Below are 57671 nucleotides of genomic sequence, written 5' to 3'. Positions count from 1 at the left end.
CCCTGGCCGCACAGAGCATTGTGCTGCTGCATCCCTGCTGCCATAACCCAACCGGTGCGGATCTCACTCACGCGCAGTGGGACCAGGTGGTTGAGGTGTTGAAAGCGCGCAATCTGATCCCGTTCCTCGACATCGCCTATCAGGGTTTTGGTGCCGGAATGGAAGACGATGCGTATGCCATCCGCGCGGTTGCCCACGCCGGGCTGCCTGCGCTGGTCAGCAACTCATTTTCGAAAATTTTCTCGCTGTATGGCGAGCGCGTGGGCGGGCTTTCCGTGGTGTGTGACGATGCGGACGCCGCCAGCCGTGTGCTGGGGCAGCTCAAAGCCACCGTGCGCCGTAACTACTCCAGCCCACCGAATTTTGGCGCACAGCTGGTCGCGACAGTGCTTGGCGACGCAGGCCTGAAAGCCTCCTGGCTGGCGGAAGTGGAAGCCATGCGTACGCGTATTCTGGCGATGCGCCAGGAACTGGTCACCGTGCTGAAGGAGGCAGTACCGGGCGGTAATTTCGATTACCTGCTTAAACAGCGCGGGATGTTCAGTTATACCGGCCTGAGCGCGGCGCAGGTTGATCGTTTGCGTGAAGAGTTTGGCGTTTATCTCATCGCCAGCGGGCGGATGTGCGTTGCCGGTCTGAATAGCCGCAATGTGCACCGCGTGGCGCAAGCATTCGCCGCAGTAATGTAAGCATCCACTTACTTTTCCCTGTCCCCTGCGTTCTGGCAGGGGATTATTTATGCCTCAGTATTCGCTTATTCTCTGAATAATCTGCAAAAAATCCTTTTTTTCATCGGCCTCACAGGGTATGGTCTGGTAACATTTTGACCATTCGCACCATTTATAAAACATAACGAACTGATAATTTAGGGATAAATATGCGAAAGTTCATACGCGCACTCGGTGCGGTCTGCCTGTGGATGACGTTTGGCAGCGCGGTTTACGCATCGGCACCCACGCCGGTATCTGAAGGCACCAATGTTGCCAGACTCGCCGAACAGGCACCTGTTCACTGGGTTTCTGTGGCGCAAATTGAAAATTCTCTGATCGAACGCCCACCCATGGCGGTCGGGTTTGATATTGACGATACGGTGCTGTTTTCCAGCCCCGGTTTCTGGCGCGGTAAAAAAACCTGGTCACCGGAGAGCGAAGCCTATCTCCAAAACCCGGCATTTTGGGAAAAGATGAACAACGGCTGGGACGACTTCAGTATTCCGAAAGAAGTGGCCCGCCATCTGATCGCGATGCATGTAAAGCGCGGTGACAGCATCTTTTTCATCACCGGCCGTACCCCGACAAAAACGGAAACGGTGAGTAAAACGCTACAGGACGATTTTCTTATTCCTGCGGCCAATATGAATCCGGTGATTTTCGCCGGCGATAAGCCCGGCCAGAACAGCAAAACCCAGTGGCTGAAAGCAAATAAAATCCGCATTTTCTATGGCGATTCAGACAGCGATATTACCGCGGCACGAGAAAGCGAAGCCCGGCCAATTCGCGTGCTACGCGCTGCAAACTCGACCTATCGCCCTTTACCGCAGGCGGGTGCGCTGGGCGAGGAAGTGATTGTGAACTCCGAGTATTAGCCCTGGCTTTCCTGTTTTGGCAACATGCTGCCACACTGACAAGAGTTCATTTTGCTGACAGGAGATAGGCATGTGGTATCAACAAACCCTTACGCTTGGCGCGAAGTCGCGCGGGTTTCATCTGGTGACGGATGAGGTGCTTGGGCAACTTCGCGATCTCTCCCGCATTAACGTTGGTTTGCTGCACTTGTTGCTGCAACATACCTCTGCTTCGCTCACCCTGAACGAAAATTGCGATCCCACCGTGCGCCACGATATGGAGCAGCATTTTCTAAAAGCCGTGCCGGACAACGCGCCGTATGAGCATGATTACGAAGGGCCGGATGATATGCCGTCGCACATTAAATCCTCGCTGTTAGGCGTTTCTCTGCTGTTGCCTGTGCAAAACGGGCGCGTGGCGCTGGGCACATGGCAGGGAATTTGGCTTGGCGAGCACCGCATTCACGGCGGCTCGCGCAAAATCATCGCCACGCTGCAAGGAGAGTAGCCGCTCCATCAAACCTCCATATACCCCGGTTATAAGCCTGCATAAAGACGTGTGGGTGCGTCTGATAACACGGGGTAGTTATGGTTTTACGGAATGTTTTCGCGTGGCTGTACGGTTGGGAACCGTGCGATTTCGCCACCTACAAAATGGTCTGGCAACAATTTGGCGGTTCTGTCTGTACACATCCGGATGTGCTGCAATTTTTAAGTGCTGAAACGGGGGCGAAGCTGGATTTTTACGTCATTCGTCGTAAGCAGGTATACGTTGGCGCGTGTTACGCGGTGAAGGGTTCGCTATCGCTACAGGACCGGCGTTATCCCTTTGTTTTTGATGACATCATGCTGCCGCTGCAAACGAAAAAGGTAGGGTATTTACCTACGGTTACTAAGCGGCTGTCGCCGCACCATCGCACAGATTTTCTCAATGTTTTATTCAGCCGTTATTTAAAAAACAAGCTCTGCTACGTCAAAGAGAGCCTCTCGAAAGCGTCACAGAAAAAACGCAACGGCGAAATGAAAAAGTTTCTTGCCTGTGGCGGTGAAATTCGGTGGGTTAATGACTTTTCAGATAGCGAACTGGCCGATATTTATATCGACGTGTTCAAGCAGCGCTGGCAGGCTAAAATTTACTGTTTTGCGCGTGATGACTTAATCAGAACATTTGCTGCATTACGGCATTTACTCTTTGGTGCTGTGCTTTTTATTCATGGTCGCCCCTGCGCATTTGATATTATTTTTATGGCAGAATGTGATGGCTATTTTTATTTCGATGATATTAATGGCGGATATTCGCAAGACTACCCTGAATTTAATTTAGGCAGTATTTTATTGTGGGTGAATATCTGCAAAGCGAAAGAGTTATGTCTCGCGAAAGATAAAAAATTTAAATTTTCTCTCGGGGTCTATAAAGATTACTGGCACTATAAAAAACAGTGGTGCGACATTCTGCCGTTGGGCAGGACGCTGTTTTAATGAACGCTTCCGGCGGTGGTTATCCCCCGCCAGAAGCCTGTTTTGTTAGATTAATCTCCCAGCCGATAGCCGAAGCCGCGTACGCACTCCGGCACATTGACAATGCCCGCCTGCTGGATCTTCTTTCTTAATTTGCTGACATGGCTATCCACAGTACGATCGCAGGCATTACCCTCTGGCATGCAAGAATTCATAATCTCTTCGCGCGTAAAGACACGTTGCGGGTAGCGAATTAAATGCATCAATATCTTAAATTCTGTTGAAGTTAAGTCTGTAGATAAATCCATTTTCATCGGACCAACGTAAACCTGGTGCGTAATTTTATTAATTTCAATATTTCTGGTTTTATACAGTTTCAGGTTTTCTCGGGCATGATATTGCTGGCTTCTTTTTAAAATAACATGCACTCTGGCGACTAATTCCTCCGGGTTGAACGGTTTCACTAGAAAATCATCAGCGCCCGTTTTTAATGCCTGGATTTTATCCGCATCGGTGTCCATCGCGGTCAGCATCATAATGGGGATATCGGTGGTCTGGCGCAGCTCCATCAGTACTTGCCAGCCATCCTTTTTCGGTATCTTGATATCCAGAATAATAAAATCAGGCTGATATTGTTCTGCCATCCTGATTGCTTTTTCGCCATCAGAGGCATGAATCACCGCGAACTTGTCGCGCTCAAGGTAAGCAATAATCACACCGGCTATATCGCTATCATCTTCAGCGACAAGGACGGTTTTCTTCTCGCCATGTAATATGCTCATCAGGCATCTCCGGGAGTTTTCTCTTTTATCCGCAATCAATTGCACATCAATGTGCTGTTTTTATATTATTGAAAAAAATGAAAAAATAACGGTTACTTTCTACTTGTAACTATTTGTCACTCTAAAACACAAAAGGTTCCAGCGTTCTCTGTTCTGTTTAGGTTGTGTTAATCGTCAGGTTTTGTAACGACCCACGATTTTTTTATCCATACACTACGCTTTAATGACGTATTTATGCTGATCACGATCCCCACCACGATATGACAAGGAGAAGCAAAAGTGACAATTTCCGAGTTATTGCAATATTGCATGGCGAAGCCCGGCGCTGAACAGAGCGTGCATAGCGACTGGAAAGCAACACAAATCAAAGTTGCGGATGTGCTGTTTGCGATGGTGAAAGAGGTGGAAGGGCGGCCGGCCGCGTCGCTGAAAGCAAGCCCCGAACTGACGGATTTACTGCGCCAGCAGCATGCAGATGTGCGCCCCAGTCGCCATTTGAATAAAGCGCACTGGAGCACCGTTTACCTGGATGGTTCGTTACCGGATTCGCAGATTTACTACCTGGTGGATGCGTCGTATCAGCAGGCGATTGAGTTGGTGCCGGAACAGGTCCGGCAGCAACTCTCCGTGTAATTACTTCAGCATCGGTTTGAGGAAGCGCGCCGTATGAGAGGCTTCGCATTCGGCGACCGTTTCCGGCGTGCCGGAGACCAGAATCTCGCCGCCGCCGCTGCCGCCTTCCGGGCCGAGATCGACAATCCAGTCCGCCGTTTTAATCACGTCAAGGTTGTGCTCAATCACCACAATGGTGTTGCCCTGATCCCGTAACTGATGCAACACATCCAGCAACTGCTGTATATCCGCAAAGTGCAGCCCGGTGGTCGGTTCGTCGAGGATATAGAGCGTCTGCCCGGTTCCGCGTTTCGACAGCTCGCGCGCCAGCTTCACACGCTGGGCTTCACCGCCGGAAAGCGTCGTCGCCGACTGTCCAAGACGAATATAGGTCAGGCCAACATCCATCAGCGTTTGCAGCTTACGCGCCAGCGCCGGAACGGCATCGAAGAACTCGCGTGCTTCTTCGATAGTCATATCCAGCACTTCATGGATAGTCTTGCCTTTGTATTTGATCTCCAGCGTTTCGCGGTTGTAGCGCTTGCCTTTGCACTGGTCGCACGGCACGTAAATATCCGGCAGAAAGTGCATCTCAACTTTGATTACACCATCACCCTGGCACGCTTCGCAGCGACCACCGCGCACGTTAAAGCTGAAGCGCCCCGGCGTGTAACCGCGCGAGCGGGACTCCGGCACACCGGCAAACAGCTCGCGCACCGGCGTAAAGACACCGGTATAGGTGGCCGGATTGGAGCGCGGCGTACGCCCAATTGGGCTCTGGTCGATATCAATGACTTTATCGAAATGCTCCAGTCCCTGCACATCGCGATACGGCGCAGGTTCGGCGATGGTCGCACCGTTCAACTGACGCTGGGCGATCGGGAACAGCGTATCGTTAATCAGCGTCGATTTACCGGAACCGGAAACGCCGGTGATACAGGTGAACAGGCCCACTGGTAGCGTCAGCGTCACATCTTTCAGGTTGTTACCGCGCGCGCCAGTCAGCTTCAGCACTTTTTCCGGATCGGCTTTCACGCGCTGTTTCGGCAGTTCGATTTTACGTTTGCCGCTCATGTACTGCCCGGTCAGGGATTCCGGCACCGCCATGATGGCATCCAGCGTCCCTTCGGCCACCACCTGGCCGCCGTGTACGCCCGCGCCAGGGCCAATGTCGATCACATGGTCGGCGGCGCGAATGGCGTCTTCGTCGTGTTCGACGACAATCACCGTGTTACCGAGGTTACGCAGATGAATAAGCGTGCCGAGCAGACGTTCGTTATCGCGCTGGTGCAGGCCGATTGAAGGCTCATCCAGCACGTACATAACGCCTACCAGACCTGCGCCAATCTGGCTTGCCAGACGAATGCGCTGCGCTTCACCGCCTGAGAGCGTTTCCGCCGAGCGCGAGAGCGTCAGGTAGTTCAGGCCGACGTTGACCAGGAACTTCAGCCGATCGCCAATCTCTTTAAGCACTTTTTCGGCGATTTTTGCCCGCTGGCCGGAAAGTTTCAGGTTGTTGAAGAAGTCCATCGCATGGCCGATGCTCATATCGGAAATGGTCGGCAGCGGGGTGTTTTCGACAAAGACGTGGCGCGCTTCGCGACGCAAACGCGTCCCTTCACAGGAGGCGCACGGACGATTGCTGATAAACTTCGCCAGTTCTTCACGTACCGCACTGGATTCCGTCTCTTTGTAACGACGCTCCATGTTATGCAGCACGCCTTCAAACGGGTGACGACGCACGGAAGTGTCGCCACGATCGTTCATATATTTGAACTCAATCGACTCTTTACCGGAACCAAACAGCACCACTTTCTGCACGTTGGCGCTCAGGCTTTCCCATGGCGCTTCCACGTCGAATTTGTAGTGTTCCGCCAGCGATTTCAGCATCTGGAAATAGTAGAAGTTACGGCGATCCCAACCACGGATCGCGCCGCCGGCCAGCGACAGCTCCGGGTTCTGGATCACGCGATCGGGATCGAAATATTGCTGCACGCCCAGACCGTCGCAGGTCGGGCATGCGCCAGCCGGGTTGTTGAACGAGAACAGACGCGGTTCCAGCTCGCGCATGCTGTAGCCACAAATCGGGCAGGCGAAGTTGGCGGAGAACAGCAGCTCTTCGGCGGTCGGCTCGTCCATATCGGCAACCACGGCCGTGCCGCCGGAAAGTTCCAGTGCGGTTTCAAACGATTCGGCCAGGCGCTGGGCGAGGTCTTCGCGCACTTTAAAACGGTCAATCACCACTTCAATGGTGTGTTTCTTTTGTAGCTCGAGGCTTGGCGGATCGGAGAGATCGCACACTTCGCCGTCAATACGCGCACGGATGTAACCCTGGCTTGCAAGATTTTCCAGCGTTTTGGTGTGCTCGCCTTTACGCTCTTTGATAACCGGCGCCAGCAGCATCAGGCGTTTGCCTTCTGGCTGCGACAACACGTTATCCACCATCTGGCTCACGGTTTGCGCCGCCAGAGGAACATCGTGATCCGGGCAACGCGGCTCGCCGACGCGGGCGAACAGCAGACGCAGGTAATCGTGAATTTCCGTGATCGTGCCGACGGTGGAGCGCGGGTTGTGAGATGTCGATTTTTGTTCAATAGAAATGGCGGGCGATAAACCTTCAATGTGGTCAACGTCCGGTTTTTCCATCAGCGACAGAAACTGACGCGCATACGCTGAGAGCGATTCAACGTAACGACGCTGCCCTTCGGCATAGAGTGTGTCGAAAGCCAGGGAGGACTTACCAGAACCCGACAGCCCGGTAACGACAATCAGTTTGTCGCGAGGGATGACGAGGTTGATGTTTTTGAGATTATGGGTGCGGGCGCCCCGTACTTCTATCTTATCCAATCCATTCACCTTTTACCCGGAGGAACACTTTTTTGCCTGGTGTGTTTGAAGGACAACCAGCGGTCAGAAACGGCTAATTATGACACAATTTAACCTGAATGAATATACAGTATTCGCATGCATCTTCGCTTCGGGTATGTCAAACTATGGCGCGCGGCGATAATCTGGAATCCTCCTCGCAGCTATCTAAGTGTGGCTTTGTAATGCTACAATCGCGCGTTTACACTACTAAGAATCAAGCAACGTTTTCAGGAGACACAATATGGCCAGCAGAGGCGTAAACAAGGTGATTCTCGTCGGTAATCTGGGCCAGGACCCGGAAGTACGCTATATGCCGAGTGGTGGCGCAGTTGCCAACATTACGCTGGCTACTTCCGAATCCTGGCGTGACAAGCAGACCGGCGAAACCAAAGAGCAGACCGAATGGCACCGCGTTGTGCTGTTTGGCAAGCTGGCGGAAGTGGCCGGCGAGTACCTGCGTAAGGGCTCTCAGGTTTATATCGAAGGTCAACTGCGTACCCGCAAATGGACCGATCAATCCGGTCAGGAAAAATACACCACTGAAGTAGTGGTTAACGTTGGCGGCACCATGCAGATGCTGGGCGGTCGTCAGGGTGGAGGCGCACCGGCAGGCGGCGGCCAGCAGCAGGGCGGTTGGGGTCAGCCTCAGCAGCCGCAGGGTGGCAATCAGTTTAGCGGCGGCGCGCAGTCTCGCCCGCAGCAGCAGTCTGCACCGGCACCGTCTAACGAACCGCCGATGGATTTCGACGACGACATTCCGTTCTGATTTGCGTTACGCCGCAAACGTAAAAACCCCGCCTCGCGGGGTTTTTTTTATTCTGCGTCTGCGGGTTACATTGACACATCCGCGCCGAAGCATTCGTGCAATATGCGTTGATTCATTCAGTCGGCTTTGAGCGCAACCTCGGTTTTATCCATTGTGGCTTTCAGTTGCGGGTTGCCTTTGGGAACAACACGGTGAATATCCAAGCCTTCAATATGGGCTCCTGGCGTAAATAGCATTTCTTTTCCACCAAAGATTAATTCACCGAATTGAGGGAATTCCAGCAAATTAGTCATCGTGGACTTCAAAGTATGCCTCGGCGATAAAAATGCAGATAAACTGATATCTATTTTTAATTTACAATGCGTAAGTTTCGCTTAGGGGATATCGTAAGAAATAAAAGAATATATGATGCGTTATTATTAATTGTTAGCTGAATCGAATAACCTGAAGTCCATTATTTTATTATGGAAATTTGCACTGAATTGATTTTAAATAAGTTATTATTTTAATTATAAAATAAGACGATTCTGAGGTGCATTTAACTGTCGTTTTTATGAACTGCAGATAATATTAATCGTAATCATTGGTCGTTAGTAAATAATACGCGCGCGTATAAGTTTCTTTTGAATGATTTCCCGCAAATCGTTTTCTCCCGAAATATTCGCCGCCGCTACCAAGGAATACGTATGGTTAACCGGATAACCGTCCTGTCATCCGTTGGCAGTGATTCACTCCTGTTCTGGAAATTGAAAGGGGAAGAACACCTTTCCACCCCTTTTCGTTTTCAGGTTGACCTGCTGAGCAAAGACTTCACCCTTGATCGGCAAAAACTGCTCGGGCAGGAGATGACAGTGGTTATCCCGTGCCAGATGCCGGGCAACGAACGCTATCTTTCCGGGAAAGTGACCGCTGTTTCGGTACGTACCGAAGAGCTGGACGGCACGCAGTACGCGGCGTACCAGGCAACGCTGGAACCCGATTTCTGGCCGATGATGCGCGATCGTAACTTCCGCATTTTCCAGCAGCAGCGCGTGCCGGATATCGCCAAAACGCTGTTTTCCGAATACAACGTCAAAATTGAAGACAAACTGACGCGCAGCTACCGCCAGTGGGATTACAGCGTGCAGTATGGCGAAAGCAGCTTCCACTTCATCAGCCGTTTGCTGGAACTGGAAGGCATCAGCTACCTGTTTCGCCACAGTAAAGAGGGCCACACGCTGGTGCTGATGGACGACTACTCGCAGGCCGAGGCGTTTCCCGGTTACGACACCATTCCCTGGCATGCGCAAACCGGCGGCGGCGCGGTCAACGAAGAGGGCGTCAGCCAGTTACTGGCGCGCCATGTCGTTACGCCGGGTCTGTACAGCACCGATGATTATGATTTCCGAAAGCCGCACGCCTGGATGCTGCAAACCCTGCAAAACCCCGTTTCGCCAAGCCCCGGGAAAATCGATGTTTATGACTGGCCTGGCCGCTTTGTTGAGCATGGCGACGGTGAATCATACGCGCGTATTCGCCAGCAGGCATGGCAAGCGGAGCAGCAGCAAATGCAAGGCTCCGGCACCGCGACCGGTATCGCGCCCGGCCATCTTTTTCGGCTTACCAATGCGCCCAACTTCGCCGATAACGCCCAGTGGCTGGTGATTGGCGCACAGTATGCATTTGAAGAAAACCAGTACGCCTCCGGCGGTTCATTCACGTCGCAGCACAATATCGCCTTTACGGTTATCCCGGCGGCGACGCCTTTCCGCCCGGCGATGGTCACCGACTGGCCGCGCACCTATGGCCCGCAAACCGCGCGCGTGGTCGGGCCGCAAGGCGAGTCGATCTGGACGGACAAATATGGCCGCGTGAAGGTGAAGTTCCACTGGGATCGGCAAAGCCAGGGCGATGAAAACAGCTCCTGCTGGGTGCGCGTCTCCAGCGCGTGGGCAGGCCAGGGCTACGGCGGTGTGCAGATCCCGCGCGTGGGCGATGAAGTGGTGGTCGATTTTATTAACGGCGAGCCGGACAGACCGATAATTATTGGCCGCGTCTATAACGAAGCCAGCATGCCGCCGTGGGCGCTGCCGGCGGCGGCGACGCAGATGGGCTTTATGAGCCGCTCGAAAGATGGCTCGCCGGATAACGCTAACGCCCTGCGCTTTGAAGATAAACCCGGGGAAGAGCAGCTCTGGCTGCATGCTGAGCGCAACATGGATACCGAAGTCGAAAACGACGAAACCCATGATGTCGGCAGCAACCGCACCAAAACCGTTGGCAAAGACGAAACCAGCCATATCAAACAGAACCGTACCCGCACGGTGGACGGCAATGAGACTGTCACCATCGGCCAGGATCGCAGCAAAACCATCAACGGTAACGAAACCACCACCGTGCAGCAGAACCGCACGGAAAGCGTGAAAGGCAATGAAACCCTCAGTGTCGAGCAAAACCGCGACGAGACCATTACCGGCAACCACACCACCACGGTGAAGAGCAACAACACCGGCACTGTGCAAGGCAACCAGACGCTGACCGTGGTGCAGGACAGAACCCGCACCGTGCAGGGCAACGAAAAAGTGAGCGTGCAGCAAAACCGCACCGTGCAGGTCACCGGCGACCAGACGCTGGAAGTGACCGGCAACCGCAATGTCACCGTCAGCAGCAGTGAAGTGCGCACGGTGGTGCAAAAGCAAGAGGTGAATATTGGTGCCGGACGCACGCTGAGCATTACCGGCGGCGACACCCGTTTTACCCAGGGCAGCGTGGCGGACAGCGCAACGGATACTTTCCAGATCAACGTCGGCGAAAGCGGCATTCTGATTAGCAACGGCAGCGTGGAGATTTCAGCGGGTGGCTCAACCATCACCATTAACGCCGCTGGCGTGATGGTCAACGGCAAGAAAATCGAGCTTAACGCCTGATAAGGACACGGAATGAGCGCGGCAAAGAACCCCACAGAGAAAGTGATGAGCGAGCTGGAGCTAAGCTGGCTGGACGCCAGCGAGAACGCCGCGCGTACCCGCCTGTTTATCTGGCGCGTTCCGGCGGGCGGCGAATCGCTGCTGGATGCCTTTATTGCCCTGCAACAACATCCTGAAGGCCGCACACTGCCGGATCTGTTTCTTGGGCTGAATACCCCTTTCGAAACTGGTTATGGCTACAGCGAGGCGCTGGGGCGCGAGTTTGTTGAACAGTACGAAGCCACCGAAAATGCCGCCGCATGGAATGCGGAACCCTGGCTGCCCTGTTACTCCCCGGCGCAGCTGAACACGTTATTGCAGAGTTTCGCGCAGGCCTTCGCCGAGGATCTCCGTTACCTGGTGCTGGTGCTTAAACCCTCCGGCGTCAGCGATGAAAGCGCGCTAACACGCTGGCTGCAAGGCTGGCTGGAACAGGTCGCGGACGCCCCACGTTTGCTGCTGATTGATACGCTGGAGCAACCGATCTGGCAGCCGTTATATGAGGCGCATCCGCGCGTGGTGCAGCTGATTGTTGACGAAGTGGATGGCATGCGGGTGATGCACCAAACCGCGCAGCAACAGACGGACAGCGATGCCGACCGGTTGCTGTTTCGCCGCTATCTGGCGGATGCGATGCTGCTGCTGGAAAAAGGCAGTGCCGCACAAGTCGCCGCGCGCGGCGAACTGGCGCTGGGCATTGCGCAGCGGCGCGGCTGGGCGGATCAACAAGCGATGATGCACAACCTGATAGCCGGTGGCTGGTTAAAAGGCGGCGATCACGCACAGGCCGTCACCCACTACCGGCAGGCGCAAAAGCTCTCTGGCGAGATCCCTGATCCGGCGCTGAAAGGGCAGTTACGCACGCAAAGCACCTTCGGTGAAGCGGGCGCGTGGTTCGCGAAGAAAGACCATCTGCAAGCGGCGAAAGGCTATCGCCAGGCGGCGCTGGAAGCGCAGGCCATTCCCCATCCGGTATTTGAAATGGAAGGCTGGCGCATGTCCGGTTTTTGTTTGTGGCTTGCTGGTCACCGACCGACGGCGATGGAAGAGTACGCGCGTGCCGTGCAGGCGGCGGAAAGCGTGCCGCTGCCCGAACGCAGCCAGACCACGCTGCCGCTGGTGTTTCAGGATTTATTGCGTATGCACGATAAGCGGCGTACCGAGGCGCTCGAAGCCTGTGCCGCGCGCTGGCAACGTGAAAAACAGCGGCTGATCCAGCAGGCCGAAGCGGCGCTGCCCGCCGAGCCGACCGCTGCGCAAGTTAGGCAGACCGAAAGCCGCTTGCAGTTACAACTTGAGGCCATGTTTACCGTGATCCGCGAGGAGCGGGAAAATCTGATTCGTCGCGGCGATGAGAGTTTTCGCCGCATTATCCGGCTGGCGCGGGAAAAATTACACCCGCACTGGAATGGCCTGCCGGAGATCGCTCACCCCTTTGATGCGCCCCCCGGCGAGTGGCAAACCCTGCCCGTCTGGGGCAACCATGACGCATCGTTATCTGACACTGCAGGAAGCAACCCGCTATGAAAAATCGCATCATTATTATTGTTGTCGTCACGCTGCTCGCGCTGCTGTTTTTAAGCCTGTCTGATAGCGAGATGGCAACAGAAGTTCGAACGTTCTTGCGCGCGTTACTGCGCGCCATGTTCTGAGGCCAGACTTATGCACTCCGGCGCGCACTTCGATCCGCAGCTCGGGCTGGATATTCATACCTACCCGTGGCCGCTGCCAACGCCGCATATCGGCATTGTTTTTGACGTGTTCGATTACCTGCCGCTGATTGGCACCACGGTGCACGTCAACAGCATTAAGCGTGCGAGTGCAGGAACGGGCGGCATCGCGGTGCATATTCCGGTCGGCGGTGTGTGGGTGCCGCCGCTGCGCGCGCCGGGCGGCCCGCAGATTGAAGACGAGCTGTTTATGGGCAGCAAAACCGTCTCGGTGGACGGCGAGCCGTTCTCACGCATCGGTATGCCGGTGTTGAGCTGCAACATTATTGGCCTGGTGCCGCCGTTTCGCCTCAAGCGCGCCACCAAGCCAAAACCGCTCTCTCTCACGCTCCCGCTCACCTTCAACCTCGCCATACCCAATAACGTGCTGGTTGGCGGCCCGCCGACCATCAACCTGATGGCGCTGCTAATGCGCGCCGGGTTAAGCGGGCTGGGCAAGGGCTTCAAGAAACTGAAGAAAACGCCGAAGTGGCGGCTGTTTATGCGCCGCTTTCGCAAGCTGCGCCAGAAGCTGTTTCGTAATATGGACTCTGGCTTCCTCAAGTGCCGCGTGCTGCGCGCTGAACCGGTGGATATTCGCGACGGCAGCGTCAGCCTGGAACAGCAGGATTTCCTGTTAGCGGGCCGTCTGCCACTGGCGTGGACGCGAACCTATTCGTCGGCGGATATTGAGGTCGAAGGGCTGTGCGGCTTTGGCTGGTCAACCCCGGCAGATATCCGCCTCGATGTGCTGGCGGAAGAGGGCGTCGCGATGCTGACGAAGCCGGAAGGGATGACCTTATTCGCCGCTCTGCCGCAGAACGACGGGCGCGAACATGCCATTAACGGTTTGCCTGAGGGCAGCCGCTTGTGGCGGGAAACCCGTGATGGCGAAGTGCTGTGGGTAGTGGATCAGGAAAGTGGCCCGCAGCTGCACTTTAACGGTAAGCAGGGCGCGCTGCCGATTGGCGAAATTGTCGATCGTAGCGGCAACGGTTGGCGATTTAAGCGGGAAGAGGGCGAGTTACGGAAAATTCGCGAGTTTACCCATGCTGGGATGACCGGGCGCGATATCCTCGTCACGCAGGAGAGAAATCGTCTGCATACTCTGCGTCTGCATAATGCGCTGGACGGAGAGGTCACGCCGCTTACCCGCTACGAATATGACACCTACGGTCAGTTGAGCGCGGAGATCGATACGCTGTCGCATCCGCGCCGTTTTGTTTATCAGCAGCGCCGTATGGTCAGCCATATTGATCGCAATGGACAGGGGTTTCACTACCAGTACAACGAGGCCTGGCAGGTGATCCACGCCTGGGGTGATGGCGGGGTCTGGGATTACCACTTTGCGTACCATGCGCTGCTCAACGAAGTGGAAGTCACCGACTCGCAGGGCGCTGTTTCGCGTATCACCTTTGACGAACATGGCCTGCCAGTCTCGGAAATCGATCCGTTGGGCGGCAACACCGTGTTCCGCTACGACGATTTTGGCCGCACGGTGGAAGTGACAGAGCCGGACGGCAACACGCACCGCTGGGAGTATGACGAACAGGGGCGCATGACCGCCGAACAGATGCCTGATGGTTGCGTGATTCAGGCGGTTTATGACGATGACGGGCAATTACTGGCGCTTACCGATGAGAAAGGTGCGGTCTGGCGATCGGAATACAGTGAGGCCGGTAATCTTACCCGCGAAATCGATCCCACCGGTGTCGCCACGAGTTATGAGTACGACGCGTTTGGGCAGCTTTGCGCGGCGAATGTGCCCGGCATTTCGCCCACGCGCTACCAGTATGATCGTTATGGCTTTCCGCAACGGATTGAACAGGCGGGCGCAGGCGCGATACAGCTTCGCCACTCGGTACGGGGAACGCTGCTGGAGCGTATTGACGAAAGCGGTGGTACAACCCGTTTTCACTGGGATATGAAAGACCGTCTGGTGGCGACCACCGATCCGGCCGGCGGTGAAATACGCGTTGTCTACGATCGCGAAGATGACCCGGTCAGTTACACCGATGAGCTGGGGCGAACGACGCAGCTTCGCTATAACGGCAGCGGCATGTTGACGGCCTGCGAAACCCCGGACGGCGCGACACTGAGCTTCCTTTATGATGCGGAAGATCGGCTGGTGACGGTGGTAAATCAAAATGGCCAACGCTGGCAACTGACGCGCGATGCGCTCGGGCGGGTGACGGAAGAGCATGATTATTGGGGGCAGGTGACGCGTTACGGTTGGGATAAGGCCAGCCGGTTGATACGTCGTGAGGATCCGCTGGGTCGCGAAGTGCGCTACGGCTATGACAAAAGGGGAAGGCTGACGGAGCGGCGCAGCGGCGACACATTACAGGTGAAATACCATTACGATCCCTGTGGGCGGATGGTGCTGTGTGAAAACCCGTGGCGGCGGCTGAGCTGGCGCTACGATGATGCCGGACGTGTACTGCTGGAAGAGCAGGATGGTTTTCAACTGCGCTACGGTTACAACGAACGCGGTGTGTTGCTAAAACGCGAAAGCGACAGTGGTCACCAGGTGCGTTATCACCTTGATGCGCATGAACGGCTGAGCCAGATACAGCTTAACGACGATGTGCCCATTCTGTTTACCTACGACGAGGCCGGACGATGTGTGAGCGAACAGCTCTCCAATGATGTCCTGCGTACCTTTAGTTTCGACAGGCTGGGGCGACTCAGTACCCAGCAGGTGCTGCAACAGGATTTACCGCTGTTCGCCAGTGGGTTTGCTTACGATCGCGCCGGGAATCTGACGTTACGGGAAGATAGCCTGTGGGGCAGCGATCGTTACAGTTACGATCCGGTGGGGCGGTTGACGGCGCACACGGCACCCGATGGCGCGCTACGTCAATTTGTGCAGGATGCCGCCGGTAATCAGTTGCAGACGCAAACGCATGAGGTGAATGACAGCGCGGGCGGTTGGTTTCGTGAAGGCATTCACCACGGCGTGCGCTATGTGTTTGACCGCGCCGGGGAGCTACGCCAGCGCCGGGATATTCAGAGTGAAGGCGAAAAAGAGGATTTTGTCTGGGATGACAACCGCCAATTGATCGCCGTGCGTAAAGGCGACAGCCTGGTGCGCTATGGCTATGACGGCCTGGGTCGACGGGTATTCAAGCAGACGGCGAGCGAAACACGCTGGTTCTACTGGCAGGATGATGTACTGGCGGGCGAGACGGTCACTAAGTTACAGGAGCCTCTGGCCGCGCTCAGCATTTTCGATACCGGCGGCAGGTTAAAACGGCAGAAAGCGCAGGCCAAACTGTTCAGTGAGATGCGGGAATATGTCTACTACCCGGACAGCTTCTGGCCGCTGGCGTTACTGACGCAAGAAGGGGGAGAAAAGCAGAGCTGGCATTATCACTGCGATCCCAACGGTGCGCCGGTCAGATTGACCTCGCCACAAGGGGAGATTGTTTGGTCGGAGAAAAGCGGCATTTGGGGCGAGAAAGGCGAGGTTTACGCCAGCCGCATTGACAACCCACTGCGTTTTCAGGGGCAGTATTACGACGTAGAAACCGGGCTGCACTACAACCGCTACCGCTATTACGACCCGAACATTGCGGCCTATATCAGCCAGGATCCCGTGGGCATGGTGGCGGGGGTTAGCGTGTATCAGTACGCGCCAAATCCGCTGGCATGGAGCGATCCGCTCGGCTTGCAGCGATGTCTGGGTCTACCGTCTACGCGCCCGCCAGGTGGCTCGAGGAAGAAATACAACCGTGCGAAAGGGCAAGGGTTATATATTCTGCACGAGAATGGCAAAATCCGTTACGTTGGGCGCGGCGATGCGCCAACCCGTTTAAACGCCCATGCCAAAACGCCGGGTAAATCGCATCTGGAACAGCTGATCATTTTTGACAACAACTTAACCAAAGCTGAAGCTAAATATCTGGAAGAAAAACTGATAGGTATGCATGGTGGCGCTAAATCGATGAATCCTTTAACGAATTTATTGAACGATATCCGGTCTTACCGCCCCGGAAATAAAAACGCACCCACGTATAAAATCGCTGGCGATAGCTCAGCATGGGGTAAAGAAATCTTACAAGACGCGCTGTCTATCATAAGGGGTAGCATATGAGTCAAAAATACCAGGAAGGTGATATCTTTCTGATCCCAACCGCCGATGGCCGGTTTGCCGTATGTCAGATCGTCTGTGCGCTGAAAGGGCGTTTTAAAAAGGCTTTCGCATTTGGCGTACTAAGCATTCAGGCCGATAAAAGCATTCCACAACACGATGAGTTTCTGCAATTTAAAAACTCACGAGGCATCACTAAGGTGATCTTTGCGGCGGTGGATAGCCTCAAAAGTGGTGAGTGGGAAATCATCGGGAATATCCCGCTGACGGACTGGAAAAAAGAGCTACAAATATTCCACAGCGCCGGGCATTTATACCATGGCGATGAGTATGTCAGAGTGCTTGATAAGAGCGAATATAAGCAATTCAATGTGATGGGTGTTGCCGGTAACGAACTGGTGCAACAATACCTAGCGCAACATTGAACCCTAAAGAAGTGAGGACTTTGCGCTTCACTTCTTTTTAACTCTCTTATTTCATTAGGTGTCTTACACATTTTCATTGCCAGTTTTTGATATTCCCTCCCCCTATTTTTCCCGTCTGGGTAAACGCTGTGAAAATAATTAATGTCCATTTTATGATTCTTGCATATTTTGAAATTACACTTCGCTTGTTTTATTTTGCCTTTTAATTTCATTAAGTAACGATTTTATCACGGTTGTAATGTGGATGGCGTGCCGGGCGTGTTGCGCGAAAATTCCATGAAAAATCTTATTTGATTCCTCTTTTTTTAAGTGATTAATCCTGGTTTTCTTTAATTATTTATATAGGACAATGAATTTAAAAGAGTATATTTTTGTGAGTTTTGTCTTATGTCGAAAAAGCGCGGCTTGAAATAAGGCTTAATGATAATCTACGCTGTATTTCATCTTTCCTGACCGACCATGCATTTGTACATTCCTTTGTGAGGTAATGGATATCTGCTTGAACATCAAAGCTATTTAATAGCGTAGTAAACACATCCCCTTAATTGTCGGCTCTTTAGCCGGCATTTCTTTGGGACAGGACGTCATTTTATTATTTATGGCGGCCTCGTTTCCTGCGCTTTTTATTCCATAAGTATCAGCATGCCTTCTCTAAAAACGTTGAGGGGAATCCATATGTACGATATTGATACCATCCTGAGTGAAATTAACACCACCCGTTCCAGCACACTGGATGCGAACACGCTGCTGTCCTCGCTGACACCCTATTCTGCGGCTGAGATCCGTGAAACCTACAGGGATGTCCTGACCTGGGGGGAGGCGAATTACCTCAGTAAACAGGTCCGCGACACGCTGAAAAAAAACAAAGAGACCGAGTCGCGTATCCTGAGCCGTGCCAACCCGCAACTGACCAGAGCCGTCAGGCTGGCGATTGATCAGAGCCGTAACCAGCGGGACTACGATGCACAGTTTGGTGGCCGGTCGCAGCAGTATGTCGCTGCCGGCTCGGTGGCGTCGATGTTCTCCCCGGCGGGTTACCTGACGGAGCTGTACCGCGAAGCCCGCGACCTGCACACCACGGACAATACCCGCCACCTGGACAACCGCCGCCCGGATCTGACGCGGCTGGCGCTGAGCCAGGACAATATGGACGCGGAAGTGAGCACGCTGTCGATAGCCAATGACATTGTGCTCAGCAGTATTGTCAGCCGTGAGGGAACCGACGATGACACGGTGATGGAGAAGTTATCCACCTGGCGGTTGTCCGGTAACACGCCGTACCACCTGCCGTATGAGGGCGCACGCCAGGCGATCCTGTTGCAGGATCCGACGCTGGCGGCGCTGGAGGCCAGCCCGGATGTCGCGCAACAGATAGATTTGTCTTCACTGCTGGCGATCCTGGCGGATGTCTCGCCGGAGCTGTATCGCATTCTGACTGAGGAGATCACCGCCGGTAATGCCGCGGCGTTATACACAGAAAACTTCGGTACACAAGACATACAGCGTCTGCTGAATGCTTACCTGCTGGCCGGATATTATGATATTCCCGCAGAGGACGTGTTAACGCTGACCAGCCTGCTGGGGCAGCGTGATTACTCAGCGCCGGTGCAGTATTACCTGAACAATATGTTGACAGATATGGACTCAGGCAGTGACAGCACCACTGGCGGGATCCGCCAGCTTATTCGTTCCTCTACCAGTAATTACGACGAATTAAATTATCTGGAACTTATCCCTCAGGGAGGTGACAGTTATCTGGTGAATTTTAACAGTATTTCCTACCACACTGGCTATCCTACTTTGCGTATCGGAACAACGGGGAAGGGTAGCTCGGATCTATACAGTGCCAGCAGGATCCCGAAACCCAATGAGCATATCAGTATCCCGGTGACATTATCCCCAGATAAAGTGAAAGCGGGCGTCACCATTTACATTTCCCGTGCTGCCGGTAACAACTGGTTCTGTGATTATTGTGATTTCAGGGAATATTCCCTGTCTTCGCAACAGTACCTGCTGTACCTCAATAAAATCCTGCGCCTGTATAAAGCCACGGGCCTGACCCCGCAGGAGATGTACCTGCTGGTGTACAACCACCCCGGAGCGGAGCTGTTTGACACCGGGATGCTGACGCTGGCGTTTCTCAGCCTGTTCTACCGGCAGCACTACAGCCTGCGTTTCGGGACGCACTGGTGCTGGCGGGCGGGCATATCAGCGCGGTGGGGGTACAGGGCCAGGCGAGTGACTTCACCACCCTGTTCAACACGCCACTGCTCAATAACCGGGCGTTTGAAGCCGACGGCGCGGCGGTGGACTGGAATGCCACGGATGCGGACAACGTGTTCCGCACCAGCGTCATCAAACGGGGCTGCCAGGTGCACCGCGCGGAGCTGCCGGTGCTGTGGCAGGTGGCGGCGGGGAGCACGGGGTTCACCGCCACGGCGGAGAACCTGGCGCTGCTGTACCGCACCCGCCTGCTGGCGGAGGTGCACGGGCTGAGCGCCACGGAACTGAGCCTGCTGCTGTCGGTGTCGCCGTGGAGCCAGAGCCCGCTCAGCGGGCTGGATGCCGGAGGATTTGCCACGCTGGTGAGCTGGCTGCACGGGATGACCCGCTGGCTGGAAGGGCAGGGCTGGACGGTGAGTGAGCTGTACCTGATGGTGACGACGCAGTACAGCACGGTGCTGACGCCGGAAATCGGGAACCTGGTGGCGACGCTGCGCGGGCCATCAGCGCGGCGGACCTGGATTCGGACACGCTGGTGGCGAAGCTGGCGCCGGCGATTGCGGCGGGCAGCCAGCTGGGCTTCACGGGGCAGGCGGAGAGTATCCTGCGCTGGCTTGACCGGCTGAAACCGGGGGGCACGGACGTGCAGGGGTTCGCGACGCTGGTGCTGAAAGATAACCGGACGGCGGCGGAGACGGTGAGCCTGGTGACGTTCTGCCAGATACTGGGGCAGCTGACGCTGCTGGTGCGTAAAACGGGCATCAGCGATTACCTGCTGGCGGCACTGGTGGCGAAGCCGGAGCTGGTGGCGGCGGGGACAACGGTGGCGACGCTGACGCTGGACACGGTGCAGCGCCTGAGCCGGGTGAACCGGCGGATACTGCAGACGGGGGCGTACGCGCAGCAGGTCCTGACGGCGCTGGTGGAGGGGGAGCTGACGACCACGCTGCTGGGGCAGGCGCTGGGAGAGAGCCGTGAGGCGGTGGACGAGGCGCTGGCGCTGGCGGACAGCAGTGCGGGGAGTACGGTGACGTCGCTGACAGCGCTGGACGTGACGCTGCAGTGGCTGGACTTTTCGGCGGCGCTGAACAGCGCGCCGTCGACGGTGAAGGCACTGGTGGCGCTGAGGTACACGGGGAGCACGGGGAGCACGCCGGTGTATGCGGACTGGGTGGCGGTGAGCAACCTGCTGCAGGCGGGGCTGAGCGCGGCGCAGACGACGGCGCTGCAGCAGCATCTGGAGGAGCGGACCAGCGCGGCGCTGAGCAGCTATTACATCCGGACGGCGGGGAACACGGCGGTGACAGACCGGGAGCAGCTGTATGCGTGGCTGCTGATAGACGGACTGGTGTCGTCGCAGGTGACGACGACGCGGGTGGCGGAAGCGATAGCGAGTCTGCAGCTGTACGTGAACCGGTGCCAGAACGGTCAGGAGCAGGGAGCGCAGCGGGCGGTGCTGTCGCGGCAGTTCTTCACGGACTGGGACCGTTACAACAAGCGGTACAGCACGTGGGCGGGGGTGTCACAGCTGGTGTATTACCCGGAGAACTACATTGACCCGACGGTGCGGACGGGACAGACCAGCATGATGGACAGCATGCTGAACACGCTGGGGCAGAGTGAGCTGAGTGCGGACACGGTGGGGGATGCGTTCCGGGGTACATGACGCAGTTTGAGAAGATTGCGAACCTGGACGTGATAAGCGCGTACCACGACAACGTGAGCGTGGCGGAAGGGAAGACGTGGTTTATCGGCAAGTCGACGGTGGAGGGCGAGAAATACTACTGGCGCACGCTGGACCAGTCGATGCTGAGTGACGGTAAATACCCGGCAACGGCGTGGAGCGAGTGGCTGGAAATCGGCTCGGGCATTGCGGCGTACAACAACATGGTGCGCCCGGTGGTGTTTAATGACCGGCTGTATGTGGTGTGGGTGACCGAGACAGAGGCGGGTAATTTTCTCAGCTTTGCCTATCTGCGCCATGACGGCAGCTGGAGCACACCGATAAGCGCGACGCTGTCGGCGTATTTACCGGCGTCGGATATCAGCGCGCTGTCGTCAAAAAATATCCTCTGTATCAACAGCAATGCAGAGGACAGTTCGATAATCATTGTTCTGTTTTATACCCCTGCAGCGACGGACTCGGAGAACCAGAATCAGACCATCTCGGGGATAGGTATATCAGCCGAGCATGAGCTTACCGCGTTTGCTGATGCGAATTATTACCATGCTTATGTCTGGCAGCAGTATTCCACCCAGAGTGAGCTGCGGGTTAATTTCCCATTCGTTGAAGGTGATATTACTTATTCGGCCGGAGGGCTGGGCTCTAGCTGGGGCGATGATAGCATGTCGGTGATGACCGGGGGGCGCTATCAAATAACCCGCTTCGCTTTTAATAAGGAGACACAAAAAGTCGAGATCGATGCCACTGCTGATCTCCGGTATACCGTTAGCCCACTTGACAGCGGGAGCTTCGGCTATAACAAAAAGAACTGGATCGATGTAATTAAGGAAGCAGGGTTACTGAATGTGGCTTGCCGTATTTCCACAAAGCCAGGCCGTCTGCTGCAGGCATATACTCCGAATGATGCCAGGTATATTGTCATCCTTGTTCCCTCTACCCACGAAATATGGGTTAAAACGGAGAAAAAACTTTATCAGCCGCTGGAGAATTATCCATCTCGTACCTTACGGGCATATATACTGTGGAATTCATTTTTCAGTGATGAATATGTATTATTGCCAGCGTATCCCCGCACGACAGATTATTTTGACCTGTTTAAAGCCTCAGTCCCGGATGTTGATCTGAGCCAATCGGTTCGCCATGGTGATGTCGCTTCTGTTTACGACTATTACCTGTCCCTCGAGGATTTTTCGGATTTTATTGATTTTACTGTCGTTATAGAACCTGAGGATATCACTCTCAGCTTCCTGTCAGCGACAGGGGGGCAACGCTGGACGGGAGCAGTGCAACATCCGTCTCCGGCACGGACTTAGATAAAACCTACCATTTTGAAGCCAGTGGAATGAGTTTCCCGGTCGCAGATTTTCGCAACGGGAAGCTTGAGGTCACCGTGCGGTTTACGGCAAAAAATAGCCTGGGGCAGGCTGTTGGTGAACAGCAGGCGACCATTACCGTGTATCAGGTACCGACTGACATCCGCAAGATGCTGCTGGTGCGTACCAGTACCAAGGCACAGTATCTACAGCGCGGTGCCTACCGGGTACGTATTAATACCCTGTTCGCCCGTCAACTGGTGGCCAGGGCGAACCTGGGGCTGGATGCGGTGCTGTCGATGGAAACCCAGCAATTACAGGAGCCGAAGCTGGGTAAAGGCAGCTATGTGAGCGTAACGTTTCCAGCTTATAACGCAGATGTGCATGGCTCGAACCCGAATGTACAATTCAGTATTTCTCCCAGCTCTTCTCCTGATAGCACCACCAGATATCCTTTCTGGTCCGGCGTATTAAAAGAAACGCCTTTTACGGTGCAACTCTTTGTTCCGACATCCCAGACGGCCTATGGCGATCCCGTTCAGTTTCCAGAAAACAGGGACTGGGGTCTTGCGGTCTTTCTGACATGTCAGCAGGGGACATTTTATCAGGGGGTGTTTAATTATATTCAGCAATCTGACCTCTCCCTGACAGGCTATGTCCCGAATTCAGGCGCCAATACAACGCGAGATATATCTGTTCAAGTTCTGATATCGCAGAGCACCGAACCGATGGATTTCGCCGGTGCCAACGCCCTCTATTTCTGGGAGATGTTCTTCTACGTACCCTCAATGGCGTTCCAGCGCCTGCTGCACGAAAGCAAGTTCGATGACGCCACCACCTGGATGAAATACATCTGGAACCCGGCCGGCTACTACACCAGCGACGGTACGCTCGCGACGTGGACGTGGAACGTGCGCCCGCTGGAGGAGGACACCTCGTGGAACCCGGACCCGCCCGACTCCGTCGACCCGGACGCGGTGGCGCAGTCTGACCCGATGCACTACAAGGTCGCCACCTTTATGCGGGTGCTGGATTTGCTGATAGCCCGCGGCGACGCGGCCTACCGGCTGCTGGAGCGCGACACCCTCAATGAAGCCAAAATGTGGTATGTGCAGGCGCTGCAGTTGCTGGGGGATGAACCTGCCGACGCGCTGGTCAACGGAGGCTGGTCGAACCCGGTGCTGGGGGATGCCGCCAGCCAGACGCTGGCCCAGTCCTTCCAGCTGGAGATGATAAATATCCGCGAAGCGACGGTAACGGAAGATCTAACTCGTACCGCGAATTCGCTGACGGGGCTGTTCTACCCGCAGATGAACGACAGACTGAGCAGCTACTGGCAGACACTGCGCCAGCGGCTGTACAACCTGCGACATAACCTGTCGATTGACGGCCAGCCGCTGTACCTGCCGGTGTATGCCGCTGCGGCCAGTCCGTCGGCGCTGCTGAGCGCGGCGGTGACATCCGCCAGCGGCGGGGATTCGCTACCGACAGTGGCGCTGCCGCTGCTGCGCTTCCCGGCGCTGCTGGAGAGTGCGCGGAGTCTGGTATTCCAGTTAACGCAGTTTGGCAACACCCTGCTGTCCATCACCGAGCGCCAGGATGCGGAAGCACTGTCCCTGCTGTTACAGAACCAGGGGCTGGCGCTGCTGAGTCAGAGTATTGCGGTACAGGAACATGCCCTGACCGAACTGGATGCAGATAAAGATGCGCTGACAGCCAGCCGCCAGGGGGCGGAGGAGAGACGCAACAGCTACCGGCAACTGTACGATGAAAACGTCAATGCCGGCGAAACCCAGGCGATGGATCTGCTGATGGATGCATCTGTCATCGCCGGAGCAGCCAGTGCGCTGCATATGGGGGCGGCAGCGCTGGATATGGTGCCCAATATTTATGGTCTTGCAGGGGGCGGAAGTCACTATGGCGCGATACTGAGAGCCACGGCTATCGGCGTCAACATTGCTGCCGACGGTGTGCGGATTTCCGGCGATAAAATTTCCCGGTCGGAAATCTACCGCCGTCGCCGCCAGGAGTGGGAGATCCAGCGTAACAGTGCGGAAGCGGAAATGAAGCAGATCGATGCCCAACTGGCGTCGCTGTCGGTGCGCCGTAAAGGGGTGGAACTCCAGAAAGCGCAGGTGGAAACCCAGCTGGCGCAGACGCAGGCGCAGCTGGACTGGCTGCAGGGCAAGTTCAGCGGGCAGGCGCTGTACAGCTGGCTGCGTGGCACGCTGGCCTCGGTTTACTACCAGTACTATGACGTGGCTGTCGCCCGCTGCCTGCAGGCGCAACGCGCCTGGCAGTGGCGGTTCAGTGATGAAGCAACCACGTTTATCAAACCGGGTGCCTGGCAGGCGAACTGGCTGGGCTTTATGGCCGGTGAGACGCTGCTGCTGGGGCTGGCGCGTATGGAGCAGGCGTGGACTGAACAGGATTCACGTATGGCTGAGATCGAGAAAACCGTCTCACTGAGAGATGTTTACAGTGGCTTGTCGAGTGGATCCTTTGCGTTGGCTACCACGGTTCAATCACTGGTGGGCAGCGGTTCGGGTAGCGCAGGCAGCGGCGGTAACACGCTGGAAATAGCCAGCGATCAGTTACAGGCCAGTATTAAGCTCGCCGATCTGAATATTCTGTCTGATTACCCGGTGGGTTTAGGAAGCATCCGCCGTATCAAGCAGATCAGCGTCACGCTGGTATTACCGCTAGAGGTTTATCAGGATATCCGGGCGGTACTCAGCTACGGGGGCAGCGTGGTGCTGCCACAGGGATGTAATGCGCTTGCCGTCACGCACGGTATGAACGACAGCGGCCAGTTCCAGCTCGATTTTAATGATGAACGCGCGTTGCCGTTTGAAGGGATCCCGGTGGATGACAGCGGCACGCTGGTGCTGAGTTTCCCTGACATTACCGGGGAGCAGAAAGATCTCCTGACCGGCCTGACGGATATTATTTTGCATATCCGCTACACCGTTAACGGTTAACTCTATGTATCTATTCAGGATCCCGGCGGGGAACCTGTGGGAGCGCTACGATGCAAAATACAGATAACGTCAGACCTGAAACCCTTTCTTTACCGAAAGGTGGCGGTGCGATCACTGGCTTAAAAGGTGATGTCGCCGGTGCAGGACCGGACGGGGCAAATGCCCTGAGTATACCGTTACCGATAAACCCCGGCAGGGGATATGCGCCGTCACTGTCGTTGAGTTATTACAGCCGATCCGGTAATGGCCCATTTGGTATGGGATGGAGTGTCGATAATCCTGCCATCCGTCGGCGCACGAAAAAGGGGGTACCCCATTACAACGACACCGATGAATTCCTTGGGGCGAACGGGGAGGTCATCGTCCCGTTTCTTGCCGACGACGGTACGGCGAGTACGCGTACCGCCAGCGCATTGCTGGGCGTTTCTCTCGGTAGCGACTTTACTGTTCACCGCTACCGTTATCGCATTGAAAGTGATTTCAGTCGGCTGGAATACTGGGTTGAGGCAGGCTCCGGCGGGCGCGATTTCTGGGTGCAGTACACGCCGGACGGGCAACTTTATCTCTTTGGTTGCAGCAGTCTGGCACGTATCAGCGATCCGGCGACACCCGAAAACGCAGGCATCTGGCTACTGGAGTCATCGGTATCGGCAACCGGCGAGCAGATCTACTGGAGCTATCGCGCGGAAGATGAGACCGGCTGTGAGACTTCTGAAACTACCGCGCATCCTAATGCAACGGCACAACGTTATCTGGCGGCCGTCTACTACGGCAACCGTGTTGCCGGGCGTGTTTTGGCGGGATTAGCCTCCACGCCGGCCCTCACTGACTGGCTGTTTATGGTGGTATTCGATTACGGCGAACGCACCGCCGATGCCGCTACCGTTCCTGCCTGGCTGGAACCGGGTTCCGGTGATTGGGTATGCCGCCAGGATTGTTTCTCAAGCTGGGAGTATGGCTTCGAGCTTCGTACCTGCCGCTTGTGTCGGCAAATATTGACCTATCATTTTACCGGCACCTTAGGGGGCAGCTCCTCCGAGAGTACCCCACAACTGGTTTCCCGTTTTGCGCTGAGCTATGCAGAAACCCCCAAGGCGACCACGCTTACTGGCGTGCAGCAATCGGGTCTGGCACAGAATAGTATGTTCACCTCGCTACCGAAGGTGGAGTTTGCATGGAGCATTTTTGATCCAACCGCTAACGGCGATCCGTGGCCGGAAAATAGCTGGCAAGAGCGTAAAGATCTGGCAAATACCAATAGCCTGCAACCCTATCAATTAATGGATCTCAATGGCGAAGGGTTGGCTGGTATCCTCTATCAGGACAGCGGTGCCTGGTGGTACCGCCCGCCAGTTCGCCAGCCAGGCAGTGATGCGAATGCCGTTACCTGGGATGAACCGACGCCTTTGCCTGTTATTCCCGCATTGCGCGATAGCGGTGTGCTGGCGGATCTCAATGGTGACGGCTATATGGAGTGGGTTGTCACGTCAGCCGGAGTGAATGGCTACTACTCGCGTACGCCGGAGCGGGGCTGGCTCAATTTCACTCCACTTTCTGCTTATCCGGTGGAGTATTTGCACCCTCGCGCTCAGCTTGCAGATGTTTCGGGGGCTGGGCTGGCGGACCTGGTGCTAATCGGGCCGAAAAGCGTGCGGCTTTACGCTGGCACTGGCGATGGCTGGGAAAAAGCACTGAACGTGATACAACCTACCGGTGTGACCTTGCCGGTGCCCGGCATTGATGAGCGGGTACTGGTTGCATTCAGCGATATGGCCGGCAGCGGACAGCAGCATCTGGTTGAGATAAAAAAAGAGGGGATCCGTTATTGGCCTAACCTTGGAGATGGTCAGTTTGGCGAACCTATCACCATGGCAAATTGGTGGTTTGGGTTAGCTACCTTTAACCCTACACAGTGTTTTCTGGCCGATATTGACGGTTCCGGCACTTCAGATGTGATTTATGCGAACAAAGATTATGTGCTTATACAAATCAATCAGTGTGGCAATAGCTTTTCAGATCCTTTTCAGATAGCGCTCCCTGACGGCGTGCGTTTCGACAATACTTGCGAGCTCCAGGTCGCGGATATTCAGGGGCTCGGCGTCGCCAGTCTGATCCTGACGGTGCCACACCCGCAAGTGCGCCATTATGTCTGCCATTTAACATCGGTTAAACCCTGGCTGCTGAACCAGATGTGGAACAATATGGGGGCGCAGTATGATTTTACCTATCGCAGTTCGGCGCAGTTCTGGCTGGATGAGAAACAGCAAGCGGCAGCCGCGGGTAAGCCTGTTCCGGCGAGCTACTTACCCTTTGCGTTGCATCTGCTTTCCCGTACCGATTTGACCGACAACATTACCCATAATCATCTGGTGAGTACTGCCCGTTACCTTTCCGGTACATGGGATGGTAAAGAGCGTGAGTTCAGGGGGTTTGGTTTTGTTGAACTGCAGGATACCGACACACTCACAAGCCAGGGCACGTCAACAGTAATTAGCCAGCCGTCGATGACGCGCCACTGGTTTGCAACAGGTTTGGCGGCGGTGGATGATCGTCTGCCTGATGGCTGGTGGTCTGGCGATGACGGGGCGTTTGACCATTTCGCTGCGCGCTTTACAAGCGGTTATGGTGATAATGAACAGCTCTATGCGGCGGATGACGACGAGGCTTTCTGGCTACGCCGTGCAACAAAAGGTATGTTGCTGCGTAGTGAACTTTACGGTCTTGACGGCAGCGATGCACAATCTGTCCCTTATCAAGTCAGTGAGTCTCGCCCGCAGGTTCGTCTGGTGGCGGCCGCGACTGAGGGCTGCTATCCGATTGTTTTGCCTCTTACGGCAGAAACACGGACTTATACCTATGAGCGGATAAGCAACGATCCGCAATGCAGCCAGCAGGTGACGTTGACCAGCGATCAGTATGGTCAACCGTTATTTGCCTTCACGCTAAATTATCCACGCCGTGCGAAACCGGCGACTAGCCCCTACCCGGATACGCTACCGGAGACGCTGTTTGATTCCAGTTACGACGACCAGCAGCAGCAACTGGTGGTGACCCGGCAGGAAAACCATTGGTATAGCATTGATGACATGGCCTCAGGAAGGTGGGTAAACGGCCTGGTTGATGCGGTGAGAAGTGACGTTTATCTCTACTCTTCTGCTCCGGGTACAGGCTTAACGTTGGAGGATCTCACACACTCTGGCGCGCCGCTGGGTACGCCAGCCAGCCAGGCGTTCGCGGGCTGGTATCAGCCATGGTATCTGGATGGCAATGACAGCCCCACTTCAGAGCTGCCAGCTTTTCCGCCACGTATCGGCTTTACTGAAACGGCGGTACTTGACGACGAGATGGTCGCCGAGCTGAAAGAGGATCTGACCGACAGTGTGCTGCAACAGGCCGGATATGTCTGGCTCTCGTTCCTCGGGGCGTGGGTCGTGCATCGCAACATCACCACCTATGGTACGGTAGAGCATTTCTGGCTACCGCAAACCGTGCGGGATTCCGATTTAACGGGGGCGATAACGCTTACCCACGATGCGTATGACTGCGTTGTGACCAAAGTGGTGGATGCCGCCGGGTTAACGACCCAGGCGGAGTATGACTGGCGATTTTTAACGCCGGTTAAAATCACCGATGTGAACAACAACATTCATCAGGTCACGCTTGATGGACTGGGGCGCGTCACCAGTCAACGCTTTAGCGGCACCGAAAATGGTGTGGCAGCCGGTTACAGTGACACGGATTTCACCCCGCCAACCGATGTTGACGAAGCACTGGCACTTACACCGCCGCTCCCGGTGGCGCAGTGCCTGGTCTATGTCAGTGAAGGGGGCGGAAGTTTACCCCCGCATGTATTGACGCTTACTACCGATCGCTATGATCAGGGGGACGGCAGCGCAGAGCAGCAGATCCGTCAGACGGTCTCGTTTAGCGATGGTTTTGGCCGGGAGTTGCAAACGTCGGTTCGCTTCGAAGCGGGTGAAGCCTGGCAGCGTTATTGGGATGGTACCCTGATTATGGAGACAGTGCAGACAGATAACCGCTGGGCTGTGAGCGGGCGTATAGAGTATGACAACAAAGGCCAGGCCATTCGCGCCTATCAGCCCTATTTTCTGGATACCTGGCGATGGGTGGTGGACGCCAGTGCGCGCACTGATCTCTATGCCGACACGCACTATTTCGATCCCCTCGGGCGTGAAAGAGAGGTTGTTACCGCTAAAGGTTATCTGCGGCGCACGATGTATACGCCGTGGTTTGTGGTCAGTGAAGATGAAAATGACACACTAAGCGAATAATTACGCTTTAATAAAACGGCTCTGCGGAGCCGTTTTCTATTTGATGAAAAATATCAATTTTATTAAACACATCACGCTGGTACGTATTTATGCATTAACGATTTGGAGCACATGAGATGCTGACCAATTTGCTGCGTGATTTCGCCGCCGCTGCAAGCGCAGGTGAGGCAGAAACGTTCGAAGCTGTGCTATTGCGCCCGGATGTGAAAATCGAGCGTATTGTCTCTACCGGGCAGGCCAGCCCGCCTGACTTTTGGTACTGCCAGCCGCAGAGCGAATGGGTGCTGATACTGCAGGGGGCCGCCGGTTTACAACTTGAAGGCGAAGCGCAAGAGCGGGTATTGCAGGTGGGGGATTTCGTAAATATTCCCGCGCATTGCCGTCACCGGGTGAACTGGACGCGTGCCGAACCGCCGACCATCTGGCTGGCGGTTCACTACGAATACCCGGCAGAAGAACGGCGCGAATGAGCCGTTTTCCTGAGCAACCGGGTTTAACCCTTTGGCAGCAAAATCGGTTGCAGACGCCGCCACACGTGCGGCGTTGCCGCCCAGGCGTTATTGCCCTGCGTTAGCCCATTGTTGGCGAGAAAATCGTTATGCATCCCGCCCGCCTCTTTAATGATGATAAGCCCTGCCAGCGCATCCCAACTGTGCAGGTGCGCTTCGAAATAACCATGCACCTGTCCTGCGGCAACGTGCGCCAGCATCAGCGCACCCGCGCCAAAGCGGCGATGTTCCACACCGTGCTCAAACAGGGTTTCAATGGTCTGGGTATATTCACGCGGCGGCCTGCGGCTGGAGCGGCCAATGCCAAGCACCACCGCGTCGGCGTCCGGCTCGCTCAGGCTTAGGCGTTTGCCATTTAAGAACGCACCTTTGCCGCTTTCGGCGAAGAAAAACTCATCGCGATCCGGGGCGTAAATCACCCCCAGCTTAATGGCTTCATCGCGCACGTAAGCAACCGAAATGCACCAGTAATCCATGCCGAGAATAAAATTGGTGGTGCCATCAATCGGGTCGATCACCCATATGCCGTCGCTGCCTGGCTCCAGCCCGCGTTCCTCACCCAGCAGGCCGTCCTGCGGGCGTTCGGCTTTCAGCCAGGCGCGTAATTCGGTTTCAACATACACATCCGCCTGGGAGACAAAATCCTGGCGGCCTTTTTGTTCGATGGTCAGCCCGTTGTCACGGAGCTGTTTCGCCTGCTGACCGAGACGACGAATCAGCGCGCACAGCGCCTGGGTAAACTCTTCTCTCATATCTGGACTCTTAGCCAATCTGTGGCGAGGTTTGTCGGTAAATCAGTTTCACCTTAACCCACTCAACGCGGGAAGGCTGTAAAGGATTTTTCGCCCGCTCCAGCAAGCGCGTCAGCGCCCGGTTCGCGATTTCCGCCACATCCTGATGCAGCGTGGTCAACTGGTAGCTGAACTGACCGCTCTGCGGCGTGTTATCAAAACCTATCAGGTGAAAATCAGCCGGTGCGGATTTGCCGCGCTGTCGCATACCGTCGAGAAAACCGCAGGCCAGCTGCGCGTTGGCGCAAAATATGCCCTCCGGCAGATCCGCGCCGCTCTCCTGCGCGACCTGAAAGCCGCCGTCGTAACCCTCTTCACGCGCGTCAAACCAACGTACCTGCTGCTGAGTATCGACGCCGAGTTGCTGCAACACCTGGAAAAAAGCCTCGCCGCGCTGAATACCCGCCCAGGTCGATCCGCAATTGTTGAGCCAGCCAAAACGGCGGCAGCCGGAGCGATAAAGCTGTTCAGCGGCCAGGCGTGCGCCGGAAACGTTGTCGGAGCAGACGAAATCGACAAATGGAATATCCGGGTGGCGGTTGATGCCGACGACCGGAATGCGCTGGCTGACGCACTCGTTAACAATCGCTTCTGGTGGTTGGCCGGAGGTGACGATCACGCCGGAGACGCGAAACTGGGTAAACCGGCGCAGCGTGGTGACCAGATCCTGCTCGCCGGTGATCTCCGCGACCAGCGCCTGGTAGCCACGGCGCTGAATTTCATGCAGCAAGCCTTCCAGCAGGCTGCTGCGAAACGGGTCGCCAATACGCGCGACAATCACGCCAATCAAGTGGCTGCGCTGACGGTTAAGCCCCTGGGCGAGGAAATTGACCTGGTAGCCAAGCTCTTGCGCGGCACGCAGCACTTTCTCTTTGGTCGCGGGCGAAATACTGCCGTTGCTGCTGAGCGCGCGTGATACCACGGCGCGGGAGACGCCCGCGCGTTTCGCCACGTCTTCGGCGGTCACTGCTTGTTTGCGTAACGTCTGGCTCACACCTTCTCCTCCGCGCGGCGGCTGAGATCGGTGGCGAAACCATCGTGGCTGAGAAACAAGCCTGGATAGGGCGCGCAAGCCTGTTCAAGTGCGGGCAAGGCGGCGTCGTTGCAGTGGTACAACCCCAGGCGCGGTAAGCGCAATTGTTCGAACAGCGCCAGGCAGCCGGGAAAGTCACCGTGTGAGGCGTCATTGGGTAGCGCCGTTGCTGAAGCGCACTCCTGAAACGCCAGATTCGCGTTGTGCATCAGCGCGATGCTTTCCGGCGTCGGGCGTCCGTCGCCACTGTAGAACAGAGTGTGTCCGTCCGCTTCAATACGCAGCGCGAGATTGGCGAGTTCATGATGAGTAAACGCGGTGTGCATCTGCCAGTCTTGCCACCGCCATTCGGCTTCGCTGTCGCGCCAGTCAATGTCGAAACAGAGACTGCTTTCCGGCCAGTTAGCAAGGCTTGCCAGTTTTATCAGCACCGGGCGCTGTTCACGCTGCGACCAGATGATCAGCGGTTTACGGCGCTGAAAACTTTTCCAGTAATTCAGCAGCGCAGTGAGCCCGGTGCAATGATCCGGGTGAACGTGGGTGAAGTAAATGGCATCGATGTCGTTTACGTCGCCGCCGCGTTGCCACAGCGCGCGCGGGATTGTCGGGCCACAATCGATCAGCAACTGGCGGTTTTCGTTATCGATAACGCGAATTGCCGAGGTGTTTTGCTGCATCGAGAACGCGCTACCACAGCCCAGAACATCTATTTTCATTTCGCCCCACCAAAATTATCGCGGACTTAATCAAATTGTCACAAATAGCCGACAAAGTAGGCTCACATAATGTCGGTGCAACGTTGCATTTTTTTTGCAAATAAATGAACACGTGTTCATCGGTGAAAGAAAAGTTGAAGAAAGGAACGCCCGTGAGTTATTTACAGATTGAAAAACTGAAAATCGGCTATGGCGAAAATATCGTTCTTCACGATATTCATCTCGCTGTGGAAAAGGGCGAAATGATTGCGCTGCTTGGGCCGTCTGGCTGCGGAAAAACCACGTTACTCAATGCGTTGTGCGGTTTTATTCCGGTGCGTTCTGGTGGTATTTCCGTTAACGGTAGAGATATTACTTACAGCACGCCGGAGCAGCGAAATATTACCATGGTGTTTCAGAGTTACGCCTTATGGCCGCATTTTACCGTCGCGCAAAATATTGGTTATGGCTTAAAAGTCCGGCGCGTTAAAAAAGAGGCGATTGCGCAACGCGTGCAGGAATTATTAAAAATCGTCAACCTTGAAAATTATGCAGATATAAAAGTGACGGCGCTTTCCGGCGGCCAGCGTCAGCGCGTGGCGCTGGCGCGCGCATTAGCCATTGAGCCGGATGTGCTGGTGCTCGATGAGCCGCTGTCGAACCTGGACGCCAAAGTGCGCCTCAACGTACGCCATGAGATCAAAGCGCTACAGAAAAAACTCGGTTTTACCTCGTTAATCGTTACGCACGATCAGCAAGAGGCGCTGGTGATGGCCGACAGAATTGCGGTACTGAACAACGGGCGTATCGAACAAATGGGCACGCCGGAAGATATTTATCACCGCCCGGCAACACCGTTTGCCGCCGATTTTATGGGCGCGGATAACTGCATGACGCGGGCTGATGCGGGCGGGGAAACGCTCTATTTCCGCAGTTCGGACGTCAACATGTACCGCCCGTTAACGCCGCCGGAGCAGCCGGGCCTGGTGCTGAATGGCGTGGTGGAAGAGAGCGCATTTCTCGGCCATCAGTATCGTCACAGCGTGCGCTGTGATGGGCAGGTTTTTCTCGCAGATTCCACACAGTTCTGGCCTGCCCGAACGCCGGTGATTTTGCATGTGCCGGAAACGGCGCTGCATGTTTTTGCAACGTCTTAAGCCAACCAACACACTCTTTTTCTGGGGAAACATCATGTCCGTAAACACGAAACTTGCTGTGATAGCCGCACTCTGTTTGGGTTATGGCGTCCAGACCGCCAGCGCCGAAACGGTGCTCAATGTGGCGACGGCGGGCGATCAAAATATGGTCGACTACGTTAAAACCTGGCTGGGGCCAAAGTTTGAAGCCGCCCATCCGGGCGTGAAAGTGCAGGTGGTCGGCACCGGGCCGGGCGATGCCGGTTCGAACAAGATTGTCGAGAAACTGACGGCGCAACAACAGAGCGGCGCGAAAAGCTGGGATATCGACGTTGCGGTAGTGCACCAGGCGGCGGGTGGTCAACTGGTAGAAAAAGGGCTACTGGAGAAATACCGCTCGTCCATCAACACCGGTTCGATGGTGACGGCCGGGAACGCCAAAAACGCGCTTGGCGTGAACGTTGACGGCTACGTGATGCCGATGTTTTTAAGCCAGACCGCTATCGCGTATAACAGCGATCTGATTAAAACCCCGCCGAAATCCTACGACGAGCTGGTGCAGTGGTCGCAGAAAAACCCGCAAGCCTTTGGCTATAACGGCATTAAAAACGGCATGTCCGGCGTCAGCTTTGTGGTCGGCTGGATTTACGCTTACGGCACCGACGCGGCCCGTCTTTCCGCGCTGCCGTATGACAAAGGCGTGGAAAAAAGCTGGAGCCAGGCGTTCGCCAAATTGAAGGAATTCAACAAAAACGTCACCTTCACGCCGGGTAACGCCGGGACGCTGGATATGCTCAGCCGGGGCGAAATCACCATGGGGCCGGTGTGGGTGGATATGTTCTATAGCTGGAAAGATCAGGGCAAAGTGCCGCCGTCGATCAAACTGGCGTTAATCTCTCCGGGGATGCCGGGCCAGCCGATGTATTACGTCGTTCCGGCACACGCTGCGCAGGGCAAACTGGCGCAGGAGTTTATCGCGCTGGCGACCAGCCCGGAGGTGCAGGCGCAGGGTATTGTGAAGCAGTTCAACTGGTATCCGGGCATCGACGCGAAATACGTGAAAGCGAAGCTGGACGCCGCGACCTGGCAGAAACTGTTTGCGGAAATTTCGCCGGATGATTTAGCCAAATATGGCAAAAGTTTCCCGATCACGCCGTACTTTGACGATATCAAAGAGGGCTATGAGAGCCTGGTTTCTAACTGATAGACGGATGTGCCTGGGCATTTCGCCCGGGCATTTTTTTGCTGTGATTATTCAGGTTCACCATGCGACACGTCTTTAAATACTGCTTACTGGTTGGCCCGGCGACGCTGCTGATAGCCCTCTTTTTCCTCTGGCCGCTGGGTTTTTCGCTGATCTCGGCGTTCACCAGTGATACGCAGTCGTTCACGCTGGCGCACTTTGCTAAAGTCTTTGCGCTTTACTCGAACGATATTCTCTTTACCGTGCTTATCGTGCTGGTTTCACTGGTAATACTGGCGCTGCTGTCGATAACGATTTCCGCCATTATTGTGCTGTCGCCGTTTCGCGGCATCGTTAAGACGCTGGCATTTTTATACCGCCTGCCGCTGTTTATTCCTTTTATTGTTACCGCGCAGATGATGCGCACCTTCCTCGCCAAAAACGGCCTGATGAACAATGTGCTGGTGGCGAGCGGGCTGTTAACGCCAATGGACATCACCTCGCTGCTGGGCTGGAGCGGGATCATTATTACCTTTGTCTGGAAGCAGATGGCGTTCTCGACATTACTGATTTGCGGCGCGATGTCGGCGGTGGAACCGTCGCATATGCTGGCGGCAAAAAATCTCGGCGCGTCGCGCTTACGCATCCTGTTCGATATCATTTTACCGCAGGTGCTGCCGACGATTGGCGTGGCGATGGTGCTCTCCACGGTGACGATGATGTCGGTGCTCTCCGTGCCGCTGATGATTGGCACCGGCACGCCAACCATGATGACCGTCGATATGGCGTTTCGTGTTAACTCTTACGGCGATTACCCGGTGGCGAATGCGATGGGCGTGATCTCCTATCTGATTTGCGCGGCGCTCTCCTGGTTCTATTTGCGTCATAGCCTGCATGCGAAAGGAGCGTAGCGATGACCACGTTTCGACAAAAACTCCACGGCAGTTTTCTGCTGCAAACGCTGTTGCTCACTTTTCTGGTACTGGCGCTGTTTGGCCCGCTGTTGAACCTGCTTATCTGGACGGTGGCGGAGAGCTGGTTTTTCCCGCACACCTTGCCGAGCCAGTGGGGATTAAAGTACTGGAGCCAGGTGTTTAGCCCTTACAGCGATGTATCGGGATCACTCTCTATTAGCGTGTTGATCGCCGTGCTATCGGTGCTGGTTTGCCTGTTGATTTCTATTCCGGCGGGTTACGCGCTGTCGCACCGATCCATGCCCTGTCGCGCCTTTTTTATGCTGCTGTTTCTCATCCCGCAGGCGTTTCCCAATCTGACGGTGTATATGAACGTGGCGCGACTCTTTTATCAGTGGGGGCTAAACGGCACGATTGTGGGCGTGGTGCTGGTGCATAGCGTTCATGGCCTGATGTACTCGATCTGGATTAGCGTGGCGGCGTTCTCGGCGCTTGACCCGCTGCTGGCGCGCGCTTCGCGCAATCTGGGTGCCGGGTCGGTTTACACGTTTTTCCATATCATTTTGCCGCAGGCCGCTCCTGGGTTGATTGCCGCGAGCATTTTTGTGTTCCTGGAATCGCTGGATGAGTTTACCGCCACCTTTTTTGTCGGCGCGCCTGATATCACCACTCTGCCCATTTTGCTCTATACCGCCAGTATGTCGGGCAACTATCAGGTATCATCTATCACCGCGCTGATCCTGCTGGTGCCATCGGTGCTGTTTATGCTGGTTATCCATAAATTTATGCGCCCGGAAATGCTGTCGAAACTGGGGAAATAATTGCACCTTAACGCCGCGAAAGTCGTCCATCGAGCCACTTAATCAACGGCAATGACGCCAGACAACCCCTATTAAAGGTGCGCGCATGGACATTAAAGGCCCGGCAGCAATTGATGTTTTTAAACCCTATGATATTTCGCCTTACGCAGACAAAACGCTCAGAGCGGTGCAGCTAGAGCCTGCCTATACGCCGGCAAAGGAGACTTTCCAGGCGTTTCAGCAGCGGCATTATTCATGGCGAACTGGTGATAAACAGGCCGATCTTTCCCGCGTACCCAAAGATGAAGGCAAAATACCGTTGCCCACGCTGGGGGAAAGTTTGCAGGAGATTTTCCTCGGCGCGGTGTTGGGCGGGCCGCTGCCGGAATTCCCGGGCGGAGTGCGATCGCTTCCCGGTGCGGGCGCGGCGCGGCTTACTGAACGACCTTCTGGCACAGCTAAAGGTCCGCACGGTGAAATCAACGTCGCTATTGCGGAGTCGAAAATGGCGGTGGCAAGGCCATTAAATCCAGCTACGGAAGCGAACGTTTCCACCAGTAAGCCGTTAAGCCACGCCATACCTGACGCCTCTGGCCCGGACGTATTGCATGTTTCATTACCGCAAGCGGGAGGAAAAAATTTTTCCGATCCCATGGCGTCATCAAAACTCAACATCAAACAATTCGCTGAAATTGCCAAAGTGGGCGACGATGTGGGTGAGAAAGAAATGGGAGCGGTGACATTATCCGGTGAAATCAATATTGTGCGTCGCGACGGCCCCTTAAATGATCCGAATATGTATATGTTTTTCACCGACAGCTATAAAGGCGAACCGCGGTTGAATATCATCGGCCACGGTGTGTTTACGCCAAAGGGTGACAGCACCACGGGCCTGCAAGTCGCCGGTGGAGTTAAAGCGCCGTTTGATGTGGCAATGGATACGCTGGAGCTTGCCGGGGAGGTGAAGTTTAAAAATATCCGCTGTTTAAGCTGCCACAGTGGCGAGGGCGGGATTGATGCTTTCGCACAAAAACTGGCGAATTATACCGGCGTGCCGGTAAAGGGCTATCACGGTTCGGTGACCATTGGCGGGCGCGCGGATGGTTCCAATATTGTCGTCATCAAAAATGAGATGGATGCACTGTTCCATTTCGGCGAGCGCGAAACGACGCACTACCAACCGCAAAAATTCCATCCGCTCTGGCGACCATGGGAAGCTCGCATCCTTGAGTAAAATCGTTGTGCTGACGTAAAACACAGATGCCCGCTAAGCAGAGTCTTATCGGGCATCTATATTTTTTACGCCCTGGCTCGGCAAGTGGGCGTTCCTGCTTAGCGAGCCCGCAGGTAATCAAATGCGGCTTCTCCGCCCGAACAGTGTTGAAAGCGAAGGGATGCTAGTCTCTTTATGCGGTTACCACGGGCGGCAAAGATCGGCGACTGGCGCTGATATGTTGTTTATTTTTATGCGAAAGTGCATTGCGTAGAAAAACGAACACCCGAGGAAATAAAAAAGCGCCCGCAGGCGCTTTAAACAATCACGTTACGATCATCGGCCACTCGGGTGGCGCTTTTTGCGCGATCTCTTCCATAACGACGAGCAGGTTGTGCCAGGTCGTGGCGAGATCCATCACCGTAATGCCCAACAAACCGGTAGCGAACCAGCATGCTGCCGCTAAGCCCATGCCGCTGCTGATCACCGCCAGGCCAATATAATCAGCACGACGGAAACGAATGTTCAGCGTACTGGCCATAAACATCAACACTGCACTCAGTAACTGCCAGCGGAGAAGCACAACGCTGGCGGTAAAGGTAGCCATCAAACCATCCTCAGAAAGAACCGAATACCAGGCGGATAAGCACACTGCGCGAGTGGCAATGCTGAAGATCCGCGAATAACACAACGAATTGAAACGGTGTTTTTCGTTTCAAGAATATGTGAATTATATCACATTTGCTGATTTATTCGCCAGTACAAAAAGCGTGCTTTTTGCATCGTGATAGCTGTGTTTCATTCGTAAATATACTGCCGATATATTTATGCGTGCGGAGGGATTAATGTTTTTTCCATCTAATACATTTGAGTGATATTTAGCATCCTAATTGCCACAACGTTTACAGCTTGTGTCGCATATATTATGCTTTTGAGGAAAATCTTATTAGCCTGTGAATGATGATTCAGGGTTTTGATCTTTATCGATATATTCTTTTTCATCACGTTTTTCATGCGTGAAGAAGATATTTGCGCGTGCAGTTGCGCTAACTGAATTGATGGCCGCCTCTTCTTTTTTCCTGATGACATCATTTGAAGCTGGTTTCGCGTTTTATAACCTGCGAATGAAAAAATATGAAAATAGAAAATTCCGCCGTGCCGCCGGAGGATGCCGATGCGGCGTTGTCGGTTCTGGTAAGGTTGATGCCCTGGCTCACCGCGCAACGTTCAATGGAAGAGATATTACGCGCAATCAATGCGGCACTTGGATCCACACTTGCTTGGGTGGTTATCCGGCAGGATGACGCATGGCAGCTCGTCAGCGCTGGTACGCCGGGCTGCACGCTGCAGGATGTACAAACCTTCCTTGAGCAGTCTCAACTGCAACGACATCAGCGCGCCTGGCGAGTCATTTGCTGGCGGCGGCATGCCGGCGATTTATTATTTCCGCATCAAGAAATATCGGCTAGAAAATTACGCAGCGGTATTTTGTGTAAGTTAAATTATAAAGAGTCGGGGCTCGAAGGTTATTTCTTTTTGGCATTTCCTCAGCCCTTGAGCTCTTTATCTATTGTGAAAAATGTCGTTATTGTTTTGGTCGAAAAACTAAAAAACTATCTTGCTGAAATTGTCGCCAGAGAACGCACAGCAAAAGAGATGCAGCGCATAGTGACACAATATAAAGCACTATTTGAACGCGCCCCGGTTTTAATGAACTCTTTTGATAAAAGTAACCGCTGCGTATTATGGAATGGTGAGTGCGAACGCGTATTTGGCTGGAGCATCAATGAGCTCAATCAGCAGGCCGATCCATTAGCGTTATTTTTCCCCGATCCCGAGGTTCGGCAAAAAGTTCGCGCGTCGGTTAATACATCGCCGGGCGTCGACATGCACGAATGGCACCCGGTACGCCGTGATGGCCAGGTACTGACGGTACTCTGGTCGAATATTCAACTGCCAGATCACCCGGTGCTCAGCATCGGGCTTGATATTACCGAGCGTAAAAAAGCGGAGCGGCAGCTGGAAATGAAAGCCACCATTGACGATCTGACTGGCTGCTATAATCGTTTCTCTATGTTGCGGAAGTTAAAAGAGGCGCTGGTGTCGTGTCGGCCGGACGAGCCGCGCAGCCACTTCAGCCTGCTGATGCTGGATCTGGATTATTTTAAAAATATCAATGATCGCTGGGGGCATTTAACGGGTGACGCCGCACTGATCCATTTTTGCGATCAGATCCGCGAACATTGCGATCCATCGTATATTTTTGGTCGTTTAGGCGGTGAGGAATTTCTGATTTTAATGCCGCATACCGACAGTAAAATGGCGCTGCGTTTTAGCCAAAAGATTCGCGCGTCACTGGCGCGAAATCCATTGTTTAGTAATGGTGAAAAGATAGCCTTATCCTTTAGCGCTGGTTTAGTATTCGTCACCGGTGAAGAGTCCGATACTTCAGTTTTACTTACGCTTGCGGATAACGCTTTGTACGATGCGAAACGTGCAGGGCGCAGTAAAACCGTGGTGGTTGGCGCTTTTTTATAAATAAAGAAGAAATTATGAAGACTTCTCAACGACAGATGAAAAAATACCCGAATGGCGCACCTTTTTTTATCCTGCGGCCAGTTTAGCTTAATCAGCGATACTCTGTTGTATTAACTTAAAACACCCCCATACGAATGGATTAATATTTTCCTTAATATAAACATTGGGCACACTCTGAGTTTGCTTTATGGTCGCGTATTTTGGTCATAACCAAATATTAGGTTTTTAATGAGAAAAGTCAGTTGCTAATGTCGTTTGATTCATGCAACGTAATCACCTGTTTATCAAAGCATCCTGCCAAACATTAAAAAGGCACTTTAAATGCATGGATATAGGCGGACATGAATCATAGCGTGCGTCGCAAGATGCTCAGCGTCGTCGTGCTCATCACGGTAGTTCTTCTACCGCTGATGTTGTCGCTATGGTTTGCGCATATTCGTGCGGTGAAAGAAACGAGTACCCAGCTTCAATCGTTTGCCCAGTTAGCGCTAAATAAAACGGAACGCGTTATCCAGCAAGTGGATACGGTTCGCAGCGCGGCGGAAAAATACCACGGACAAATTTGTGCGCCGGAACATCGCGCGGCCATGCTCAATATCGTCCGCAGCAGCATGTATGTTTCGGATTTAATTTATGCTCGTGGCGACCACTTTTTATGTTCGAGCGTAATAACGCCCACGCAATCGTATGCTATTTCACCAGCGGATTATAAACGCGCGCCCGATATCGCCATTTATTACTATCGAGATACGCCTTTTTACGCAGGCTACAAGATGGTGTACATGCAGCGCGGAAATTATGTCGCAGTGATTAATCCGCTCACTTACAGCGATGTGGCATCAGACAATACTGATCTGGCTTACGGTATTTATGATACCGTTACGCGACAGTTTTTTTCCGTCAGCCAGAATGCCCATCTTGATAAGTTAGCTACGCTGTTACGCACCGACGATTTAACATTCCAGCAAGGTCAGCGCTTTTATACCATTGCGCGTTCGGAGAATCGTCCGATCGCGATTATTGTTTCGACATCGAGTGACCACTATTTTCAGGCGCTTTATCACCAGGCCACATTAACGCTGCCATTGGGCGTGATTGGTAGCGTTATTCTGCTATTAATATGGTCGCGAACACGGCAGGAGTTTAACTCTCCACGCCGTATGCTCCACCGGGCGTTAACCCGACGCCAGCTTCGCCTTCATTACCAACCTATTATCGATATCAAAAATGGCACCTGCGTTGGCGCGGAAGCGTTGTTGCGCTGGCCGGGGTTTAATGGGCCGGTCATGAGCCCGGCGGAGTTTATTCCGCTGGCAGAAAAAGAGGGCATGATTGAGCGTATTACTGATTATGTCGTCGATGAATTGTTCAGCGATTTGGGCGATTTCCTGGCAATGGTGCCGCACCTTTATATCTCGATTAACCTCTCCGCCGCTGATTTTCACTCCTCGCGACTGATCTCATTGATTGCCAATAAAGCGCAAATGCATGCGGTGCGCGCCGAGCAGATTAAGATTGAAGTGACCGAGCGCGGGTTTATTGATGTGCCGAAAACCACGCCGGTTATTCAGGCGTTTCGCCAGGCGGGTTACGAAGTGGCGATTGATGATTTCGGTACCGGTTATTCCAATTTGCACAACCTGTACTCGCTGAATGTCGATATCCTGAAAATCGACAAATCTTTTATTGATACGCTGACGACTAACAGTACCAGCCATCTGATTGCTGAACACATTATTGAGATGGCGCAGAGCCTGCGTCTGAAGATTATTGCGGAAGGGGTCGAGACGGCGGAGCAGGTCACCTGGTTGTTAAAACGTGGCGTGCAGTTCTGTCAGGGTTGGCACTTTGCAAAGGCGCTGCCGTCACAGGAATTTAAACGCTGGGTACAGCAGCCGCCTTCGTTAAAGTAATAGGCCATCAGGCCTGGTGCCGGTAATCGCTGGGGGTGCGATCAAACTCCCGGCGAAAGACGCGTGAAAATGTCTGCTGCGAGACATATCCCAAATCCATCGCGATATCAAAAATAGGTCGCTGCGTGGTTCGCAGCGCTTCCGCTGCCAGCAGTAAACGGCGCTGGCGAATGTAGTCACCCAGCGTTTGATGCATCACGGTGCGGAACATCCTCTGTAGATACCACTTCGAATAACCTGACTTTCTGGCGACTACATCAATGTTCATTGGTTGGTCGATATGTTCATCAATCCATTCAATAAGTGTCTGAATAATTTGCTGATGGGACATATGGCTTCCTCGTTTCCCGATTCGTCGTTTTGTCTGGAAGCGAGTATAATTCCTCAAGTTAACTTGAGGTAAAGAGGTTTTATGGAAAAGAAAACGCCACGTATTAAAGCCTTACTCAGCCCCGGTGAAGTGGCGAAGCGCAGCGGGGTTGCCGTCTCTGCGCTGCACTTTTATGAGAGCAAAGGCTTAATCAAAAGTACCCGTAACACCGGCAATCAACGGCGCTATACACGTGATGTGCTGCGCTATGTGGCAATCATTAAGATTGCTCAGCGCATTGGTATTCCGCTGGCGACCATCGGCGACGCATTTGGTGTGCTGCCGGAAGGGCATACGCTAAGCAAGAAAGAGTGGAAACAGCTGTCGTCACAGTGGCGCGAAGAGCTGGACCGGCGTATCCATACGCTGGTGGCATTACGCGATGAGCTGGATGGTTGTATCGGCTGCGGCTGTTTGTCGCGTAGCGATTGTCCACTGCGTAACCCCGGCGACCAACTTGGGCAGCAGGGCACTGGCGCGCGCCTGCTGGAAGACGATTGAAACGTACAAAAAACTAAAGCGCCCGTTGGGGCGCTTTAGTCGTTTTCCGGTCTTTGTCTTTCTCTCTATCCCGCTCTGTTACGGGAGGGTTTCCCCCGACACCAGCACCCCTCAGTATGTTTGAGGTTCCGGGTTGTGCCGACACTTTTAGTGTAGGCCAGTATCGTGAAACTGCTACTTTTTTGAGCAATTATTTTTGTCTTTTTTTTCACCGCTGCAAGTGTAGGTTTTCTATAGTTAATGTGTATGAATTCTCTGGAGAAAAACATGCTTACGGTGCATCACCTTAATCAGTCGCGCTCCCAGCGTGTGCTCTGGGCTTTAGAAGAATTGGGCGTGCCGTATCAAATTGTCCGTTACCAGCGAGAAAAAACGATGCTGGCACCGGAATCCCTGAAAAAAGTGCACCCGCTCGGCAAGTCACCGGTAGTGGAAGATGAAGGGCTAATCCTCGCCGAATCCGGGGCGATCCTCGAATATTTGCAGGAAACCTACGATCCACAGCAGCGCTTTAAACCGCAGGAGACAAAACAGAAGCTGGATTACCGTTTCTGGCTGCACTATGCCGAAGGTTCGCTGATGCCCGTGCTATTAATGAAGCTGGTGATGAGCAGCCTGGGCAAACCCCCGGTGCCGTTCGGGATACGCAGTGTTGGCAAACTCCTCGCTAAGGGTGTCGATAAAGCGTTCCTGAAACAGCAAATTGAAAACCATGCGCGCTTTATTGAAGGCGAACTGGCGCAGAAAAGCTGGTTTGCAGGAAACCAACTGAGCATGGCCGATATTCAGATGAGTTTCCCGGTATTTGCGCTGTTGGCTCGCGGTGGTGTGGAGGATTTGCCCAACTTACGCGCGTGGAAAAAACGGGTCGAGATGCGTCCGGCATGGCAGCGCGCCATTGTGCAGGGTGGGCCATTTGATCTGCCTGGTAGCTAAACATGATCGGCAAATGTTGCAAAGTTGCGCACCGACGATAACGTTTGCGCATCCGCCGCCCACTTCTTCGCCGCTTCGCGTGAAATTTAGCGAAAAGCGGCAAAGTTCAGTTGAAAAGCGCCATATAAACGCTGGATAATCGTTTGCCTTTTTTCGACCAACCGTTGTATGCGCGGAGTTAAACGTTTGCTTTTTTGTGGCCCCTTGTCACAACGCAGCACAGGGAGATGACGTTTAACCGGCAGTGGACTGTCCACCACGCATACCAACGCACAATAAAATTCTCAGGGGATGTTTCTATGTCTACGCCTTCTGCGCGTACCGGCGGTTCGCTTGACGCACTGTTTAAAATTTCTGCCCGTGGTAGCACGGTTCGTCAGGAAATCGTTGCCGGTTTAACCACCTTCCTGGCGATGGTCTATTCGGTCATCGTCGTACCTGGCATGCTGGGTAAAGCCGGTTTCCCACCGGCTGCGGTATTTGTCGCCACCTGCCTGGTAGCCGGTGTTGGCTCCATCGTGATGGGCCTGTGGGCGAATCTGCCGCTGGCTATCGGTTGCGCTATCTCTCTGACCGCCTTTACCGCGTTCAGCCTGGTGCTGGGTCAGCATATCAGCGTACCGGTCGCGCTTGGCGCGGTGTTCCTGATGGGTGTGCTGTTTACGGTTATCTCTGCCACCGGCATTCGTAGCTGGATCCTGCGCAACCTGCCGCAGGGTGTTGCGCATGGCACCGGTATTGGTATCGGCCTGTTTCTGCTGCTGATCGCGGCTAACGGCGTGGGTCTGGTTATTAAGAACCCGCTGGACGGCCTGCCGGTGACTCTCGGCCACTTTGCCAGCTTCCCGGTGATCATGTCGCTGATTGGTCTGGCGGTGATTATCGGCCTGGAAAAACTGAAAGTGCCGGGCGGCATTCTGCTGACCATTATCGGTGTGTCGATTGTGGGGCTGATTTTCGACCCGAACGTACATTTTTCTGGCATTTTCGCCATGCCGTCGCTCAGCGATGACAAAGGCAACTCGCTGATCGGCAGCCTGGATATCGTCGGCGCGCTGAACCCGGTGGTGCTGCCAAGCGTGCTGGCGCTGGTGATGACGGCGGTATTTGACGCCACCGGCACTATCCGTGCGGTAGCGGGCCAGGCAAACTTGCTGGGTAAAGACGGCCAGATTATCGATGGCGGCAAAGCGCTGACCACCGACTCCCTGAGCAGCGTTTTCTCCGGTTTAGTGGGTGCTGCACCTGCGGCGGTCTATATCGAATCTGCGGCCGGTACGGCGGCAGGCGGTAAAACCGGCCTGACGGCGATCACCGTGGGCGTACTGTTCCTGCTGATCCTGTTCCTCTCTCCGCTCTCTTACCTGGTTCCGGCTTACGCAACGGCACCGGCGCTGATGTACGTTGGCCTGCTGATGCTGAGCAACGTGGCGAAAATTGATTTTGCCGATTTCGTTGACGCGATGGCGGGCCTGATTACTGCCGTGTTTATCGTGCTGACCTGCAACATCGTAACCGGCATCATGATCGGTTTTGCTTCGCTGGTGATTGGCCGCGTGGTATCCGGTGAGTGGCGCAAGCTGAATATCGGCACCGTGGTGATTGCTATCGCGCTGGTGGCTTTCTATGCGGGCGGCTGGGCAATCTGACATCGCGTTTCCTCTTCCTGTGGGCAGAGGACGTTGAGCGTAAATCTTTACACAATGGGCAACTTCGGTTGCCCATTTTTTTGCCCACAGCCCGGTTTCTTTGCGTTAAGCTGATGGCTCTGGCATCAAGGTCTGAGGCCTTTTATAACAACACATCGCAAACAGGGAACGCATGGAAATATTTTTTACCATTCTCATCATGACCCTTGTCGTCTCGCTTTCTGGCGTCGTGACTCGTGTTCTTCCATTTCAAATCCCGCTTCCATTGATGCAAATCGCCATCGGTGCATTGCTCGCCTTTCCCACCTTTGGCCTGCATGTGGAGTTCGACCCGGAACTGTTCCTGGTTTTGTTTATTCCGCCGCTGCTGTTCGCCGATGGCTGGAAAACGCCCACGCGTGAGTTCCTCGAACATGGCCGCGAAATCTTTGGCCTGGCGCTGGCGCTGGTGGTGGTCACCGTGGTCGGGATCGGTTTCTTAATTTACTGGATGGTGCCGGGCATTCCGCTTGTGCCCGCCTTTGCGCTGGCGGCCGTGCTGTCGCCAACCGATGCCGTAGCGCTTTCCGGCATTGTCGGGGAAGGGCGCATTCCGAAGAAAATCATGGGCATTTTGCAGGGCGAGGCGCTGATGAACGACGCTTCGGGCCTGGTGTCGCTGAAATTCGCCGTGGCGGTCGTGATGGGCACCATGGTGTTCACCGTGGGTGGCGCAACGCTCGAATTTTTCAAAGTGGCGATTGGCGGTCTGCTGGCCGGGTTTGTGGTGAGCTGGCTGTATGGCCGCTCGCTACGTTTTCTCAGCCGCTGGGGCGGCGATGAACCAGCAACGCAAATTGTGCTGCTGTTTCTGCTGCCGTTCGCCTCTTATTTGATTGCGGAACATATCGGCTTTTCCGGCATCCTCGCGGCGGTTGCGGCAGGGATGACCATCACCCGTTCCGGCGTGATGCGCACCGCGCCGCTGGCAATGCGTCTGCGTGCCAACAGCACCTGGGCGATGCTGGAGTTCGTCTTTAACGGCATGGTGTTCTTGCTGTTAGGCTTGCAGTTACCGGGCATTCTGGAGTCTTCGCTGGTGGCGGCAGAAGCCGATCCGAACGTCGAAACCTGGATGTTGTTTACCGATATTGTGCTGATTTACGCCGCGCTGATGCTGGTGCGTTTTGGCTGGCTGTGGACGATGAAGAGATTCAGCCAGCGTTTCCTGGTGAAAAAGCCGATGGAGTTCGCCTCTTGGAGTGACCGCGAGCTGCTGATCGCCACCTTTGCCGGGGTGCGCGGGGCGATAACACTTGCCGGTGTACTCTCCATTCCGCTGTTATTGCCGAGTGGCGATGTCTTTCCGGCGCGCTATGAACTGGTGTTCCTCGCCGCCGGGGTGATTCTGTTCTCGCTGTTTGTTGGCGTAATCGCGCTGCCTGCGCTGTTGCAGCATGTTGAAGTGCGCGACCACGCGCAGCAGTACAAAGAGGAACGAATGGCGCGCGCGGCAACGGCGGACGTGGCGATTGTGGCGATTCAGAAGATGGAAGAGCGGCTGGCGGCAGACACCGAAGAGAACATCGATAACCAGTTACTCACGGAAGTGAGTTCGCGGGTAATTGGTAACCTGCGCCGCCGCGCAGACGGACGCAATAACGTTGAGAGTTCCTTGCAGGAAGAGAATCTGGAACGTCGCTTCCGCCTGGCGGCGCTACGATCGGAACGCGCCGAGCTCTATCATCTGCGCGCAACCCGGCAGATCAGCAACGAGACGCTGCAAAAATTGCTGCACGATCTCGACCTGCTGGAAGCGCTGCTGTTAGAGAATAAGTAAACCCTGCGCCGGGCAGCCGTTTATGCGCTGCCCGGCCAGTTAACCTTGCTACTCGCTTTTCTCATCCAGCCAGAACCCTTTACAACATTGCAGCCACGCCTGCGCACTACGGGAAAGATAAACGCCTTCGCGCCAAATCATTCCTAACTCCCAGCGCAGGTCGCTCTGCAGCGGGATCCAGCGCAGCGTAGTTTTATCCAGCCGCTGGCAGACCGGCTCCGGCAGAATGGCAATGCCTACGCCCGCTTGTACCATGGCGGCGAGAAAATCCCACTGGCCGCTGCGCACGGCGATACGCGGCTTTACGCCATGCTGTTGAAACAGCAGCATGAGCTGGCGGCTTAAGGCGAAATCTTCGTTGTAGATCAGTAGCGGATGTTCGGCGAGCTCTTCTGGCGTGACGACTTCGCGCGCAAGCCAACTGCCGGAACGCGGCACCAGCACGCACATTGCATGGCTGAACAGCGGCAGGGTAGCCAGGCCACTCTCTTCTTCAACCGGCAGCGCGGTCATCGCCACATCCAGTTCACCGTTGCTCACAGCTTGCTGTACGGTCAGACCGCCAAACTCGGCAATTTTAAGCTCCACGCCGGGGTAGCGCTGGCTGAAGAGGTTAATTGGCCCGGCCATCAGCATGCCGACCATTGGCGGAATGCCGAGGCGCAAAACACCTTTGTTCAGGTGGTTGATGTCGCCAAGTTCGGTTTCTAACTGGCGAAACTCCGCGAGGATCGCGATGCCGCGCTCATACACCACACGGCCGGTATCGGTGAGTAACAGTTTGCGCCCGTCGCGGATAAGCAGTGTGCAGTTCAACTCATCTTCGAGGTTTTTTAGCATTTTGCTGATGGTCGGTTGCGTCACAAACAGGCGCTCCGCCGCGCGGGTGAAACTTTGCTGGCGTACCACCTCCACAAAATAGCGCAGCGTTCTGATATCCATAATTATTCCTTAGAACTATGTATGCGATGAGTTTAATTCATTTCAGTAGCGCATTGGGGCTCTCTATACTGGCTGCCTGCTTATTTGATGGAAAATCGTTATGGACGTGGCGTTAAGCCGTGTTACGCCTGCCCTTGTGCGTCGTTTTCAGGTTCCGGTTCAGGTGTTGCTTTATGCCGGGCTGTTTATCTTTGCGCAATACCTGGTGCAATGGCTGCATTTGCCGCTTCCCGCCAATCTGGTGGGCATGATACTGCTGCTGGGGTTAATACTCTGCCGGGTGATCCCGCTTAGTTGGGTGCGCGCCGGTGCGCATTGGCTGCTGGCGGAAATGCTGCTGTTCTTTGTGCCTGCGGTGGTCGCCGTGGTCAATTACGCGCAACTGCTGATGGTAGAAGGCTGGCGCATTTTTATGGTGATCGGGTTGAGCACGCTGTTGGTGCTCGGTGCCACCGCCTGGGTGGTGGACAAAGTCTACCGCTTTGAACTCAGCAGGCTGAAAAATGAGTGATTTCGCCTTGAGCCTGCTGTGCCTGGCGATGACGCTGGTGTGTTATTTCCTCAATAAACGTCTCTACCGCCGTTTTCGAAAATTGCCACTGATGCCACTGGTATTCACGCCATTGCTGTTGGTGTTAATGCTGGTGTTCGGTCATATCTCCTGGCAGGACTACATCGGGGAATCCCACTGGCTGATGTGGCTGTTGGGGCCCGCGACCATCGCCTTCGCCGTGCCGGTGTATGACAACCTGGCGATTATTCGCCGTCACTGGATGTCGCTTTCGGCGGGCGTGATCACCGCTTCTGTAGTGGCGGTGACCAGCTCGGTTTGGCTGGCGCGCCTGTTTACGCTGCCGGATGAGATCCAGCGCAGCCTCGCGGTGCGTTCAATCACCACGCCTTTTGCGCTGGCGGCCGCCGGGCCGATTGGTGGTCAGCCGGATCTGGTGGCGCTGTTTGTAGTGGTCACTGGCGTATTTGGCATGGCGGTTGGCGATGTGCTGTTTCTGCGCTTATCGATTCGCGAAGGCGTGGCGAAAGGCGCAGGTTTTGGCGCGGCCTCGCACGGCGCAGGCACAGCGCGTTCTTATGAGCTTGGTCAGCAGGAGGGTGTAGTTGCAAGCCTGGTGATGATGCTTTCTGGCGTGTTGATGGTGCTGGCAGCGCCTTTGATCGCCCGCGTGATGTTTTAGCTCCCCGCCACGCAACGGGGAGCCGGAAGGTCACTGCTTTTTCAGCCTTGCAACCAGTTCGAACTCGTTAAAGTTAACCGGGCGTTGCTGCTGCATTGAAATATTCCCGGCAATACCGGTCAGGATCGACATCGCGCCTGCGCGGTGATCGGCGGCGCGTTTCAGCGGGTCATTGCCCGGTGTACCAAACAAGTCCGCCAGCATGGCGTTATCGCCGCCGCCGTGGCCACCTTCGCCAAGGGTAAAGTCAGCTTTCCACGGTTCGGCAAACATCGGAAACACGGTAATGTCGCAGGATTCCAGGCTGCCTTCACTGGCGCGCTCGCCGCCGGCGTTGACGTAGGATTTCTCGACGATTTTCATCTCCAGCCGCCCCTGGCTGCCGTTAAATACCACGTTCAATCCTTCCCACGGCAAGTAGGTGTTGAGTGAATAACTCAACTGGCACTGGTTCTGGTATTTCACCAGCACCGACAACGTATCTTCAATGGTAATGCCGTCGCTGAATACGCTCTGGTCGCGCCAGTAGTTATCTTCATGTTCCGCGTCGAGATAGAGCGCTGTTAACTGCGGATTGTCGGCCATATGGAGGGCAAACGGATCATCGTCAGCGGCGGCATAGCCATGTGTTCGCGGGTAAAACTGCGTGACACCACGTTTTTCGGCGTTCTCTTTGCCATAAAAACGCAGCCCGCCTTCGGCATACACCCGCTGCGGGTAGCTGTTGAGCCAGAAGTTCATCAGATCAAAATGGTGCGTCGATTTATGCACCAGCAGCCCGCCGCTGTTGCGCTTTTCCCGGTGCCAGCGGCGGAAATAATCGGCGCCGTGTTCGGTGTTCAGCAGCCATTCGAAATGCACCGAATAAACGTCGCCGATGGTGTTGTTCATCAGCAATTCGCGCACTTTACTGTGGTGCGGTGCATAGCGGTAATTAAACGCCACGCGCACCGTTTTCCCGGTCTGTTCAATGGCATCGAGAATGCGTAGCGCGCGCTGTTCGTCAATGGTCATCGGCTTTTCAGTGATCACATCGCAGCCTGCGTGTAACGCGCGCACAATGTAGTCGTCATGGGTTCTGTCCATGGTGGTGACGATAACAACGTCTGGACGGGTTTCGCGGATCATCGCTTCAAACTGCGCTGCTTTCCACGTGGAAACGGGCTGCGCGTCTTCGTTTTGTAACAGCTGGTTGGCGTAATCCATGCGCGTCTGGTTGCTGTCGCAAAACGCCACCATACGGGCATTCTCTTTCCACTGCCCGCCAATGGCGGAAATATACAGCCCGGCGCGTCCGCCGGTTCCCACTAAAGCATATTTTTTCATCACACCCTCTTAAGTCATAAATGAATTAACGTGCTGATGTATTAAAAACATTGTTTCAATAAGCTAAGGGTACTGTAGCGCGCTGGCATAAGAGGGGTAGAGAAAAGGCGGGAAAGTGTGATCCCCGGCCATTACTGACCGGGGTAAAAAGATTAATGAGCGCGGCCCTGCTCGATACCGATCCCGGTTTGCGAACGGATAAACTGCGCACGGAACTGCTCACGCTCCAGTTTGCCAGCTTCGGTGTTATCGGTGGCGGAGAAGATCCAGATGCCGATAAACGCCACGGCGATAGAGAACAGCGCCGGGTACTCATACGGGAACACCGGTGCGGCGTGACCGAGGATCTGCACCCAAATTGTCGGGCCGAGGATCATCAGGACAACCGCCGTCAACAGGCCCAGCCAGCCGCCGATCATCGCACCGCGCGTGGTCAGCTTCGACCAGTACATCGAGAGCAGAATGATCGGGAAGTTACAGCTGGCGGCAATCGAGAAGGCCAGCCCGACCATAAAGGCGATGTTCTGTTTTTCGAACAGGATGCCAAGCAGAATGGCGACAACCCCCAGCACCAGCACGGTGATTTTCGACACTTTCAGCTCCTGGCGTTCGGTCGCGCCTTTGCGGAACACGTTAGCGTAGAGATCGTGAGAAACCGCAGAGGCACCCGCCAGCGTTAACCCGGCGACCACCGCCAGAATGGTGGCGAACGCCACAGCGGAGATAAAGCCTAAGAACAGGTTGCCACCGACAGCGTCAGCCAAATGCACCGCCGCCATATTGTTACCGCCAATCAGCGCGCCCGCCGCGTCTTTAAACGCCGGGTTTGCGCCCACCAGCATGATGGCGCCGAAACCGATGATAAAGGTCAGAATGTAGAAATAACCCATAAACCCGGTGGCGTAGAACACGCTTTTACGCGCTTCACGCGCATCGCTGACGGTGAAGAAACGCATCAGAATATGCGGTAAACCGGCGGTGCCGAACATCAACCCAAGCCCGAGTGAAAGGGCGGAGATCGGGTCTTTCACCAGCCCGCCAGGGCTCATGATTGCCGCGCCTTTCGGGTGGACCGCCATCGCTTCGGTGAACAGGTTGTTGAAGCTGAAGCCGACGTGTTTCATTACCATAAAGGCCATAAAACTCGCGCCGAACAGCAGCAACACCGCTTTGATGATTTGTACCCAGGTGGTGGCAAGCATGCCGCCGAACAGCACATACAGCACCATCAGCACGCCAACCAGCACCACGGCGACGTGGTAATTCAGGCCAAACAGCAGCTCAATCAATTTGCCTGCGCCAACCATCTGCGCAATCAAATACAGCGCGACAACCACCAGCGAACCGCAGGCGGAAAGAGTGCGGATTGGGCCTTGTTTCAGGCGATAAGAGGCCACATCGGCAAAGGTATAACGCCCCAGGTTACGCAAGCGTTCGGCGATCAAAAACAGAATGATCGGCCAGCCAACCAGGAAGCCGAGCGAGTAGATCAGGCCATCGTAGCCGGAGGTGTACACCAGCGCGGAAATCCCCAGGAACGAGGCTGCTGACATAAAGTCACCGGCTATTGCCAGCCCGTTCTGAAAACCGGTGATATTGCCGCCGGCGGTGTAGTAATCGCTGCGCGAACGCACCCGTTTGGATGCCCAGTACGTGATGTACAACGTCAGCGCGACGAAAATGACGAACATAATGATCGCCTGCCAGTTAGTCGGCTGGCGTTGTACCTCGCCGGTGATGGCATCGGCGGCGTGAGCCGTAAAAGGAAGTGTGGCGGCCAGCGCCGTCAGGACTCTCTTCATGATGCTTTTACCTCGCTCAGAACCGCTTTGGTCAGACGATCAAACTCGCCGTTTGCCCGCCAGACGTACACGCCGGTCAGCACAAACGAAATCACAATCACACCAATGCCAATCGGAATGCCGCGCGTAACATTGGTGCCTTCATGCAATGGCGTACCGAGCCAGTGTGGGGCGAACGCTATCAGCAAAATAAAGCCGACGTAGATAATCAGCATGATGATGGAAAGCATAAAGGCAAACCGTTGCCGTCTTTCGACTAACTCCCTGAAATGCGCACTGTTTTCTATCTGTTGATAAATGTTATTCATCACAGAATTCTCCAGAGGTCTCCCCGTTGTCTTGCGCGCTGCCGCTCAGTTGGCCGCACGCGCCCGCCCCAGTCACATCGTTATCGTTGCGCCTGGGATATGCGCGTTTGCCGCTTTCCTGCAACACGAAATCCATTAGGAATTGTAGGGTGAGGTGGTTGTTTCCTCTCCTTGGAAGGAGAGCGTTATGGTTGCGTTTGCCGCCGGATAAGACGCTTTCGCGCCACTATCCGGCGGAGTTTTACGATTATTACGATGGCATGGTAATGGCCTGCTTCTCTTCGAGCAGTTTTTCCACTACGCCAGGATCGGCGAGCGTTGAGGTATCGCCGAGATTGCTGGTATCGCCAGCGGCGATTTTGCGCAGAATACGGCGCATGATTTTGCCGGAGCGGGTTTTCGGCAGCGAGTCTGTCCAGTGCAGCACGTCCGGCGTCGCCAGCGGGCCAATCTCTTTACGCACCCAGTTACGCACTTCGGTGTACAGCTCTGGCGACGGCTCTTCACCGTGGTTGAGCGTGACGTAAGCGTAAATGGCCTGGCCTTTAATGTTGTGCGGAATGCCCACCACCGCCGCTTCGGCGATTTTCGGGTGCGACACCAGCGCCGATTCGATTTCAGCTGTCCCCAGACGGTGGCCGGAGACGTTCAGTACGTCATCCACGCGACCGGTGATCCAGTAGTAACCATCTTCGTCACGACGCGCGCCGTCGCCGCTGAAGTACATGTTTTTGAAGGTGGAGAAATAGGTCTGCTCAAAGCGATCATGATCGCCAAACAGCGTACGCGCCTGGCCCGGCCAGGAGTCGGTGATCACCAGGTTGCCCTCGGTCGCGCCATCAAGCGCGTTACCTTCGTTATCCACCAGTGCAGGCTGCACGCCGAAGAACGGGCGCGTGGCGGAACCGGCTTTCAACTGGGTAGCACCAGGTAGCGGGGTGATCATAAAGCCGCCGGTTTCCGTCTGCCACCAGGTGTCCATGACCGGGCATTTACCGTTACCGATTTTTGACCAGTACCACTCCCAGGCTTCCGGGTTAATCGGCTCGCCCACGGAGCCGAGGATCCGCAGCGAAGCACGGCTGGTGCCGTCAATCGCTTTATCCCCTTCGGCCATCAGCGCGCGGATGGCGGTTGGCGCGGTATAGAGGATATTCACATTATGTTTGTCCACCACCTGGCTCATGCGCGCCGGGGTCGGCCAGTTCGGCACCCCTTCAAACATCAGCGTGATGGCACCGCAGGCCAGCGGCCCGTACAGCAGGTAGCTGTGTCCGGTAACCCAACCGACGTCGGCAGTACACCAGTAGACATCGCCCGGATGGTAATCGAAGACATATTTAAAGGTTGACGCGGCATAGACCAGGTAACCGCCAGTGGTGTGCAGCACGCCTTTCGGTTTCCCGGTGGAACCGGAGGTATAAAGGATAAACAGCGGATCTTCTGCGCCCACTTCAACAGGCTGGTGCTGGTCGCTGGCCTTGTCGGTCAGCTCGTTCCACCACAGATCGCGCCCTTCGTGCCAGTCGATATTGCCGCCGGTACGTTTGAACACCACGACATGCTCGACGCTGCTGACGTTCGGGTTTTTCAGCGCGTCATCGACATTTTTCTTCAGCGGGATATTGCGCCCTGCACGCACACCTTCATCGGCGGTGATCACCAGCCGCGAGCTGGAGTCAATAATGCGCCCGGCGACCGCTTCCGGCGAGAAACCACCGAAAATGACCGAATGCACCGCGCCAATACGCGCACAGGCGAGCATTGCCACAGCGGCTTCCGGCACCATCGGCATATAGATGGCGACGACATCGCCTTTCTTAATACCGAGCGACACCAGCACATTGGCGAAGCGGCAGACATCGCGGTGCAGTTCACGGTAGGTGATGAGTTTGCTCTGGCTTGCGTCATCACCTTCCCAAATAATGGCTGTTTGATCGCCGCGTTCGGCGAGGTGGCGGTCGAGGCAGTTGGCCGCCAGGTTCAGCGTGCCGTCTTCATACCATTTAATAGAAATATTGCCTGGCGCGAAGGAGGTGTTTTTCACCTTCTTATAAGGCTTGATCCAGTCGAGGATTTTGCCTTGCTCGCCCCAGAATGTGTCAGGGTCAGTTACCGATTGCTGGTATTTGGCCTCATACTGCTCCGGATTTATCAGGCAACGTCCCGCAATATTGGCGGGAATATCGTGTTTATGTATTTGGCTCATGGCGATTGCTCTCCTTGTAAGATGTTAATAATATGTCACAAGAACGTTAATTGTAGGGCCTTTGCCAGCTTTGTTTACTATTTGCGCGATAGATCACGCATTAGATGAATTGTGCAAAAAGCGAACAAAATAAATGTGCTGGTGCGCGAAAGAACGCAAAAAGGTGGAGCGGAAAGAAAGGCGCTTCATAACAGCAAGTTATGGAATGTGGCAGTTCGATTACGCTTACTATCGGCGTAAAAATGCAGACTGATGCAAGTCTATGAAAATGCACCACTCGATTATTAGCCTGATAATGGTTGGTGCTGTGTATTATTCACTGCCTTAATCACGAAAGGCAGACGAAATTTCGGTAAAGATTGGTCGGGATGGCATTTTTAATGATTAAAAAATGCGCAAATGAACAAATTATGCGTAATAATTTCTAATGGTAAATATTGGATTTAGGAGTAGTGAAAAGTTTTTCATAACAAAGAGTTATTTGTCATAACTGAAATAAAAGACGGTTTTTGAGTAAAAATTCAGTCAAACCCCCTCCCGGTATAGGGTTGCGCGTTACACCCTGCAAATGATACTGATAATGCGCGTTAAAAAACCCCGCAATACTGTGCGACGCTAATCATACCCTTTCAGTATGGGTCGTTCCGGACCTGGAATGGCGCTTCATTGAGGATGTCTGTAGTTATGAAAAACATGAAAATCAGCCTGGCCTGGCAGATTCTGCTAGCCCTTGTGCTGGGTATTCTTTTGGGTAGTTATCTGCACTACCACAGCGACAGCCGTGAATGGCTGATTGCGAATCTTCTGTCTCCGGCGGGCGATATCTTTATTCATTTGATCAAAATGATTGTCGTGCCGATTGTTATCTCGACGCTGATTGTCGGCATTGCAGGCGTTGGCGATGCGAAACAGCTTGGCCGTATTGGCGCGAAGACCATCATCTATTTCGAAGTGATCACTACGGTGGCGATTATTCTCGGCATCACGCTGGCGAATGTGTTCCAGCCGGGCGCGGGCATTGATATGTCGCAACTGGCGACGGTGGATATTTCGAAATACCAAAGCACCACCGCGGATGTGCAAAGCCACGCCCACGGCCTGATGGGGACGATTTTATCGTTGGTGCCGACCAATATCATCGCGTCGATGGCGAAGGGCGATATGCTACCGATCATCTTCTTCTCGGTGCTGTTTGGCCTGGGACTCTCTTCCCTGCCAGCCTCGCACCGCGAGCCGCTGGTCACCGTGTTCCGCTCTATTTCCGAAACCATGTTTAAAGTCACCCATATGGTGATGCGCTATGCGCCGGTCGGCGTGTTTGCGCTGATCTCTGTAACGGTGGCGAACTTTGGTTTCGCTTCGCTGTGGCCGCTGGCAAAGCTGGTTATCCTGGTCTATTTCGCTATTCTGTTCTTTGCGCTGGTGGTGCTGGGGATTGTGGCGCGCGTGTGCGGCCTGAGCATCTGGATTTTGATCCGCATCCTGAAAGATGAGCTGATTCTGGCGTACTCCACCGCCAGTTCGGAAAGTGTGCTGCCGCGCATTATCGAGAAGATGGAAGCCTATGGCGCGCCGGCGTCGATCACCAGTTTTGTGGTGCCGACCGGTTACTCCTTTAACCTTGATGGTTCGACGCTGTACCAGAGCATTGCGGCCATCTTTATTGCGCAGCTGTATGGCATTGACCTGTCGCTATGGCAGGAAATCATCCTCGTGCTGACGCTGATGGTGACCTCAAAAGGTATCGCCGGTGTGCCGGGCGTCTCCTTTGTGGTACTGCTGGCAACGCTGGGTAGCGTCGGTATTCCGCTGGAAGGCCTGGCGTTTATCGCCGGCGTTGACCGTATCCTCGATATGGCGCGTACGGCGCTGAACGTGGTGGGCAATGCGCTGGCGGTGCTGGTGATTGCCAAGTGGGAACACAAGTTTGACCGCAAAAAAGCGCGTGCTTATGAACGCGAGATGTTGGGCAAATTCGATAAAACGGCTGATCAGTAATCTTCTCAATCCCTCCGCCATGGAGGGATTTTTTTCAAAGGCGGGCTTGCCCGCCTTTGATATTTATCACGCCGCGTTAATTAATATCCTGATCGAAAATCACGGTTACTCCACCACGATATGTATCCGGGCGGGTGCTTAACATGGTATCGACATCACGTTGCGTGACAAAAAAATC

Annotated in this window: 46 protein-coding genes (2 of these 46 running past the window's edge); 32 read left to right on the top strand and 14 right to left on the bottom strand. The window is 54.7% G+C overall.

Annotated features, from left to right (window positions below):
- The 4 genes from tyrB to C813_RS44415 form a co-directional block, all read left to right on the top strand.
- Positions 1–689: the 3' portion of an aromatic amino acid transaminase gene (gene tyrB, locus C813_RS44430; RefSeq protein ID WP_017459449.1), read on the top strand. 505 nt of this gene lie to the left of the window's left edge; only the last 689 of its 1194 coding nucleotides appear in the window; the start codon falls outside the window, past its left edge; it ends in the stop codon at positions 687–689.
- A gap of 188 nt (positions 690–877) precedes the next feature.
- Complete coding sequence (aphA, locus tag C813_RS44425; RefSeq protein ID WP_017459450.1) at positions 878–1585, top strand: acid phosphatase AphA; 708 nt, start codon at positions 878–880, stop codon at positions 1583–1585.
- A 70-nt stretch (positions 1586–1655) separates the two neighbouring features.
- Positions 1656–2072 (top strand): secondary thiamine-phosphate synthase enzyme YjbQ, encoded by a 417-nt coding sequence (locus C813_RS44420; protein ID WP_017459451.1) that lies wholly within the window; start codon positions 1656–1658, stop codon positions 2070–2072.
- A gap of 80 nt (positions 2073–2152) precedes the next feature.
- Positions 2153–3043 (top strand): GNAT family protein, encoded by an 891-nt coding sequence (locus tag C813_RS44415; RefSeq protein ID WP_017459452.1) that lies wholly within the window; start codon positions 2153–2155, stop codon positions 3041–3043.
- 50 nt (positions 3044–3093) lie between these two features.
- Here C813_RS44415 and C813_RS44410 read toward each other — a convergent pair whose 3' ends face one another.
- A complete protein-coding gene (locus tag C813_RS44410) occupies positions 3094–3804 on the bottom strand; it encodes a response regulator (protein WP_017459453.1) in 711 nt (236 codons plus the stop codon).
- A 279-nt stretch (positions 3805–4083) separates the two neighbouring features.
- On the opposite strand from C813_RS44410, the gene C813_RS44405 reads away from it, so the two are divergent.
- Positions 4084–4437, top strand: a complete 354-nt coding sequence (locus C813_RS44405) for an MmcQ/YjbR family DNA-binding protein (RefSeq protein WP_017459454.1) — start codon at positions 4084–4086, stop codon at positions 4435–4437.
- Here C813_RS44405 and uvrA read toward each other — a convergent pair whose 3' ends face one another.
- Positions 4438–7263: an excinuclease ABC subunit UvrA gene (gene uvrA, locus C813_RS44400; protein ID WP_017459455.1), complete on the bottom strand. Its 2826-nt coding sequence runs from the start codon at positions 7261–7263 to the stop codon at positions 4438–4440.
- A 262-nt stretch (positions 7264–7525) separates the two neighbouring features.
- On the opposite strand from uvrA, the gene ssb1 reads away from it, so the two are divergent.
- Positions 7526–8050 carry a single-stranded DNA-binding protein SSB1 gene (gene ssb1, locus C813_RS44395; protein WP_017459456.1) on the top strand — a complete coding sequence of 175 codons (525 nt, stop codon included), beginning with the start codon at positions 7526–7528 and terminating at the stop codon, positions 8048–8050.
- 116 nt (positions 8051–8166) lie between these two features.
- On the opposite strand, the gene C813_RS47330 is transcribed toward ssb1, so the two are convergent.
- Positions 8167–8343 carry a hypothetical protein gene (locus C813_RS47330; protein ID WP_017459457.1) on the bottom strand — a complete coding sequence of 59 codons (177 nt, stop codon included), beginning with the start codon at positions 8341–8343 and terminating at the stop codon, positions 8167–8169.
- A gap of 393 nt (positions 8344–8736) precedes the next feature.
- Between C813_RS47330 and C813_RS44390 the strand changes: the two genes are divergently transcribed.
- The 12 genes from C813_RS44390 (at position 8737) to C813_RS44345 (ending at position 30185) form a co-directional block, all read left to right on the top strand.
- Positions 8737–10956, top strand: coding sequence for a type VI secretion system Vgr family protein (locus C813_RS44390; RefSeq protein ID WP_017459458.1), 2220 nt, complete (start codon positions 8737–8739; stop codon positions 10954–10956).
- Between the two features lie 12 nt (positions 10957–10968).
- The gene (locus tag C813_RS44385) at positions 10969–12522 is read left to right on the top strand and encodes a hypothetical protein (protein WP_017459459.1); all 1554 of its coding nucleotides are present in this window, start codon (positions 10969–10971) and stop codon (positions 12520–12522) included.
- Complete coding sequence (locus C813_RS47655; RefSeq protein WP_017459460.1) at positions 12519–12647, top strand: hypothetical protein; 129 nt, start codon at positions 12519–12521, stop codon at positions 12645–12647. The genes C813_RS44385 and C813_RS47655 overlap by 4 nt, the downstream gene beginning before the upstream one ends.
- Positions 12648–12657: 10 nt before the next feature.
- Positions 12658–16800: an RHS repeat-associated core domain-containing protein gene (locus tag C813_RS44380; protein ID WP_017459461.1), complete on the top strand. Its 4143-nt coding sequence runs from the start codon at positions 12658–12660 to the stop codon at positions 16798–16800.
- Positions 16797–17222 carry an immunity 26/phosphotriesterase HocA family protein gene (locus C813_RS44375; protein WP_017459462.1) on the top strand — a complete coding sequence of 142 codons (426 nt, stop codon included), beginning with the start codon at positions 16797–16799 and terminating at the stop codon, positions 17220–17222. Before C813_RS44380 ends, C813_RS44375 begins: the two co-directional genes overlap by 4 nt.
- Before the next feature lie 675 nt (positions 17223–17897).
- A complete protein-coding gene (locus tag C813_RS44370) occupies positions 17898–19718 on the top strand; it encodes a Tc toxin subunit A (protein ID WP_025263764.1) in 1821 nt (606 codons plus the stop codon).
- Positions 19616–20071 (top strand): hypothetical protein, encoded by a 456-nt coding sequence (locus C813_RS47265; protein ID WP_148661082.1) that lies wholly within the window; start codon positions 19616–19618, stop codon positions 20069–20071. The genes C813_RS44370 and C813_RS47265 overlap by 103 nt, the downstream gene beginning before the upstream one ends.
- On the top strand, positions 19981–21111 hold the full coding sequence (locus tag C813_RS44365; RefSeq protein WP_025263763.1) for a neuraminidase-like domain-containing protein: 1131 nt from the start codon (positions 19981–19983) through the stop codon (positions 21109–21111). The genes C813_RS47265 and C813_RS44365 overlap by 91 nt, the downstream gene beginning before the upstream one ends.
- Positions 21108–22442, top strand: a complete 1335-nt coding sequence (locus C813_RS44360; protein ID WP_025263762.1) for a neuraminidase-like domain-containing protein — start codon at positions 21108–21110, stop codon at positions 22440–22442. The genes C813_RS44365 and C813_RS44360 overlap by 4 nt, the downstream gene beginning before the upstream one ends.
- Before the next feature lie 29 nt (positions 22443–22471).
- On the top strand, positions 22472–25423 hold the full coding sequence (locus C813_RS44355) for a Tc toxin subunit A-related protein (protein WP_025263761.1): 2952 nt from the start codon (positions 22472–22474) through the stop codon (positions 25421–25423).
- Positions 25424–25473: 50 nt separating this feature from the next.
- Positions 25474–29715, top strand: coding sequence for a SpvB/TcaC N-terminal domain-containing protein (locus C813_RS44350; protein ID WP_017459464.1), 4242 nt, complete (start codon positions 25474–25476; stop codon positions 29713–29715).
- Positions 29716–29831: 116 nt separating this feature from the next.
- Complete coding sequence (locus C813_RS44345; RefSeq protein WP_017459465.1) at positions 29832–30185, top strand: cupin domain-containing protein; 354 nt, start codon at positions 29832–29834, stop codon at positions 30183–30185.
- A gap of 23 nt (positions 30186–30208) precedes the next feature.
- On the opposite strand, the gene C813_RS44340 is transcribed toward C813_RS44345, so the two are convergent.
- Genes C813_RS44340 through C813_RS44330 form a run of 3 tightly spaced genes read right to left on the bottom strand, consistent with a single transcriptional unit; the run spans position 30209 to position 32764 of the window.
- Positions 30209–30976, bottom strand: a complete 768-nt coding sequence (locus C813_RS44340) for an inositol monophosphatase family protein (RefSeq protein WP_017459466.1) — start codon at positions 30974–30976, stop codon at positions 30209–30211.
- A gap of 10 nt (positions 30977–30986) precedes the next feature.
- Complete coding sequence (locus tag C813_RS44335) at positions 30987–32009, bottom strand: LacI family DNA-binding transcriptional regulator (protein ID WP_017459467.1); 1023 nt, start codon at positions 32007–32009, stop codon at positions 30987–30989.
- The gene (locus C813_RS44330; protein ID WP_017459468.1) at positions 32006–32764 is read right to left on the bottom strand and encodes an MBL fold metallo-hydrolase; all 759 of its coding nucleotides are present in this window, start codon (positions 32762–32764) and stop codon (positions 32006–32008) included. Before C813_RS44330 ends, C813_RS44335 begins: the two co-directional genes overlap by 4 nt.
- Positions 32765–32916: 152 nt before the next feature.
- Between C813_RS44330 and C813_RS44325 the strand changes: the two genes are divergently transcribed.
- The 5 genes from C813_RS44325 (at position 32917) to C813_RS44305 (ending at position 38010) form a co-directional block, all read left to right on the top strand.
- Complete coding sequence (locus C813_RS44325) at positions 32917–33900, top strand: ABC transporter ATP-binding protein (protein WP_017459469.1); 984 nt, start codon at positions 32917–32919, stop codon at positions 33898–33900.
- A 34-nt stretch (positions 33901–33934) separates the two neighbouring features.
- Positions 33935–35083 carry an ABC transporter substrate-binding protein gene (locus C813_RS44320; protein ID WP_017459470.1) on the top strand — a complete coding sequence of 383 codons (1149 nt, stop codon included), beginning with the start codon at positions 33935–33937 and terminating at the stop codon, positions 35081–35083.
- A gap of 62 nt (positions 35084–35145) precedes the next feature.
- Positions 35146–35973, top strand: a complete 828-nt coding sequence (locus C813_RS44315; protein WP_017459471.1) for an ABC transporter permease — start codon at positions 35146–35148, stop codon at positions 35971–35973.
- 2 nt (positions 35974–35975) lie between these two features.
- Positions 35976–36797, top strand: coding sequence for an ABC transporter permease (locus C813_RS44310; protein WP_017459472.1), 822 nt, complete (start codon positions 35976–35978; stop codon positions 36795–36797).
- A gap of 85 nt (positions 36798–36882) precedes the next feature.
- Positions 36883–38010 (top strand): hypothetical protein, encoded by a 1128-nt coding sequence (locus tag C813_RS44305; RefSeq protein ID WP_017459473.1) that lies wholly within the window; start codon positions 36883–36885, stop codon positions 38008–38010.
- 304 nt (positions 38011–38314) lie between these two features.
- Here C813_RS44305 and C813_RS44300 read toward each other — a convergent pair whose 3' ends face one another.
- Positions 38315–38596, bottom strand: coding sequence for a YjcB family protein (locus C813_RS44300; protein ID WP_017459474.1), 282 nt, complete (start codon positions 38594–38596; stop codon positions 38315–38317).
- 527 nt (positions 38597–39123) lie between these two features.
- On the opposite strand from C813_RS44300, the gene C813_RS44295 reads away from it, so the two are divergent.
- Together C813_RS44295 and C813_RS44290 are read left to right on the top strand one after the other, a co-directional pair.
- Positions 39124–40527: a GGDEF domain-containing protein gene (locus C813_RS44295; protein WP_017459476.1), complete on the top strand. Its 1404-nt coding sequence runs from the start codon at positions 39124–39126 to the stop codon at positions 40525–40527.
- A gap of 341 nt (positions 40528–40868) precedes the next feature.
- On the top strand, positions 40869–42440 hold the full coding sequence (locus tag C813_RS44290; protein ID WP_017459477.1) for an EAL domain-containing protein: 1572 nt from the start codon (positions 40869–40871) through the stop codon (positions 42438–42440).
- 7 nt (positions 42441–42447) lie between these two features.
- Here the strand turns inward: C813_RS44290 and soxS are convergent, their stop codons facing one another.
- The gene (gene soxS / locus C813_RS44285; RefSeq protein WP_017459478.1) at positions 42448–42771 is read right to left on the bottom strand and encodes a superoxide response transcriptional regulator SoxS; all 324 of its coding nucleotides are present in this window, start codon (positions 42769–42771) and stop codon (positions 42448–42450) included.
- Positions 42772–42852: 81 nt separating this feature from the next.
- Between soxS and soxR the strand changes: the two genes are divergently transcribed.
- The 4 genes from soxR (at position 42853) to C813_RS44265 (ending at position 47715) form a co-directional block, all read left to right on the top strand.
- The gene (soxR, locus tag C813_RS44280; protein ID WP_017459479.1) at positions 42853–43311 is read left to right on the top strand and encodes a redox-sensitive transcriptional activator SoxR; all 459 of its coding nucleotides are present in this window, start codon (positions 42853–42855) and stop codon (positions 43309–43311) included.
- A 267-nt stretch (positions 43312–43578) separates the two neighbouring features.
- The gene (locus C813_RS44275) at positions 43579–44247 is read left to right on the top strand and encodes a glutathione S-transferase family protein (protein WP_017459480.1); all 669 of its coding nucleotides are present in this window, start codon (positions 43579–43581) and stop codon (positions 44245–44247) included.
- Positions 44248–44546: 299 nt separating this feature from the next.
- Positions 44547–45896, top strand: coding sequence for a guanine/hypoxanthine transporter GhxP (gene ghxP / locus C813_RS44270; protein WP_017459481.1), 1350 nt, complete (start codon positions 44547–44549; stop codon positions 45894–45896).
- 172 nt (positions 45897–46068) lie between these two features.
- A complete protein-coding gene (locus C813_RS44265) occupies positions 46069–47715 on the top strand; it encodes a Na+/H+ antiporter (protein ID WP_017459482.1) in 1647 nt (548 codons plus the stop codon).
- Between the two features lie 48 nt (positions 47716–47763).
- Here C813_RS44265 and C813_RS44260 read toward each other — a convergent pair whose 3' ends face one another.
- Positions 47764–48657, bottom strand: a complete 894-nt coding sequence (locus C813_RS44260; RefSeq protein ID WP_017459483.1) for a LysR family transcriptional regulator — start codon at positions 48655–48657, stop codon at positions 47764–47766.
- 100 nt (positions 48658–48757) lie between these two features.
- Here C813_RS44260 and C813_RS44255 point away from each other — a divergent pair, with 100 nt between their 5' ends.
- Positions 48758–49168: a CidA/LrgA family protein gene (locus C813_RS44255; RefSeq protein ID WP_017459484.1), complete on the top strand. Its 411-nt coding sequence runs from the start codon at positions 48758–48760 to the stop codon at positions 49166–49168.
- Positions 49161–49850: an LrgB family protein gene (locus C813_RS44250; RefSeq protein ID WP_017459485.1), complete on the top strand. Its 690-nt coding sequence runs from the start codon at positions 49161–49163 to the stop codon at positions 49848–49850. Before C813_RS44255 ends, C813_RS44250 begins: the two co-directional genes overlap by 8 nt.
- Positions 49851–49880: 30 nt before the next feature.
- Here the strand turns inward: C813_RS44250 and C813_RS44245 are convergent, their stop codons facing one another.
- The 4 genes from C813_RS44245 to acs all read right to left on the bottom strand — a co-directional run bounded on the left by C813_RS44245 (position 49881) and on the right by acs (position 55495).
- Positions 49881–51176 (bottom strand): Gfo/Idh/MocA family protein, encoded by a 1296-nt coding sequence (locus C813_RS44245; RefSeq protein WP_017459486.1) that lies wholly within the window; start codon positions 51174–51176, stop codon positions 49881–49883.
- Between the two features lie 152 nt (positions 51177–51328).
- The gene (actP, locus tag C813_RS44240) at positions 51329–52978 is read right to left on the bottom strand and encodes a cation/acetate symporter ActP (RefSeq protein ID WP_017459487.1); all 1650 of its coding nucleotides are present in this window, start codon (positions 52976–52978) and stop codon (positions 51329–51331) included.
- On the bottom strand, positions 52975–53289 hold the full coding sequence (locus C813_RS44235; RefSeq protein ID WP_025263759.1) for a DUF485 domain-containing protein: 315 nt from the start codon (positions 53287–53289) through the stop codon (positions 52975–52977). Before C813_RS44235 ends, actP begins: the two co-directional genes overlap by 4 nt.
- A 247-nt stretch (positions 53290–53536) precedes the next feature.
- Positions 53537–55495 carry an acetate--CoA ligase gene (gene acs / locus C813_RS44230; RefSeq protein WP_017459490.1) on the bottom strand — a complete coding sequence of 653 codons (1959 nt, stop codon included), beginning with the start codon at positions 55493–55495 and terminating at the stop codon, positions 53537–53539.
- Positions 55496–56179: 684 nt separating this feature from the next.
- On the opposite strand from acs, the gene gltP reads away from it, so the two are divergent.
- Positions 56180–57493 (top strand): glutamate/aspartate:proton symporter GltP, encoded by a 1314-nt coding sequence (gene gltP / locus C813_RS44225; RefSeq protein WP_017459491.1) that lies wholly within the window; start codon positions 56180–56182, stop codon positions 57491–57493.
- A gap of 76 nt (positions 57494–57569) precedes the next feature.
- On the opposite strand, the gene C813_RS47620 is transcribed toward gltP, so the two are convergent.
- A protein-coding gene (locus C813_RS47620) for a hypothetical protein (protein WP_231942987.1) crosses the window boundary here: on the bottom strand, positions 57570–57671 show its end. 1158 nt of this gene lie beyond the right edge of the window; only the last 102 of its 1260 coding nucleotides appear in the window; the start codon falls outside the window, past its right edge — the gene reads right to left on this strand; it ends in the stop codon at positions 57570–57572.

This window comes from Kosakonia sacchari SP1, from assembly GCF_000300455.3.
Lineage (GTDB): Bacteria > Pseudomonadota > Gammaproteobacteria > Enterobacterales > Enterobacteriaceae > Kosakonia > Kosakonia sacchari.
The sequence above is the reverse complement of the archived record's forward strand: the minus strand, read 5'-3'. Positions and strand labels throughout refer to the sequence as shown.

Bases quoted from the DNA above. Each gene is read 5' to 3' on its own strand.
- aphA (WP_017459450.1), top strand. From the start codon at position 878: ATGCGAAAGTTCATACGCGCACTCGGTGCGGTCTGCCTGTGGATGACG.
- C813_RS44420 (WP_017459451.1), top strand. From the start codon at position 1,656: ATGTGGTATCAACAAACCCTTACGCTTGGCGCGAAGTCGCGCGGGTTT.
- C813_RS44415 (WP_017459452.1), top strand. From the start codon at position 2,153: ATGGTTTTACGGAATGTTTTCGCGTGGCTGTACGGTTGGGAACCGTGC.
- C813_RS44410 (WP_017459453.1), bottom strand. From the start codon at position 3,804: ATGAGCATATTACATGGCGAGAAGAAAACCGTCCTTGTCGCTGAAGAT.
- ssb1 (WP_017459456.1), top strand. From the start codon at position 7,526: ATGGCCAGCAGAGGCGTAAACAAGGTGATTCTCGTCGGTAATCTGGGC.
- C813_RS47330 (WP_017459457.1), bottom strand. From the start codon at position 8,343: ATGACTAATTTGCTGGAATTCCCTCAATTCGGTGAATTAATCTTTGGT.
- C813_RS44390 (WP_017459458.1), top strand. From the start codon at position 8,737: ATGGTTAACCGGATAACCGTCCTGTCATCCGTTGGCAGTGATTCACTC.
- C813_RS44385 (WP_017459459.1), top strand. From the start codon at position 10,969: ATGAGCGCGGCAAAGAACCCCACAGAGAAAGTGATGAGCGAGCTGGAG.
- C813_RS47655 (WP_017459460.1), top strand. From the start codon at position 12,519: ATGAAAAATCGCATCATTATTATTGTTGTCGTCACGCTGCTCGCGCTG.
- C813_RS44380 (WP_017459461.1), top strand. From the start codon at position 12,658: ATGCACTCCGGCGCGCACTTCGATCCGCAGCTCGGGCTGGATATTCAT.
- C813_RS44375 (WP_017459462.1), top strand. From the start codon at position 16,797: ATGAGTCAAAAATACCAGGAAGGTGATATCTTTCTGATCCCAACCGCC.
- C813_RS44370 (WP_025263764.1), top strand. From the start codon at position 17,898: ATGTACGATATTGATACCATCCTGAGTGAAATTAACACCACCCGTTCC.
- C813_RS44360 (WP_025263762.1), top strand. From the start codon at position 21,108: ATGACGCAGTTTGAGAAGATTGCGAACCTGGACGTGATAAGCGCGTAC.
- C813_RS44355 (WP_025263761.1), top strand. From the start codon at position 22,472: ATGAGTTTCCCGGTCGCAGATTTTCGCAACGGGAAGCTTGAGGTCACC.
- C813_RS44350 (WP_017459464.1), top strand. From the start codon at position 25,474: ATGCAAAATACAGATAACGTCAGACCTGAAACCCTTTCTTTACCGAAA.
- C813_RS44345 (WP_017459465.1), top strand. From the start codon at position 29,832: ATGCTGACCAATTTGCTGCGTGATTTCGCCGCCGCTGCAAGCGCAGGT.
- C813_RS44340 (WP_017459466.1), bottom strand. From the start codon at position 30,976: ATGAGAGAAGAGTTTACCCAGGCGCTGTGCGCGCTGATTCGTCGTCTC.
- C813_RS44330 (WP_017459468.1), bottom strand. From the start codon at position 32,764: ATGAAAATAGATGTTCTGGGCTGTGGTAGCGCGTTCTCGATGCAGCAA.
- C813_RS44320 (WP_017459470.1), top strand. From the start codon at position 33,935: ATGTCCGTAAACACGAAACTTGCTGTGATAGCCGCACTCTGTTTGGGT.
- C813_RS44315 (WP_017459471.1), top strand. From the start codon at position 35,146: ATGCGACACGTCTTTAAATACTGCTTACTGGTTGGCCCGGCGACGCTG.
- C813_RS44310 (WP_017459472.1), top strand. From the start codon at position 35,976: ATGACCACGTTTCGACAAAAACTCCACGGCAGTTTTCTGCTGCAAACG.
- C813_RS44305 (WP_017459473.1), top strand. From the start codon at position 36,883: ATGGACATTAAAGGCCCGGCAGCAATTGATGTTTTTAAACCCTATGAT.
- C813_RS44300 (WP_017459474.1), bottom strand. From the start codon at position 38,596: ATGGCTACCTTTACCGCCAGCGTTGTGCTTCTCCGCTGGCAGTTACTG.
- C813_RS44295 (WP_017459476.1), top strand. From the start codon at position 39,124: ATGAAAATAGAAAATTCCGCCGTGCCGCCGGAGGATGCCGATGCGGCG.
- C813_RS44290 (WP_017459477.1), top strand. From the start codon at position 40,869: ATGAATCATAGCGTGCGTCGCAAGATGCTCAGCGTCGTCGTGCTCATC.
- soxS (WP_017459478.1), bottom strand. From the start codon at position 42,771: ATGTCCCATCAGCAAATTATTCAGACACTTATTGAATGGATTGATGAA.
- soxR (WP_017459479.1), top strand. From the start codon at position 42,853: ATGGAAAAGAAAACGCCACGTATTAAAGCCTTACTCAGCCCCGGTGAA.
- C813_RS44275 (WP_017459480.1), top strand. From the start codon at position 43,579: ATGCTTACGGTGCATCACCTTAATCAGTCGCGCTCCCAGCGTGTGCTC.
- ghxP (WP_017459481.1), top strand. From the start codon at position 44,547: ATGTCTACGCCTTCTGCGCGTACCGGCGGTTCGCTTGACGCACTGTTT.
- C813_RS44265 (WP_017459482.1), top strand. From the start codon at position 46,069: ATGGAAATATTTTTTACCATTCTCATCATGACCCTTGTCGTCTCGCTT.
- C813_RS44260 (WP_017459483.1), bottom strand. From the start codon at position 48,657: ATGGATATCAGAACGCTGCGCTATTTTGTGGAGGTGGTACGCCAGCAA.
- C813_RS44255 (WP_017459484.1), top strand. From the start codon at position 48,758: ATGGACGTGGCGTTAAGCCGTGTTACGCCTGCCCTTGTGCGTCGTTTT.
- C813_RS44250 (WP_017459485.1), top strand. From the start codon at position 49,161: ATGAGTGATTTCGCCTTGAGCCTGCTGTGCCTGGCGATGACGCTGGTG.
- C813_RS44245 (WP_017459486.1), bottom strand. From the start codon at position 51,176: ATGAAAAAATATGCTTTAGTGGGAACCGGCGGACGCGCCGGGCTGTAT.
- actP (WP_017459487.1), bottom strand. From the start codon at position 52,978: ATGAAGAGAGTCCTGACGGCGCTGGCCGCCACACTTCCTTTTACGGCT.
- acs (WP_017459490.1), bottom strand. From the start codon at position 55,495: ATGAGCCAAATACATAAACACGATATTCCCGCCAATATTGCGGGACGT.
- gltP (WP_017459491.1), top strand. From the start codon at position 56,180: ATGAAAAACATGAAAATCAGCCTGGCCTGGCAGATTCTGCTAGCCCTT.